General features: G+C 69.1%; 60 protein-coding genes, 1 tRNA gene and 1 pseudogene (2 of these 62 only partly in view). 28 read left to right on the top strand and 34 right to left on the bottom strand.

The features are described 5' to 3' along the window. The 5 genes in view from ACIBO2_RS37045 to ACIBO2_RS37025 are tightly spaced (at most 5 nt apart) and all read right to left on the bottom strand, a layout consistent with a single transcriptional unit that may run on beyond the window. Window positions 1–639 carry the 5' portion of an enolase C-terminal domain-like protein gene (locus ACIBO2_RS37045; RefSeq protein ID WP_358545105.1) on the bottom strand. Its footprint begins 612 nt before the window's first position, so only the first 639 of its 1251 coding nucleotides appear in the window; its start codon is at window positions 637–639; its stop codon lies beyond the left edge, outside the window. Window positions 640–644: 5 nt separating this feature from the next. Continuing rightward, complete coding sequence (locus tag ACIBO2_RS37040; protein WP_358545103.1) at window positions 645–1490, bottom strand: NAD(P)-dependent oxidoreductase; 846 nt, start codon at window positions 1488–1490, stop codon at window positions 645–647. Next, window positions 1487–2326, bottom strand: a complete 840-nt coding sequence (locus ACIBO2_RS37035; protein WP_358545101.1) for a carbohydrate ABC transporter permease — start codon at window positions 2324–2326, stop codon at window positions 1487–1489. The genes ACIBO2_RS37040 and ACIBO2_RS37035 overlap by 4 nt, the downstream gene beginning before the upstream one ends. A 5-nt stretch (window positions 2327–2331) precedes the next feature. Next, window positions 2332–3198, bottom strand: coding sequence for a sugar ABC transporter permease (locus tag ACIBO2_RS37030; RefSeq protein WP_358545099.1), 867 nt, complete (start codon window positions 3196–3198; stop codon window positions 2332–2334). Beyond that, window positions 3195–4574, bottom strand: a complete 1380-nt coding sequence (locus ACIBO2_RS37025) for an extracellular solute-binding protein (RefSeq protein WP_358545097.1) — start codon at window positions 4572–4574, stop codon at window positions 3195–3197. Before ACIBO2_RS37025 ends, ACIBO2_RS37030 begins: the two co-directional genes overlap by 4 nt. Before the next feature lie 171 nt (window positions 4575–4745). Here ACIBO2_RS37025 and ACIBO2_RS37020 point away from each other — a divergent pair, with 171 nt between their 5' ends. Then, entirely contained in the window at window positions 4746–7034 is a 2289-nt protein-coding gene (locus ACIBO2_RS37020; RefSeq protein WP_358545095.1) for a hypothetical protein, read from the top strand. Window positions 7035–7089: 55 nt separating this feature from the next. Here ACIBO2_RS37020 and ACIBO2_RS37015 read toward each other — a convergent pair whose 3' ends face one another. From ACIBO2_RS37015 to ACIBO2_RS36995, 5 genes and pseudogenes are all read right to left on the bottom strand, one after another. Further along, window positions 7090–7533, bottom strand: coding sequence for a hypothetical protein (locus tag ACIBO2_RS37015; RefSeq protein ID WP_358545094.1), 444 nt, complete (start codon window positions 7531–7533; stop codon window positions 7090–7092). A 208-nt stretch (window positions 7534–7741) separates the two neighbouring features. Beyond that, on the bottom strand, window positions 7742–8632 hold the full coding sequence (locus tag ACIBO2_RS37010; RefSeq protein ID WP_358545092.1) for a hypothetical protein: 891 nt from the start codon (window positions 8630–8632) through the stop codon (window positions 7742–7744). Further along, window positions 8629–8922, bottom strand: coding sequence for a hypothetical protein (locus ACIBO2_RS37005; protein WP_358545091.1), 294 nt, complete (start codon window positions 8920–8922; stop codon window positions 8629–8631). Before ACIBO2_RS37005 ends, ACIBO2_RS37010 begins: the two co-directional genes overlap by 4 nt. Further along, a complete protein-coding gene (locus ACIBO2_RS37000) occupies window positions 8919–9200 on the bottom strand; it encodes a hypothetical protein (RefSeq protein WP_358545090.1) in 282 nt (93 codons plus the stop codon). The genes ACIBO2_RS37005 and ACIBO2_RS37000 overlap by 4 nt, the downstream gene beginning before the upstream one ends. A 504-nt stretch (window positions 9201–9704) precedes the next feature. Continuing rightward, a pseudogene (locus ACIBO2_RS36995) lies at window positions 9705–10043 on the bottom strand (transposase); the annotation flags it as partial. A gap of 150 nt (window positions 10044–10193) precedes the next feature. Between ACIBO2_RS36995 and ACIBO2_RS36990 the strand changes: the two are divergent. Then, complete coding sequence (locus ACIBO2_RS36990; protein ID WP_397303021.1) at window positions 10194–10754, top strand: helix-turn-helix domain-containing protein; 561 nt, start codon at window positions 10194–10196, stop codon at window positions 10752–10754. Window positions 10755–10785: 31 nt separating this feature from the next. On the opposite strand, the gene ACIBO2_RS36985 is transcribed toward ACIBO2_RS36990, so the two are convergent. Then, window positions 10786–11610, bottom strand: a complete 825-nt coding sequence (locus ACIBO2_RS36985) for an SDR family oxidoreductase (protein ID WP_397303018.1) — start codon at window positions 11608–11610, stop codon at window positions 10786–10788. 79 nt (window positions 11611–11689) lie between these two features. Beyond that, window positions 11690–12061 carry a DUF5997 family protein gene (locus ACIBO2_RS36980; protein WP_357940420.1) on the bottom strand — a complete coding sequence of 124 codons (372 nt, stop codon included), beginning with the start codon at window positions 12059–12061 and terminating at the stop codon, window positions 11690–11692. 55 nt (window positions 12062–12116) lie between these two features. Here ACIBO2_RS36980 and ACIBO2_RS36975 point away from each other — a divergent pair, with 55 nt between their 5' ends. Then, window positions 12117–12845 (top strand): LysR family substrate-binding domain-containing protein, encoded by a 729-nt coding sequence (locus tag ACIBO2_RS36975; RefSeq protein WP_397303015.1) that lies wholly within the window; start codon window positions 12117–12119, stop codon window positions 12843–12845. 278 nt (window positions 12846–13123) lie between these two features. After that, window positions 13124–14023 carry a potassium channel family protein gene (locus ACIBO2_RS36970; protein ID WP_397303012.1) on the top strand — a complete coding sequence of 300 codons (900 nt, stop codon included), beginning with the start codon at window positions 13124–13126 and terminating at the stop codon, window positions 14021–14023. 868 nt (window positions 14024–14891) lie between these two features. Here ACIBO2_RS36970 and ACIBO2_RS36965 read toward each other — a convergent pair. After that, window positions 14892–15023, bottom strand: coding sequence for a hypothetical protein (locus tag ACIBO2_RS36965; protein ID WP_358545076.1), 132 nt, complete (start codon window positions 15021–15023; stop codon window positions 14892–14894). Between the two features lie 64 nt (window positions 15024–15087). Here ACIBO2_RS36965 and ACIBO2_RS36960 point away from each other — a divergent pair, with 64 nt between their 5' ends. Beyond that, entirely contained in the window at window positions 15088–16542 is a 1455-nt protein-coding gene (locus ACIBO2_RS36960) for a multicopper oxidase domain-containing protein (RefSeq protein WP_358545074.1), read from the top strand. A gap of 24 nt (window positions 16543–16566) precedes the next feature. After that, on the top strand, window positions 16567–16842 hold the full coding sequence (locus ACIBO2_RS36955; RefSeq protein WP_358545316.1) for a transposase: 276 nt from the start codon (window positions 16567–16569) through the stop codon (window positions 16840–16842). A 46-nt stretch (window positions 16843–16888) separates the two neighbouring features. On the opposite strand, the gene ACIBO2_RS36950 is transcribed toward ACIBO2_RS36955, so the two are convergent. After that, the gene (locus ACIBO2_RS36950) at window positions 16889–17182 is read right to left on the bottom strand and encodes a hypothetical protein (RefSeq protein WP_358545073.1); all 294 of its coding nucleotides are present in this window, start codon (window positions 17180–17182) and stop codon (window positions 16889–16891) included. 210 nt (window positions 17183–17392) lie between these two features. Beyond that, window positions 17393–17818 (bottom strand): hypothetical protein, encoded by a 426-nt coding sequence (locus ACIBO2_RS36945; protein WP_358545320.1) that lies wholly within the window; start codon window positions 17816–17818, stop codon window positions 17393–17395. Here ACIBO2_RS36945 and ACIBO2_RS36940 point away from each other — a divergent pair. Next, entirely contained in the window at window positions 17699–18124 is a 426-nt protein-coding gene (locus ACIBO2_RS36940) for a hypothetical protein (RefSeq protein ID WP_358545314.1), read from the top strand. The genes ACIBO2_RS36945 and ACIBO2_RS36940 overlap by 120 nt on opposite strands. On the opposite strand, the gene ACIBO2_RS36935 is transcribed toward ACIBO2_RS36940, so the two are convergent. The 4 genes from ACIBO2_RS36935 to ACIBO2_RS36920 all read right to left on the bottom strand — a co-directional run bounded on the left by ACIBO2_RS36935 (window position 18060) and on the right by ACIBO2_RS36920 (window position 20442). Further along, window positions 18060–18536 carry an NUDIX hydrolase gene (locus ACIBO2_RS36935; RefSeq protein WP_358545071.1) on the bottom strand — a complete coding sequence of 159 codons (477 nt, stop codon included), beginning with the start codon at window positions 18534–18536 and terminating at the stop codon, window positions 18060–18062. The genes ACIBO2_RS36940 and ACIBO2_RS36935 overlap by 65 nt on opposite strands. Window positions 18537–18566: 30 nt before the next feature. After that, complete coding sequence (locus tag ACIBO2_RS36930) at window positions 18567–19484, bottom strand: XRE family transcriptional regulator (RefSeq protein WP_358545069.1); 918 nt, start codon at window positions 19482–19484, stop codon at window positions 18567–18569. Window positions 19485–19551: 67 nt separating this feature from the next. Continuing rightward, a complete protein-coding gene (locus ACIBO2_RS36925; protein ID WP_357944564.1) occupies window positions 19552–20019 on the bottom strand; it encodes a signal peptidase II in 468 nt (155 codons plus the stop codon). Window positions 20020–20175: 156 nt separating this feature from the next. Next, a complete protein-coding gene (locus ACIBO2_RS36920; RefSeq protein ID WP_358545067.1) occupies window positions 20176–20442 on the bottom strand; it encodes a hypothetical protein in 267 nt (88 codons plus the stop codon). A gap of 12 nt (window positions 20443–20454) precedes the next feature. Between ACIBO2_RS36920 and ACIBO2_RS36915 the strand changes: the two genes are divergently transcribed. Genes ACIBO2_RS36915 through xerC form a run of 3 tightly spaced genes read left to right on the top strand, consistent with a single transcriptional unit; the run spans window position 20455 to window position 22174 of the window. Continuing rightward, on the top strand, window positions 20455–20796 hold the full coding sequence (locus tag ACIBO2_RS36915; protein WP_397303006.1) for a replication initiator: 342 nt from the start codon (window positions 20455–20457) through the stop codon (window positions 20794–20796). Continuing rightward, a complete protein-coding gene (locus ACIBO2_RS36910; protein WP_397303003.1) occupies window positions 20793–20993 on the top strand; it encodes a helix-turn-helix domain-containing protein in 201 nt (66 codons plus the stop codon). The genes ACIBO2_RS36915 and ACIBO2_RS36910 overlap by 4 nt, the downstream gene beginning before the upstream one ends. Then, complete coding sequence (xerC, locus tag ACIBO2_RS36905) at window positions 20990–22174, top strand: tyrosine recombinase XerC (RefSeq protein WP_397303000.1); 1185 nt, start codon at window positions 20990–20992, stop codon at window positions 22172–22174. The genes ACIBO2_RS36910 and xerC overlap by 4 nt, the downstream gene beginning before the upstream one ends. 59 nt (window positions 22175–22233) lie before the next feature. On the opposite strand, the gene ACIBO2_RS36900 is transcribed toward xerC, so the two are convergent. From ACIBO2_RS36900 to ACIBO2_RS36870, 7 genes are all read right to left on the bottom strand, one after another. After that, window positions 22234–22305: transfer RNA gene (locus tag ACIBO2_RS36900), tRNA-Val, on the bottom strand. Between the two features lie 17 nt (window positions 22306–22322). Beyond that, window positions 22323–23264, bottom strand: coding sequence for an ROK family protein (locus ACIBO2_RS36895; RefSeq protein ID WP_397303253.1), 942 nt, complete (start codon window positions 23262–23264; stop codon window positions 22323–22325). A gap of 66 nt (window positions 23265–23330) precedes the next feature. Then, window positions 23331–23657, bottom strand: a complete 327-nt coding sequence (locus ACIBO2_RS36890) for a hypothetical protein (RefSeq protein WP_357940388.1) — start codon at window positions 23655–23657, stop codon at window positions 23331–23333. A gap of 11 nt (window positions 23658–23668) precedes the next feature. After that, window positions 23669–24130 (bottom strand): peroxiredoxin, encoded by a 462-nt coding sequence (locus tag ACIBO2_RS36885; protein WP_358545058.1) that lies wholly within the window; start codon window positions 24128–24130, stop codon window positions 23669–23671. A gap of 37 nt (window positions 24131–24167) precedes the next feature. Next, window positions 24168–24596, bottom strand: coding sequence for a DUF3052 domain-containing protein (locus tag ACIBO2_RS36880; RefSeq protein WP_357940384.1), 429 nt, complete (start codon window positions 24594–24596; stop codon window positions 24168–24170). A 117-nt stretch (window positions 24597–24713) separates the two neighbouring features. Beyond that, window positions 24714–25121 (bottom strand): secondary thiamine-phosphate synthase enzyme YjbQ, encoded by a 408-nt coding sequence (locus ACIBO2_RS36875; protein ID WP_357940382.1) that lies wholly within the window; start codon window positions 25119–25121, stop codon window positions 24714–24716. A 9-nt stretch (window positions 25122–25130) separates the two neighbouring features. Next, on the bottom strand, window positions 25131–25313 hold the full coding sequence (locus ACIBO2_RS36870) for a DUF1918 domain-containing protein (RefSeq protein WP_357940380.1): 183 nt from the start codon (window positions 25311–25313) through the stop codon (window positions 25131–25133). A 500-nt stretch (window positions 25314–25813) separates the two neighbouring features. Between ACIBO2_RS36870 and aceE the strand changes: the two genes are divergently transcribed. The 3 genes from aceE to ACIBO2_RS36855 all read left to right on the top strand — a co-directional run bounded on the left by aceE (window position 25814) and on the right by ACIBO2_RS36855 (window position 30970). Further along, on the top strand, window positions 25814–28561 hold the full coding sequence (gene aceE, locus ACIBO2_RS36865; protein ID WP_358545056.1) for a pyruvate dehydrogenase (acetyl-transferring), homodimeric type: 2748 nt from the start codon (window positions 25814–25816) through the stop codon (window positions 28559–28561). A 147-nt stretch (window positions 28562–28708) separates the two neighbouring features. Further along, window positions 28709–30211 carry an alpha/beta hydrolase gene (locus tag ACIBO2_RS36860; RefSeq protein ID WP_397302994.1) on the top strand — a complete coding sequence of 501 codons (1503 nt, stop codon included), beginning with the start codon at window positions 28709–28711 and terminating at the stop codon, window positions 30209–30211. Between the two features lie 15 nt (window positions 30212–30226). Continuing rightward, window positions 30227–30970: a maleylpyruvate isomerase family mycothiol-dependent enzyme gene (locus tag ACIBO2_RS36855; protein ID WP_358545052.1), complete on the top strand. Its 744-nt coding sequence runs from the start codon at window positions 30227–30229 to the stop codon at window positions 30968–30970. A gap of 164 nt (window positions 30971–31134) precedes the next feature. Here ACIBO2_RS36855 and ACIBO2_RS36850 read toward each other — a convergent pair whose 3' ends face one another. The 3 genes from ACIBO2_RS36850 to ACIBO2_RS36840 form a co-directional block, all read right to left on the bottom strand. Continuing rightward, window positions 31135–31494 carry a VOC family protein gene (locus tag ACIBO2_RS36850; RefSeq protein ID WP_358545051.1) on the bottom strand — a complete coding sequence of 120 codons (360 nt, stop codon included), beginning with the start codon at window positions 31492–31494 and terminating at the stop codon, window positions 31135–31137. A 77-nt stretch (window positions 31495–31571) separates the two neighbouring features. Further along, window positions 31572–32300, bottom strand: coding sequence for a YafY family protein (locus tag ACIBO2_RS36845; RefSeq protein ID WP_358545049.1), 729 nt, complete (start codon window positions 32298–32300; stop codon window positions 31572–31574). 126 nt (window positions 32301–32426) lie between these two features. Next, a complete protein-coding gene (locus ACIBO2_RS36840) occupies window positions 32427–33446 on the bottom strand; it encodes a PHP domain-containing protein (protein ID WP_397302990.1) in 1020 nt (339 codons plus the stop codon). Window positions 33447–33548: 102 nt separating this feature from the next. Here ACIBO2_RS36840 and ACIBO2_RS36835 point away from each other — a divergent pair, with 102 nt between their 5' ends. The 9 genes from ACIBO2_RS36835 (at window position 33549) to ACIBO2_RS36795 (ending at window position 41794) form a co-directional block, all read left to right on the top strand. After that, entirely contained in the window at window positions 33549–33962 is a 414-nt protein-coding gene (locus ACIBO2_RS36835) for a hypothetical protein (protein WP_357940365.1), read from the top strand. A gap of 2 nt (window positions 33963–33964) precedes the next feature. Further along, window positions 33965–35113 (top strand): glutathionylspermidine synthase family protein, encoded by a 1149-nt coding sequence (locus ACIBO2_RS36830; protein ID WP_358545045.1) that lies wholly within the window; start codon window positions 33965–33967, stop codon window positions 35111–35113. Then, window positions 35110–35541 (top strand): DUF350 domain-containing protein, encoded by a 432-nt coding sequence (locus ACIBO2_RS36825; protein ID WP_225289003.1) that lies wholly within the window; start codon window positions 35110–35112, stop codon window positions 35539–35541. The genes ACIBO2_RS36830 and ACIBO2_RS36825 overlap by 4 nt, the downstream gene beginning before the upstream one ends. Before the next feature lie 154 nt (window positions 35542–35695). Then, window positions 35696–36820 (top strand): helix-turn-helix domain-containing protein, encoded by a 1125-nt coding sequence (locus tag ACIBO2_RS36820; RefSeq protein ID WP_358545310.1) that lies wholly within the window; start codon window positions 35696–35698, stop codon window positions 36818–36820. Window positions 36821–36923: 103 nt separating this feature from the next. Then, window positions 36924–37820 carry an ACP S-malonyltransferase gene (locus ACIBO2_RS36815; protein ID WP_397302985.1) on the top strand — a complete coding sequence of 299 codons (897 nt, stop codon included), beginning with the start codon at window positions 36924–36926 and terminating at the stop codon, window positions 37818–37820. Beyond that, a complete protein-coding gene (locus ACIBO2_RS36810) occupies window positions 37817–38773 on the top strand; it encodes a beta-ketoacyl-ACP synthase III (protein ID WP_358545041.1) in 957 nt (318 codons plus the stop codon). The genes ACIBO2_RS36815 and ACIBO2_RS36810 overlap by 4 nt, the downstream gene beginning before the upstream one ends. A gap of 87 nt (window positions 38774–38860) precedes the next feature. After that, window positions 38861–39100: an acyl carrier protein gene (locus ACIBO2_RS36805; RefSeq protein ID WP_357648573.1), complete on the top strand. Its 240-nt coding sequence runs from the start codon at window positions 38861–38863 to the stop codon at window positions 39098–39100. 36 nt (window positions 39101–39136) lie between these two features. Next, window positions 39137–40369, top strand: a complete 1233-nt coding sequence (fabF, locus tag ACIBO2_RS36800; protein ID WP_357940357.1) for a beta-ketoacyl-ACP synthase II — start codon at window positions 39137–39139, stop codon at window positions 40367–40369. Next, window positions 40370–41794: a carboxyl transferase domain-containing protein gene (locus ACIBO2_RS36795; RefSeq protein WP_397302980.1), complete on the top strand. Its 1425-nt coding sequence runs from the start codon at window positions 40370–40372 to the stop codon at window positions 41792–41794. Window positions 41795–42063: 269 nt separating this feature from the next. On the opposite strand, the gene ACIBO2_RS36790 is transcribed toward ACIBO2_RS36795, so the two are convergent. Next, window positions 42064–42558 carry a DUF3145 domain-containing protein gene (locus tag ACIBO2_RS36790; RefSeq protein ID WP_357940353.1) on the bottom strand — a complete coding sequence of 165 codons (495 nt, stop codon included), beginning with the start codon at window positions 42556–42558 and terminating at the stop codon, window positions 42064–42066. A 175-nt stretch (window positions 42559–42733) separates the two neighbouring features. Between ACIBO2_RS36790 and ACIBO2_RS36785 the strand changes: the two genes are divergently transcribed. The 4 genes from ACIBO2_RS36785 (at window position 42734) to ACIBO2_RS36770 (ending at window position 47583) form a co-directional block, all read left to right on the top strand. Further along, window positions 42734–43747, top strand: a complete 1014-nt coding sequence (locus tag ACIBO2_RS36785; RefSeq protein ID WP_358545038.1) for a S8/S53 family peptidase — start codon at window positions 42734–42736, stop codon at window positions 43745–43747. 74 nt (window positions 43748–43821) lie between these two features. After that, the gene (locus ACIBO2_RS36780; protein WP_357940349.1) at window positions 43822–44358 is read left to right on the top strand and encodes a sigma-70 family RNA polymerase sigma factor; all 537 of its coding nucleotides are present in this window, start codon (window positions 43822–43824) and stop codon (window positions 44356–44358) included. Next, complete coding sequence (locus ACIBO2_RS36775; RefSeq protein ID WP_225288994.1) at window positions 44355–44801, top strand: hypothetical protein; 447 nt, start codon at window positions 44355–44357, stop codon at window positions 44799–44801. Before ACIBO2_RS36780 ends, ACIBO2_RS36775 begins: the two co-directional genes overlap by 4 nt. Window positions 44802–44871: 70 nt before the next feature. Further along, window positions 44872–47583, top strand: a complete 2712-nt coding sequence (locus ACIBO2_RS36770) for a CHAT domain-containing protein (RefSeq protein WP_397302975.1) — start codon at window positions 44872–44874, stop codon at window positions 47581–47583. On the opposite strand, the gene ACIBO2_RS36765 is transcribed toward ACIBO2_RS36770, so the two are convergent. From ACIBO2_RS36765 to ACIBO2_RS36755, 3 genes are all read right to left on the bottom strand, one after another. Continuing rightward, window positions 47523–48335, bottom strand: coding sequence for a sulfurtransferase (locus tag ACIBO2_RS36765; protein WP_358545034.1), 813 nt, complete (start codon window positions 48333–48335; stop codon window positions 47523–47525). The two genes, ACIBO2_RS36770 and ACIBO2_RS36765, sit on opposite strands and share 61 nt — an antisense overlap. Window positions 48336–48366: 31 nt before the next feature. Continuing rightward, entirely contained in the window at window positions 48367–49494 is a 1128-nt protein-coding gene (locus ACIBO2_RS36760; RefSeq protein WP_358545032.1) for an alkaline phosphatase family protein, read from the bottom strand. Window positions 49495–50131: 637 nt separating this feature from the next. Beyond that, window positions 50132–50722 carry a DUF5998 family protein gene (locus tag ACIBO2_RS36755; protein WP_225288990.1) on the bottom strand — a complete coding sequence of 197 codons (591 nt, stop codon included), beginning with the start codon at window positions 50720–50722 and terminating at the stop codon, window positions 50132–50134. 549 nt (window positions 50723–51271) lie between these two features. Between ACIBO2_RS36755 and ACIBO2_RS36750 the strand changes: the two genes are divergently transcribed. Together ACIBO2_RS36750 and ACIBO2_RS36745 are read left to right on the top strand one after the other, a co-directional pair. Continuing rightward, window positions 51272–53746, top strand: coding sequence for a hypothetical protein (locus ACIBO2_RS36750; protein WP_397302970.1), 2475 nt, complete (start codon window positions 51272–51274; stop codon window positions 53744–53746). A gap of 43 nt (window positions 53747–53789) precedes the next feature. Next, window positions 53790–54758, top strand: a complete 969-nt coding sequence (locus ACIBO2_RS36745; protein WP_358545028.1) for a C39 family peptidase — start codon at window positions 53790–53792, stop codon at window positions 54756–54758. A gap of 95 nt (window positions 54759–54853) precedes the next feature. Here ACIBO2_RS36745 and ACIBO2_RS36740 read toward each other — a convergent pair whose 3' ends face one another. After that, a protein-coding gene (locus ACIBO2_RS36740; RefSeq protein ID WP_397302968.1) for a GNAT family N-acetyltransferase crosses the window boundary here: on the bottom strand, window positions 54854–55106 show its 3' portion. The gene runs 2528 nt beyond the window's last position; only the last 253 of its 2781 coding nucleotides appear in the window; its start codon lies beyond the right edge, outside the window; the stop codon is at window positions 54854–54856.

Raw genomic sequence — 55106 nt, 5'->3', positions numbered from 1 at the left:
GTCACCGAGGACCTCGCGGGCGCGCTCGAACAGCTTCGGCGTGCTCCGCAGGTAGTGGCCGACATCCCAGCCGTCGGGGTGGGGGCTGCCCGGATATCCGCCGGGCGTGCCGACGCCGCCGTACGTGCCGAGCCCCGGCCCGCCCGCCTGCAGCCGTACGTAGCGGTAGCCCTGCTCGGCGAGCGCGGCGGCCCGCTCGATCGACTCCTCGACCTCGCCACCGCGAGCCCCGGTGTAGACGGCGGCGGCCGCTCTGACCCGCCCGCCCAGCAGCTCGTACACCGGCACCCCGAAACGCTTGCCGGCGATGTCCCACAACGCCTGGTCGATGCCGGACAGCGCGTTGTTGTGCACCGGCCCGCCTCGCCAGTACGAGGAGTAGTGCAGCATCCGGCCGATGTCCTCGATGTCGGCGGGGTGCCGGCCGATGACCATGGGCGCGATGTGCTGCTCGATCGCGGCGACCACGGCGTGGAAGCGCTGGGTGAAGGTGGCGCAGCCCAGGCCGTACAGGCCGGGTTCTGAGGTGTCGATCCGCACGACGACGAGCGGGACCCCGCCCGGCGCGGTGACGATCGTGCGTACACCGGTGATGCGCAGCCCGTCCCTGGCCTGCCACGGCGCCTGCGTCTCCGGCATGATCATTATTGTCGCTCCTCTGGAAACGGATGCAAGGCGGTGAACCCGAGCAGCCGTCTGGCCGGTTCGAGATCGATGGCCACCGTCCTGCCGGGCAACGCCGTACGGCACGGCACGCCGGGGTGGTGTGCCGCGAGCAGTTCCTCGGTGGGCGTCGTCATGAGCGTGTCGGACGCGGCGACGAAGATGACCGGCGCGCCGGTCATCGGGGCCGTCAGCCCGAGCAGGCAGGCCCGCGCGGCGTCGCGCAGGTCGAGATAGCTCCACATCTCTGAGGCCCCGGCCGCGGGATCCCCGGCCAGTCGCTCGGCGCGCGCGGCGAGCCTGTCCTGGTCGCCGAGGAAGGGGAAGCGCAGCGCGGCGACGGTCATACCGTGCCGCCGGTGCATCATCGCCGCCGTGGCCTCGTCCACCTGCTTGGACAGCGCGTACGGATCCTCGATCAGCAACGGCACCCACTCGTCCAGCGGCAGATACGGCGGGCTCGGGCGCGACCTGGCGAACGGCAGGCCGGTGATCGACAGGCTGCTGGCGATCACCGCCCGCCGTACTCCCTGCTCCCCCGCCTCGTTCAGCACCACGAACGTCGCCTGCGTGTTGGCCGCGAACACCACCTCGGGCGCCGCCACCTCGGGCGAGGCCAGCGCCGCCGTGTGAATGACGGCGTCGGCCCCGTCGAGGGCCGCGCGGACGGCGGCCGGGTCGCGGGCGTCGCCCACGACGACCCGCTCCGCCGCCAGTGGGCCGGGATCCCGCTCGACGAGCGCGGTCACAGCGATGTCGCGCGCGGCGAGCTCTGCCAGTACGGCGGAGCCGAGGCGGCCGGCCGCGCCGGTGACCAGGACCCTCATCCCTTCAACCCCGTGAAGGCGATGCCCCGGATGATCTGCCGCTGGAACAGCAGGAACACCAGGACCGGCGGGATGATCGCGATCAGCATCCCGGCGATGAGCAGGGCCTGGTCGGAGGTGTCGGCCAGCCGGGGCAGGGCCACCGCCAGCGGCTGGCTCTCGGTGTCGGTGATGGCGATCATGGGCCAGAGGAAGTCCTTCCACGCGTTCATGACAGCCAGCAGTGATACCACGGCCAAGATCGGCCGCGACATCGGCAGCACCACCCGGGTGAAGATCCGCCACGGCCCGGCGCCGTCGAGGCGCGCCGCCTCGAACAGCTCCTTGGGTATGCCGTCGAAGAACTGCTTGACCAGCAGGACGTTGAAGGCGTGCGCCCCGGCGGGCAGCCACACCGCCAGCGGGGTGTTGGCGATGGACAGGTCCAGGACGGTCAGATAAAGCGAGACCATCGAGACCGTGCCGGGCAGGAACAGCGTCGCCAGGACCGCGCCGTAGACGTACTTGCCGTAGGAGGGCCGCAGGACCGACAGCGCGTACGCGCCGGTCGTCGCGACGAACAGCTGGGTGAACCAGGAACCGGCGACGAGCACGACGGTGTTCGTCAGGTAGTGGCCGACCTCCAGGGTCGTCCACGCCTCCGCCAGGTTCGACCAGCGAACGTCCGCCGGCCACAGGGCCAGCGGGCTGCGCAGGGACTCCTGGGTGGAGGAGATCGCGCCCTTGAAGATCCAGTAGATCGGCCCGGCGCCCTCCAAGAGCAGGGCCACGATGAGCAGCACCTGGGTGGTGCCCAGTCCGAGGCGCATCCCGCGCCGTTCGGTCTCGGAGATCACTCCCCTCACTTCGTCCCCCAAGTTCTGGTGAGCCGCAGGTACACGGCCGACAGCACGGCCAGCACCACGGCCAGGCTCACGCTCAACGCCGCCGCCGTGCCGTAGTCGCCGTTGACGAACGCGTACCTGTAGATCAGCAGCAGCACCGTGACCGTCGAGTCCTCCGGCCCGCCGTCGGTCAGCACGAACGGCTCGGTGAACACCTGGAAGGTGTTGATCACCTGGAGCAGCAGCATGATCAACAGGATGGGCCGCAGCTGCGGCAGTGTCACGTGCCACAACCTGCGCCACACCGACGCGCCGTCCAGCTCGGCCGCCTCGTACAGCTCGGTGGGCACGCTGGACAGCGCGGCCAGGTAGATGAGCACGGCGCCGCCGGCGCCCGCCCAGGTCGCCTCCAGGACCAGGCTCGGCATCGCCATGCCCGTGGACTGCAGCCAGGGGTACGGTCCCAGCCCGACCAATCCGAGCAACTGGTTGAACAGGCCGGAGTCCGGGTCGTAGAACCACTTCCACATCAGCACGGCCACCACCGGCGGCACCACCACCGGCAGGTAGACCAGCACCCGCATCAGCCCGGAGCCGCGCCGCAGCTCCGACATCAGCACCGCCAGGAAGATCGGCAGCGGGAAGCCGATCACCAGGGCCAGGCCGGTGAACAGCAACGTGTTGCGCACCGCCAGGCCCAGCAGGGGGTCGGCGAGCAGGGTGCGGAAGTTGTCCAGGCCCGCGAACGTCGCCGCCTCGACCAGATTGGTCCGCTGGAAGCCGAGCACCACGCTGCGGATGATCGGCCACCACGAGAACAGGCCGAAGACCAGCACCGTCGGGATGAGGAACAGCGCGGCCGCGACGCCTTTGCCCCGGGTCACTGTGCTTTCTCAAGCAGCGGGGCGACTCTGGCCGCCGCCTTGGCCAGCTCGTCGCGCGGGTCGGCGTCCTTGCGGGTCAGCACGGCCTGCACGGCGGTGTCGAGGGCGCCGTACAGGTCCTGGGCGGCGACCGGGGGCTCGACGACGTACTCCAGCTTGTCGGTGTCCTTCACGTAGGGCGCGAAGTTCGCGACCGGGATGTTGGCGTGCTTGGCGATCGCGGTGTTCACCGGGCCCGCCACCGACGTGCCGTAGAACGGCAGCGTGGGCAGGCCGACGGCCAGTTTGTCCGCCGCGTTGGCCACGGCCAGCTGCTCGGCGGCGGCCGGGTCGTAGTTGGGCTTGAGGTAGTAGAAGTCGATCCACTTCACCGCGGCGGCTCGCTGCGCGGCGGTGGCCTTGGCGTTGACGGCCGCCACCAGCCCGCCCAGCAGCGTCGCCTTGCCCGCGCCCTGCTGCGGCAGCGCCGCGATGCCGAAGTCGTCAGGTTTGCCGGAGTAGAGGGTGGTGTAGCGGTTGTAGCTGTTCACGGTGCCGATCAGCATGCCGATCTTGCCGGCCGCGAAGTCGCGCTCCGCGTCCTGCTGGGTACGCAGCTGGTTGGCGCCCATGGAGTCGTCCTGCCAGCGCATCGCGGACAGGTGCCGCAGTGCCTGCTCGGCCGGGCCGTCCAGGAGCGCGGAGACGTACTTGTCGCCCTCTTGCTTGACGCCCCCCTGCTTCTCCATCCGCCCGCCGAAGGAGTAGGTCATCGCGGTCAGGATCCAGCCGCCGGTGTTCTTGACCGTCATCTGCGTGTAGCCGGCCACTCCCGTCCCGGCGATCTTCTTGGCCGCCGCCCTGACCTCGTCCCACGTGGCCGGCGGCTGGTCGGGGTCGAGCCCTGCCTTGGCGAACAGGGCGCGGTTGTAGACCAGGCCCAGGGCGTACTCGGTGACGGGCAGGCCGTAGACCTTGCCGTCCGCGCCGGTCGCGGGGGCCAGCGCGCGGGGGTCGAAGTCCCCGGCGTGCGGCAGGCTCTTGATCTCGGCGCTGAGGTCGGCGACCTGGCGCCGGGCGATGAGCCCCGGCGGCTCGGTGAGCGGCACGGTCAGCACCGTCTCCGCGTTTCCGCCGGCCAGCCTGGTAGCGAACGTCCTGGCGTCCCACTGCGTGTCGGTCGGCTTGATCTTGATGGTGGGGTTGGCCTTCTCGAACGCGGCCACCGCGTCGAGGAACTGCTTGCGGGTCTTGGCGGCGGTGGTGGGAGGCATGCCCGCCACGGTGATCGTGGTCGTGCCCGAGTCCTCACCCGACGAGCCGGACGCGCAGCCCGCCGTCGCGGCGGCGAGCACGAGCGCCCCCGCCATCCACTTCCTGGAGGCTGATACATCCATGGCTGCTCCTCTACCTAATGCGGATTAGGTGGCATCTAATCCGCATTAGGAGGAGGTGTCAAGGCGTTACCGCCAGATTACGTGATGCGCACAGATCACCCTTGACACTCTCGTTCGGGCCGTACTACACATCTCCCTAATCCGCATTAGGTCGACAGGGAAGAGATCTTCATGTCTGACATCCCCCGACGCCGCTTCCTCGGCGGAGCCGTAGCCGCCGGGCTCGCGGGAGCGCTGCTCCCCACGGCACCGGCCCAGGCCGACACCCCTTCGATCTCCGCCGACGGCATCACGCTGACCGCCGGCACCGACGGCGGCATCACCGTCCGCGACGGCGGCGGCGTCGAGCGGATCAGGCTCACCGGGTTCATGACCAAGGACTCCGTCACCGGCATCCAGCGCACCACCGGCGGAACGCCGTCGCTCGTCACGCTCCCGGACGGCACGCAGGCCATCCAGGTCGACTACACGCTCCCCAGCGCGGCCGGGGGAATCACCGTCCGCGGCGTCTTCGGCGTCGCGGCGCACCGGGCGAAGCTGCGCTGGGAGGTCGGCGGCTCGACCACGCTGATCCCGGCCGGCTTCATGCTCGGCCGCGCCGTCGTCTCGCCCTCGGCGCCCGAGTCGTTCGCCGCGCTGACGACGTGGAACCGGGACGCCGGGGGCGGAGTGCCGTACGAAACCAATGCCGGGGTCGTCTACCAGGAGACCTGGGCCGACACCCGCGCCTACTTCCGGCTGGCCACCACCACCCCGGCCTGGACCAACGCCACCTGGATCCACGCGCCGGGCACCGGGACCGCCAGCGCGGCCGTGACGGAGGCCGACCTCGTGCTCGGCTCGATGCGACCGGCCGCGGGCGGCACCATGGGCGCGGGCCTGCCCCTCGGCGTGGAGGTGTGGACCGACCAGCCCTTCTCCCTCTGGGACGCCGGCGGCCAGGCCATGGCCCTGCACGCGGAGGTGGCCAACGGCGGAAGCGCCGCCCGCAGCGTGAAGCTGACGTGGTGGGCGCGCGACTTCGACGGCAAGACGCTGGCCGGCGGCAGCGTGACCGGCACGGTCGCGGCGGGCGCCGCCTGGAGGCAGACCTTCACCGTCACCTCGCCACCTCGCGGGATCGTGTTCACCGAGGTACGCGCCACCGCGGGCACCGACAGCGCGTTCGCCCGCACCAACCTCGCCGTCCTGCCGCCGCACACCTATCAGGCCGGCGCCGACAGCATGTTCGGCATCGCCAACTACCCCTGGCTGCTCAAGCCCGACACCGCCGCCGTCGTGGGATTGATGAAGCGCATAGGCATCCAGCGCGTCCGCATCTCCTACGACGGCGGGCCGGGCCTGCCGCCCGCCGCCCTCGACGCGGCGGGGATCAGTCACAACATCGAACTCGCCGGGATCCCGCTGGGCGGAACGGCCGCCGAGGTCGCCGCCTGGGCCGACACGAACACGCAGAAGGCGATCGGGTCGGGTGCCGACTACTTCGAGGTCGCCAACGAGGTGAACAAGCCGTGGATGAGCGGCGAGACCGCCGCCGCCTACGTAAGGGATGGATTACGCCCGGTACGCGACCGGCTGACCGCCGCGGGCGCGCCCACCAAGGTGCTCAACGCCGGCCTGGCCGGCATGGATCACATCTGGACCAAGAACTTCCACGACGCCGGCGGCTGGGACCTCATCGACGGGTTCGCCTTCCACCCGGGCCGGGGCAACTTCACACCGGACTACGCGCCGCCTCCTGAGGAGTGGACGCAGGGCAACAACGGCTCCTACTGGAACTTCCTCGGCGGCCTGCGCAAGGCCCGCGAGACGATCGCGGAGTACGGGCACAAGGAGTTGTGGATGACCGAGGCCTACGCCTGCACGAAGCCGAACAGCTGGTGGCACGACACCTACCGGCAGGCCGCGGAGAACGTCCTGCTCACCCTGGCGCTGGCCATGGCCGAGGGGGTGAAGTGCGTGAACTGGTACCAGCTGCACGACAGCGTCCTCGGCAAGCCGCAGATGGCCGACCCGGCCAACCCCGAGTACCACTACGGGCTCATGAACCGCGACCTCAGCGCCAAGCCGTCCATGCTCGCCTACGCCACGGCCGCGCAGGTGCTGGACCGGGCGACGTTCGTCCGCTGGCTGAAGCCGGCCGACCCCGACCTGAAGGGACTGCTGTTCGACACGCCGGAAGGACCTGTCTCGATCCTGTGGAGCAGGAAGGACGGGTACCTGCTCAACACCGATCACGCGCCGGGCGCCACGTGGTTCGCCGCGCCGGAACCGTGGGTGGACGACTGGCCGACCAAGACGGAGCTGAAGGTGGCCGCCGCCGGGCGTTCGGTGCGGGAGCTCGACTGCCTCGGCAGGGAACGGCTGCTCACCACCGACGACGGCAAGGTCAAGGTCCGGCTGGACGGCGCCCCACGCGTCTACTACGGCCTGACGGCGGCCCCTGACCAGCTGCCCTGAGGCCTTCGGCGGCGGTCCCGGCTCTGGTCAAGGAACCGGGACCGCCGCTGACCACCTAGACGAGATTCTCGAAGATCAGCCTCAGGTCGTGCTCGACCTGGCCCATCAGGGTGGCGTCGTTGATCTGGTCGTCGGCGTAGTGGGCCTTGGCACTCTTCTGCTTGCCGTCACCGTCGAGCAACGTCTGGGTCATGGTGAAGCCGCCGTCGTCGTCCACTTCGTAGAAGACGTGGTTCTTGCCCTTCCGGTCCACGGTGAAGTGACAGTAGGTCCAGGACGAGCCGCTCGGGTCCATCGTCGGCTTCTTCGTGATCGTGAGGTGCGCGTTGTAGACCTGACCGTCCAGCTTCACCGTGAAGCCGTCCAGGAACAGCCACGTGCCGGCCTTGCCCTTGTCCCAGTAGTTGTAGCTGGGCTTGCCGAACTCTATGACGTTCAGCCCGATCTTCTTGTACGCGATGCTTTCCCAGTTCTTGATCGTCGTGCTTACCTCTGGCATGGGGTCCCCCAGTTTTGAATGAGATCGACTTCCCCCGAGTCGCCCTCATCCTCACCGCACAAAATAGCTCGCCAATTGCCGAATAATTGCAATGGCCGCGTGGCGATAAATTTCACACCCTCGCCTTGGCGGTAAATTATTGCGCGCGCGATCCGAGCAGGGAAATGCACCAGAAATCGGCGTAACGGCCGCCATGGCGGCCGGCCCGCTAGATCCCGAGTACCATACGGATGACGTCGCGATCCTTCTCCTTTTCGGCTTCGGAGAGCAGTTCGTAGGGGCGGCGCTGCTCTTCGGGGGCCCAGTCCCGGTTGCGGACGAGCCACTTGTCGTGCACCACCGAGCTCGCCTCCTCCATGAACCGCTCGCTTCTGACGTCCACGCCGCTCGTCCGCGCCTCATCGACGAGCTGTACCCCGATGCGCGCGGACTCCTGGTTCTCGCGCTTCCAGTCGGCTGGCAGGTCGCGATAGCGCGTGTTAGCTATGTCGACCTGGTCGGTGTCGTGCTTCTTGATCCAGGCCGGGTCGCTGGTGGTCTTCACCCTCGGCTCATACGTGCCGCCGGGCAGCTTGCGCGGAGCGCGCCACGCGTCGTGGAAGCGGTCGGCGACTTTGTCGACCCTGCGGTTAGTCAGGGTCGTGGACATGCCGCGCATCAACGCCCCGAGGCGGGCCGTGATCTCGCGCAGCCTGCCAGAGACTCTGGCGGCGATGGCTCTCAGCCGGGGCAGCAGGTGGGGCGCGTACGCGACGGCCGCCACAGCGAGGGCGGCCAGCCCGGCCAGCAGACCGCCCACCCAGACCAGCGTTTCCCTGGCGACTCGCAATATGCCGGCCACGTTGGAGAGGCGGTCGGCGAGGTCGCCCGCGGTGAGGGCGATGCCGTCGCGGCCGTTCACATGGTCATCCACCGCGTCGGCGGCTGGCCCGCTGTTTGCCCCGGCCAGCCGGTGGGCGCGTCCGCTCTCCGCGGCGAGTTCCCGGTGATGGGCGGCCGCCGCGTCCAGATCGGCGATGTGCCTGTCGACGCCGTCCAGGTCGGGCAGTGGCGGGACGCCGAGCAGCGCCAGCCCGGCTGCCAATGCCTGTTCCGTCACACGTCCCGCCCACGCGAGTTGGCGAGTTCTGTGCTCGTATTGATGGCGGCCATGGCGACCTGTCCCGTTCCGGCCTGGTCGAGCGAGCCGGACAGCCCTTCGCAAGCGGTGCGGAGGCCGGACGTGAGCTCGTGGTAGCCGACCGAGAACTCCTCGTACGGCAGCGGCGTCTCGCCTCGGCCCCACCCTCCGGCGAGCCCGGGGTACTCGTCGGCCAGCGCGCCGAACGCCCGGCCCGAGGCGGCCCGCCCGCTGGCGTCGATCGTGATCCCGGTCGAGATCTCGGTCATTCCGTGATCCTCCTGAGAGTGTCGTCAAGCCTGCTGTTCACATAATCGAAGTCCCTGTCCGCCTGAGCCTCCAACTCGTCCAGCCGCTGGAGGAGTGCGTCGAGGCCGGGGGAGTCCCGGGGCGGCTGCTCGTGCCCACGCTGCGCGGCCCGCACGACCTCCACAACCCGTCTGGCCAGCTCCGTCGAGCCGAGCCGCATGGCCCGCGGGTCGATGTGGAGGGCGGCCAGCAGCCCGTCCTCGCCCACCTCCGCCGTCACCGGCTCGTCCACCTGCACCTCCGCAAATTATGATCTTCGAGAGTCTATCCACCCGCACCACCGCCGAAGTCGACCGCGTCCAGCGTCGCCGTACCCGCTGATCCCCACGCCATCGGGTAGACCACCGGGTCACGAGCTATTCCACACCAGTAGCACCTGATCATCGTTGGGTCGGGCTCGACTCGTTACCTGGCCTTCAGCAGATCGACCCGATACCGCGTGAGCTCCGGCGCGGAACCTTCGGCCTCCTCGGTGCAGGCGATCAGGAACGGCGCCGCATCGCCCCCGCCCTCGACGACGAACCCGTCATGGCGTTCGCTGAACTCCCGCCGTCCCGCTTTGCGAGCACCGTCCGGATAACCTCAGCGCCCCGATCTCGCACGTCCACATGGGCCGACGGCCCGCACGCCGTACCTGACCTCCGGTTTGTCGTCGCTCACGGACCGCACCGTCAGCGAACCGAGACCTCGATCACAGAGTCTCTATATCACCACAGGCCGGCGCTATATCAGTGGGAAATTTCTTCATTGCTACCGGGACCCCTTGGCTGGGGAGAGGCACGTTGGTGGAGTTCTTCACACTCTGGGCGTCCATCACGTACGCGGTTGGTTCGGCTTTGTTTGGCACGGGCCAGGCCGGTCAGCTCGTAGTTGAGCTGGGCGAAGATTTACTCGTCCAGCCAGCCTGCGTAGTAGGCGTAGACGGCGCTGTACGACGGACAGGTATTTCCAGGCGATTCCCGTTTGGTTGATATACAGGATCGCGTTGAAGACGTCCCACAATTCACCCGAGGCGGGCTGGCCAGTCGATGCTTGGCGCCAGGCGGTTAAGTTCGATTAACGCCCAGCGGGCGTCGGACAGGTCGCTCGGGTACGGCTTCGCTCGCTCATGGCGGAGCTGCTACCCGAGTGGTCTTCGCCTGGTTGGGAGCCTCATACGCCAATCGAAGGCGAGCATCACGATGACGATCGTCAGGGGGATTACACAGGCGGAGATGGACGGTGCCAGCAGATGCGCCGCCACGCTCATCACCTGCAGGAGGCCGCAGCCGGCCATGAAGAACACCTCGCCGACCCGGTCGGCGCTGTACCGGGCGCGGGCATCGGCGCCGCCGAGAGCCCCAACCGATCCTGGCGACAAGCCCGCACCGCCCTCCGCTTCACCACCCCACGCCAGCCGGTCGTCCACCACGACGACCTGGGCGCGCTGGCGCTCCTGGCCGAGATACCTCAGAACGCCTCGCGCGACAACACCGACGTGACCGCGATCGCCGCACTGGCCTCCGGTCATCCGGAAGATCTGGAGACGCTGGACGCCTACTGCGCCACCGGCTCCCTGCGCCGGGCCGCCGACCTGCTCCACCTGCACCACAGCAGCGTCGCCCGCCGACTCGAACAGCTCGGCAAGACCCTGGACATCGAACTCACCGAGCCCACCGGCCTGATCCGGGCCAGACTCGCCCTCATCGCACGCCTTCCAGACCTCGCCTTTCAGGCTGACGTCGCGATCACCGCTGCCCGCCACCCAGAAACCAGCCGTCACCGGAGGGTTGACCGTCACCCGGGCGATTGACCATCGTCCGGCGGTTGACCATCACCGAAAACTAGCCGCCACCCAGAAATTGCCGGGCGCCGCGCAGCTTGGTGTGCAGCCGCTGCTGAGTCATGGCACAGTCCAAGCGCACGTCTAGAGGACCGGGCAACTTGGTGTCCCCCCGCCGACCCGAAGGCAACTGGTCCGCGTCCAGGCCATCGCGGCGAGCGATGAGCACCCCAAGCTCGTACCGGCTCACCGCATCGGCTCCAGCGACATGATGGACACCGCGATACTCAGCTGCGGCAAGTTCCAGGAGCGCCGCGGCAAGGTCACGTACATGCACGGGGCACCGCACGTCATCGGTGAACAGCACTCCTCCCGCCCTCCCGGTGGCCAGTGCATGCACCAGGGCCTCGTGCGGAGAACCGCCGTCGCCGATGATCAAGGATGTCCGGGCTATCACCGCGGTCGGCACGATCGCGTTCACCGCCGTCTCCGCGGCGGCTTTGGCCGCGCCGTACGGACTGATCGGGTCTGGGAGGCACGTCTCGTCATAACGAATCGCCGCGCCGGAGAAGACCGCGTCGCTGGACACATGGACGAGACACCCACCGACCAGGGAGACAGCGAGAGCCACATTAACGGCGCCGATCGCGGTGGTCGTCCAATCCGCCTGCCGGTACGCGGCGTTGATGACCACCTCAGGCCGGAAGGCGCCGATCAGCACCTCGACGTCCTCCCGCCGGCGCACATCGAGCGGCACCCACTCAACGCCGAGGATCTCCCCGGACTGGGTCAGATACGTCGCGGCAATCTCGTGCCCCGCCAGCGAACACTGCCGAGCCAGCTCACGCCCGAGAAACCCACTACCACCGACGACGAGGATCCTCACGGCCGGTCACCCTAGCCGATCAGCCACTCCCAGACGCCCGCCGGACGCACAAGAGCCCGTACCCCCAAAGGGAAATTGTCTAGCGTTGCTTGAGGCGGAGTGCTTCTTTGCGAGCCTCGGCCTGGACGGACCGCTCGCGCTCCAGCCACGCGGGGTTCTCCGCCTTCAGCGCATCGATCTCGGCGGTGGTGAGCGGCTCGGTGATCCCGCCTCTGGTCAGGCCGGAAATGGAGACCCCGAGCTTCGCGGCGACGACCTGCTTCGGATGCGGGCCGTTGCGGCGCAGGTCAGCGAGCCAGGCGGGTGGCGTCGACTGCAGCTCGTTCAGCTCGTCCCTGGAGACGACACCCGCCTGGAACTCGGCGGGAGTGGCCGAAAGGAGGACACCCAGCTTCTTGGCCGCGGTCTCGGGCTTCATCGTCTGGATGCTCTTCGATTTGGACGAGGTCATGGCGCCAAGCGTAGTCAGTCGGAACGGGTTCCCCTGACATCGGTAGTCTGTGGAAGTGACTGATGGGGAGACCGGCAGGGTGTTCCGGCTGGCGTACGTGCCTGGGGTAACGCCCGCGAAGTGGGTCAACGTCTGGACCGAGAGGATGCCCGACGTGCCGATCACCCTCGTCTCGGTTCCCGCCGCCGAGGTGGTGGCACTCCTGCGGGACGGCGGCGCCGACGCCGGATTCGTCCGGCTGCCGATCGACCGTGACGGGCTCAGCGTGATTCCTCTCTACGTGGAGACCACGGTGGTAGTGGCGCCCAAGGACCACGCGGTGACGGCCGCCGACGAGGTAGCCCTTACAGACCTGACCGACGACGAGGTGCTGCACCCTCTGGACGACACCATCGAGTGGACCGACCGGCCCGGGCTACCCGCGTTCACCCGCCCACCCACAACGGCGAACGCGGTCGAGCTGGTAGCGGCCGGCACTGGGCTGCTCCTGGTCCCGCAGTCACTGGCACGCCTCTACCACCGCAAGGACCTCACATACCGGCCGGTGCCGGACGCGCCGCAGTCTCAGGTAGCGCTGGCCTGGCCCAAGGACGCGACCACGGACTTGGTGGAAGACTTCATCGGCATCGTCCGCGGCCGCACAGTGAACAGCTCACGAGGCCGTACCCCCGCCTCCCCCGCGGAGAAACCGGCACAGCGACAGGCGCAGAAACCCGCCAAGAGTGGCTCCGGCCGCCGGACTGTACCGGCCGGCCGCAAAAGGAAAGGCAACCGCCCTCGGTGACCTGCGTCCCCGTGACCTGGTGAGAGGCCCAGCCATCCGGCGATCTCCTCCAGGCTCATGCCGACACGCTGCCCCTCGCCGTCATCGATCTCGTGGACGCGTACTCGTTCTGCCACTCGGACAGGCTGGTCACACCTGCGATACGGCGAGTCTGCGTTCACCAGCGGTGCCTGCGGCCTAGGCTCCAAGCGCGGCCCGGCTCGGGCGGCAGATCACCCCGGCCTTGGCTGCACGGGTCGCCTCGCCGCTCCACACGACACTCACCGCGGGAGAGATGAATGGGGTGGTTGGTCTCGCTGCTCGGGGCCACGCTCATCATGGCCGCCCTACGAGATCTTTTCCACACGCTCTGGCACCCCACCCGCCATGGAGGTCTTAGCCGGCTCGTCATGGCTGCGTTGTGGAGGCTGGCCCGGCATCTCCGAGCGCGCAGGCGTGTGGTGGGGCTCGTCGGGCCGCTCGCCATGGTCACGGTGGTCGGCATGTGGGCCGTCACCATCATCCTGGGCTGGGCCATCGTCTACTGGCCCCACATGCCGGAGGCGTTCGCCTTCGCACCCGGTTCCGGACTGTCGCAGGAGCCGGAGCTGCTCGACTCCGTCTATCTGTCGCTCGTCATGGTGGCCACCCTCGGGCTCGGAGACATCGTGCCCGCCGAAGGCTGGCTCCGCGTGGTCTCACCCCTGGAAGCCGTCATCGGCTTCGTCCTCCTGACGGCCACCGTCTCCTGGGTGCTGGAGATCTATCCGACGCTGACTCGCCGACGGGTGCTCGCGATCCGATTGGCGCTGCTGTACCGCTCTGACCCATCCATGCAGCAGCTCGACTGCGCTGCAGGTGCGTCATTGCTGGCAAGCCTGGCCACCGAGGTGGTACGCGTCCGTATCGACTTCACCCAGTACGCCGAGGCGTACTACTTCCATGATGGTGAGGACCACTCGTCTCTGGCGGCCACGATCGGCTATGCCACTCACCTCGCCCAGCGCGGGCAGGCAGCCCGACGGGCAGATGTGCGTCTGATGGCCGCTCTGCTCGCTGGTGCGCTGGAAGACCTTGCCACCATCCTTGACCAGCGTTTCCTCCACACGGATGGAACACCCGCTGAGGTATTCGCCGCGTACGCGGCCGACCACGGCCGCCACGAGTCGGCGGATGACAATGTCGGTGCCCGGCGCTGAAGCGCGATAGGCCACCAATTCCCATAGCGTCTCAATTACCCGTGCGATGACCAGCCGTTCTATACCGGCCGCGGCATGATTACGCCAGATGACGGCGAGGTTGCGAGACCGTTCGGTCGTTGTACGAGTCCCCTTTCCGAAGGGCCGGCACGAGACGAGGTCATCCACGTCGACCACAGCGGGCGAGATGTCTCTTGCGATCAACTGACCGAAGATCTCTCCTGCCACGGAGGTTTTGCCGACCCCAACAGGTCACCGTCCTCGCACAGGCGGAACAGAACGGCGACCGCATGCGGGCTGGGAGCAAGACGACTTCGCGGTCTACGTCTGGCGATCCATCCGGCGGAAGGGCGACACCAAGACAGTCAAGTCTCGTAGGTCGCTCACGTTCCCCCGGCGTTGCGTGGACGCGCCGCGCCTGCCACCTGCCCAAAATCAGATCAGCGACGCGGCCCGACGATCAGCGGCCGCCACCCAAAGTTCTGCGGAACTAGGGACATGCTCGCGTCTACGGGGGAAGTACTTTGCTCAACACGACAGCGCATCCACAGGTCAGGCGACCTGCCAAACGTCCGCTACGGGTGAGTCTGGTGGTGGGGCTCACCAGCGTGGCGATGGCGGGCACCGGGTCACCGGTCTGGGCCGGACCACCAGTTGCCGCCGGACTCTCGACCCGGCAGGCCGCACAGCCATCCACACCATGCGGCCCGTCTCCGGAGGTGGAGTTCTACCAGGATGAGGTCCCGCAGCCAAAGGTGGCGACGCCTGACAACACTCGCTACGGCCATGACCATTACACCCTCACCGCCCACGTGGGTAGGCATTCGTTCTCTCCAGCGAACGACTGGCCTGAGGTAACCACACTGGGTTACAGCGCTTCCAGTGGCAGAGGCAGAGGCGACAGTAGCAGCAGCAGCGCCAGTAGTAGCAGTAGCAGCAGCGGTAGCAGCAGCTCCAGCAGTAGTGCCAGCAGCAGCGCCGACGGCGGCAACGGTGGCAATGGCGGTGGCAATGGCGGTGGCGGTGGCGGTGGCGGTGGCGGTGGCGGTGGCGGTGGCGTCGAGATGGACTTCCTCGGCCCGACGATCGTCACGCGAGAGAACCGGCCGGTCGACGTGAAGGTGATCAACGCCTTGCCGGCGGCGGGAACCCAGATATTCCCGTTCGACCAGCCGAACAACGACAACAGGCTCACCCTGCACCGTCACGGCGGCCTGCAGCGGCCAGAAAGCGACGGAGCACCCGCCCCCATCGGAGTGGAAGTCCCACCCGGCGGCTCGCAGACCCAGCACTATCCGAACAACCAGGCCGCAGCACCCCTGTGGTACCACGATCACATTGACGCGCAGACCTCGTACCACGCGTACGAGGGGCTGGCAGGGTTCATCCCCAACACCGACCGGCGGGAGCGCCAATTCGGCCTGCCCACCGGCGCCTTCGCCAAGGCTTACGTGCTGCAGGACAAGTCCTTCAACGCCGACAGGACGCTGTGCTACACCCACGCCGATCCCGAATTCTTCGGCGACCTCCCCGTGGTCAACGGTATCGTCGCGCCGAAGCAGACGGTGGAACCGCGCCGGTACACCTTTACCTTCATCAATGGGTCAGATTCCCGCTTCTACCGCCTGAGCCTGCGGCAAACCAGCGGCTCGACGGCCTCTGCTCCCAAGATGACCGTGGTGGCCGGTGACTCGGGCTACCTGCTTCACCCCGCTGTGGTCACCGAGCTGCTTGTCGCCCCCGGCGAACGGTACAAGGTGGTCATCGACTTCACCGGCCACCGTTCACAGAACTGGGTGCTGGCCAACAACGCTCCGGCGCCCTTCGGCGCGCTGGATGGCGTCGATCCCACCGGGGCTGGGATTCCGCAGCTCATGCGGTTCGACGTCGGCCCTTCGACCCGCTGGCCAGACCGCTCCCGAGTTCCGCATACGCTGCCGGAGACCAACAACCAGCTCCCACCCGCCGCCCTCCTCGCCAAAGCCAGACTGCGGACCGTGCAGGCCGGTGAGGTCATCCCCGGCGCCCCGCAGCTCGGGGACAAGGTCGAGTTGCTGAACTACGGGCCGGCCGACACGGCCACCGAGACACCGCGGCTGAACTCGACCGAGGCATGGGCCATGCGCAACCACAGCCCAGACGCTCATCCGATCCATCTGCATCTCGTCGAAATGCGGCTGATCGGCCGTTGGCCCGTCACCGAGTGGAGCGACCCCGACCCTGACACCGGCAACCAGGTACCGTTGGAGATCGGACAGTTCGTGCCACCGGCTCCTTACGAAAGCGGCCCGAAGGAAACGTTCGTGTCCCCGCCCGACTTCATCACCGTCTGGGCGACCAAGTTCACCGTCGGTGGGTCATCCGTCTGGCACTGCCACATCATGTCCCACGAGGACGGAGCGAGCACGGGCGGCGCAATCGAGATGATGCGGCCGCTGGTGATCGGCAACAAGCCGCAAACCCAACTGCCGCTGGTCCACGACCAGGTCCAACTCGACGAGTTGATACGCCGGCCATAGAAAGAAACCCGGTGGCCCTCCAGCCTGGAGGCCACCGGGTTCTCCCAGTCTCACGACGCGCTACAAAGTGAGGCGCCCAGAAAATTCCGGACAGTCGGCTACATAAGGCGACAGAAGCCTGGAAGAGGTAGGTGCGCGACGAGGCGTCGTAGACAGTTCTCGCCGGAGTTCGAGGAAGAAGCCGTCCCCATGGTGCTGGAGGGTGAGCGGACGGTCGCGTCGGTTGCGCACGAGCTCGGGATCAACGCGAGCACTCTGGACAGCTGGGTGAACCGGCATCGGATCGCGGCTGATCACTGACTACGAGATTCCCGACGATCTGATCGCTGCCCAGCGCGCCTGTTGATCAGGGGATGTACACCTCGTAGTAGAAGCCCGCCGGATAAGGGCCACCTCCGCGGAACCAGTGGCAGTAGGCGAGCCCGGTGTATTGACCGTTCTGCGCAGCGTCCTGGAAGGCGATGTCGCAGTCGGCCAGGGTCGAGTAGGGGCCCTGCAGGTACCAGTCCGGGCTCGGCCAGCCCGCGGCGGCCACGGCCGCGCTGATCTGGGTGGCGGCGAAAGCGGGTGCGGTACTAGCCAGGACACTGATGCCCAGCGCCACGGCGAGTACAGCGGCAGGTAATCGGCGGATCTTCATTGTGGGTGACTCCTCACATTCGGGAAGGAGAACACCTTCAGATGAGCACCGGCTACGAGCAATCGTCAAGAGCAACAGTCAATGCCTGTGGATCGGCTTGGGTGCTGTTGAGTCAGTGAGGCGGCACCTGTACGGAGTGTTACAACGGCGAGGCCCGTCGGACACGCCGAAGCAGCATCTCCCATCATGGTTGTTGTGGACGAAGAGCGCCTAGCCGGCGGAAACAATGCGTTGGAGGTCGTGCGCGTTGGCGACACGGTGCGCCGCGCTCGCGATCGGGGCGCTGCATTCGCCTCCCGGGTGCTGGCCTACCTGGAGTCCTTCGGCTACCCGCATGCGCCGCACTACCTCGGCATCGACGAACACGGCCGGGACATACTGAGTTTCATCCCGGGGAACACCACCGACCATCCCACGCAGCGAGCACCCGGCGCATACGCCCTCGGAAGCCGGATGCTCCGAGACCTGCACGAGGCGACCGCCGGACACGCCCTGGCAGCCGCCGCCGAGTGCGTCATCCATGGCGATCCCGGCCCGTTCAACACCATCTTTCAAAAGGGCCTGCCAGTGGCACTCATCGACTGGTCGTCGTGCCGCCCCGGCAACCGACTCGATCGCCGACGCGATGAATTCCAAGATCGCCCAGGACACCGATGGACCCTCCAGCGCAGGCTAATGGCACGAAGCCCCGTTTCCATGATCGGAGACGGGGCTTTTCCGCAGGTGGGCGGTACTGGGTTCGAACCAGTGACCCCTCGCTTGCAAGGCTCGCCGCGAGAGGGTGGGACCTCGGGTGATTCGGGGTCACACCTCGGCGAACGTTCCGCCATGTTCCTCGACCGTCCACGCTCGTCCTGGGCCGTTGTCACTCAGATAGTCACTCAGTGGGAACGGCCTGGCCGTGCTCCAGATAGACGGTCCTGCCAAGCTCGCGTGCAGTAGTGGCGGCATTGACGCGACGAGCAAGCCGCTCGATCAACAGCCCGTCCAGTTCCTCGACGGGATGAAACTCGTAGGCGCTCAGCTCGTTGTCCACGAACCTGATCTGCTTGAGCAACTCGCCGTCCAAGGTGCCTCCGTCGAACACGAACAGGACCTTGTCGCCCTCCTTAGGGAGAGGCGCCCAATCGACCACGAGGAGGCGACCGATGGCCGGCTGAATGCCCAGCTCCTCTTGCACCTCTCGAATGCACGCCTCGTACGGGGTCTCCCCCGGCTCGACGTACCCGCCCGGGATGTCCATGGAGGGCTTGTACGTAGGACGGACGAGAAGCACACGGCCACTGTTATCGAAGAACAGCGCACCGGCGGCGGCACGGGCCTGGGCGAACGGCGGAGCCTCCTGATCGTTCACAGCCCCGACCTTACGCCACAGGGACTGCCTTCACACGATGTGCAGTCGCCGGGCGAGAGCTGAGAGCTGGAAACTGGGTTTGCCCTTCTGCCTTCTAATCCACGACATCGTGAGCTGGCGGCTGAGGTAGTGATGGCGCACCTGCTCGGGAGCGATGGTCTCGGCCTCCAACAGCGCGGCCATCGCGTCGTCGGTACGGTTCCATAGGCTCAAGGCATGCGCCACGGCCAGGCCATGACGAGCGCGACGGTCGATCGGAAGCCCGCTGGTATCCAGCTTCGGCCCGAGTTCCACAGCCACCCGGATGTCTCCCAGCTCGATTGCCGTGGCCACCTGATGGATACGGACGTTCGTCGGCCCGAACGCGGTCCAGACATGGTTGGCGTCACCGCCGAGCCGCACCGCCGCTTCCTGTGCCTCAGCGAGGAACGCGCGTGTCGTGCTGCGGTCGTCGTCTCGCGCCGCCGCCATCGACCCGGCGAGGTACAGCGTGCCGTACACCGAAACCAGCTCAGCCGTAGCGTGCGGGAGGTCAGGAGACAGCAGGTCGGCGGCGTCCATCGTGAGCTGCTTGGCTGCCTCGTAACGGCCGTTGGACAGAAGGGCGTGGGTTACGGAGCGAAGCAATGAGGCCGTCACGAGCTGATCACCGGATTGCCGTGCGAAGGACAGTCCCCGCTCAGCGGCGATCCACGCGAGATCAGCCTCACCCACCTTGGTCAGGATGCTGGCAGCGGCATGGTAGACCTGCCCGAGCACTCCCGATGCGGACATGCGCGCGTCACCGTTCGCTGCGCGCGCAGCATGATGCGCCTCCCCCAGGAGTCCGGGCAGAGTCCGTATAACGTAGCCGTACCGGGCTCCCTGGTACGCCCGCCACACCTCGGCAAGGGCACGTCGCAGGTCGGCCTGACCGGAGGGTTCCGCGTTCTCCACGAGGCCGGCCATCGTGCAACCGAACCACCACTGCACACCAGCTCAGACCGGCTCAGTCACTCGAAGTGAAACAGGGAGGCTAGGCCGATTGTTCGCCCGGCACCTTAGCGAGTTGCACACCACGCAGGCTGAGCAGCACCAACCCAGCGCACCCGCAGACGAGCGCGATGTCGGCGACGTTACCCACGAACGGGCCGTAGTCGATGAAGTCCACAACATGCCCGCGGCCCAGGCCGGGCTCGCGGAAGAGTCGGTCGCCCAGGTGGGATACCGCACCGCCGAGCAGCACGCCCAGCACGAGCGCCCAGCCCGCCGAGGCCAGTCGGCGTGCGGTGTAGAGAATGCCGACCACTGCCGCTGCCGTTGCCAGGGTGAACACCCATGTCGCCTCGATGCCTATGGAGAACGCGGCGCCAGGGTTGTACAGCAGCCGGAAGTAGATCAGAGGCGGGATCACGGCGACGCGCTCGCTGTCGGACAGCGCGGAGACCGCCCACAGTTTGGTGAGCTGGTCCGCGAGCAGGACTACCGCCGCCAGTATGAGCATCACGCCGTACAGTCGGCTTGAACCCCGCGCCAACCGCATCATCATGGCCTCCGTGCGTAGCGATATCCGAACCAAGATTCCCTGAGACTATCGGCCCCTTCGCCGTGGCAAAGTGCATGTTGCCGCCGTGGGGCAATCGGCTGAGCTCGTGGCTTGTCAGGCAGCCTTGGCCGGGTATTCGGTCCACTGACGGATCGATGACTCGGGCGCGAAGCGGGTCTTCGGCTCGGCCCGGCTGTTCCGCCAGCGGATGTAGGCGGCGATGGCGGCGTTCTGCTCGTCGTGGGTGCGATGATCGGTGCCGTTCAGCGCGAAGTAGCGCAGGGCTGCGAACTCGGATTCGATCCAGTTCAGCCAGGATCCGTAGGTCGGCGGGAAGACCAGCTCGACGTCGTTAGCTTTGATGCCTTGCCCGTCACTCACCACGCGCGGCGCATGATCCGCACCTGCTGGGACCTCGGCGGACGCCCTGAGTTCAAGGCGCTGCGACTCCGCCCATGGGCGCACATGCTCGGCTTTCGCGGCCACTTCTCCAGCAAGAGCCGTGCCTACTCCCTCAACCTCACCGACCCGCGCAACGCTCGTGCCGCCCACCGCGCGGCCGAAGCCCGCGAGCGTCACGGCCTGCCCGCCCTCGGCGACGCCACCACGCTCGTCCTGGGCCACTGGCGCTTCGCCGGAATCGGCTACACCCCGGGCGAAGCGATCATGGCCGAACACATCCGCCAGCGTGTCCAGACCGCCTGCAAGATCGCGGCAGAGCAGGCGGATGAATGACCCCACCTCTACCCGCCCACGACCGGCGGCTCTACCGCGTCTGCGAGGCCATGCATCTGCTCAGCCTCAGTCGAAGCGTGATCTATGAACTCATCCGCTCAGGACGCCTCCGCTCCGTGACTCAGGGGCGGACCCGGCTCGTCCCCGCCTCAGCCATAGAGGACTACATCTCCCTACTCGAACAGGAGGCTTCATGACCGAACGACGCAGTCGAGGAGACGGCGGCCTGCACCGGGACGAGACGCGGCAACGCTGGATCGCCTCGGTGACGGTCGGCTACACCCCGGCTGGCAAGCGCATCGTCAAGAAGGCCAGCGGCAAGACCAAGACCGAAGCCAAGGCCAAGCCCAAAGAGATCGTCCGCGACCATGAGGACGGCCTGGCCATCGCGCCCACCAACTACACGGTGGCCGATGCCGTCCGCTACTGGCTTCAGCACGGCCTCGGCGGGCGTTCCCCCGCGACCGTCAAGATGTGCAACACCTACGCCGACACGCACGTGATCCCCGCCCTCGGTGCTCGCAAGCTGCGGGATCTGTCTGTGGAAGACGTCGACAAGTGGCTGACCAGCAAGACGGGCGAGCTGGGCACCCGGTCGCTCAAGCTCATCCACGGCATCCTCAACCGGGCGGTCAAGAGCGCGATGCGTCGCGACAAGGTGAAGCGCAACGTCGTGGATCTCTGCGACATCCCGGAGGGACGCGCGGGTCGTCCGTCGAAGGCCCTGACGCTGGCTCAAGCTCTCGCCGTCCTCACGCAGGCAGAGACGAGCGGCGAGCGCATGCGGGCCTACATCGTCCTCTCGCTCCTGATCGGCGCTCGGACGGAGGAACTGAGGGCGCTGCTCTGGTCGCACGTCGTGGCTTACGACGAGGCTCGGGCCGCGTGGCTCCCGGTGGGGGAGATGGGCTGGGAGCACGAGGAGTTCGCGATCTACGTCTGGCGGTCCGGCCGGCAGAAGGGCGACACGAAGACGGTGAAGTCCCGCCGGTCGCTCAAGCTCCCACGGCGCTGCGTGGATGCGCTGCGCCTGCTCAAGGAAGCCCAAGAGATCGTTCAGGAGAAGGCGGGGGACCGCTGGAAGGGTACGGATCTCGTGTTCTGCACGCGGACCGGCACGCCTGTCACGGCCCACAACGTACGGCGTGACTTCCGGAAGGTCGTGGAGGCGGCAGGGCTCACCGGACGGGAGTGGTCGCCTCGCGAGTTGCGGCACAGCTTTGTGTCCGTGCTGTCAGACTCCGGCGTCCCCATCGAGGACATCTCGCGCCTGGTCGGGCACTCCAACACGGTGGTCACCGAGACGGTCTACCGGCACCAGATCCGGCCTGTGATCATGCAAGGAGCTGCGGCGATGGACAAGATCTTTGGGAGTTAGTCACTCACTTAGTCACTCAGACGCCGTTTTCAAGATCAGAGATAAAATGTTTACGCAGGTGGGCGGTACTGGGTTCGAACCAGTGACCCCTCGCTTGTAAGGCGAGTGCTCTACCGCTGAGCTAACCGCCCCTGATCGGCACTACACCTTACGACACCAACGGCTCCGATCGCACATCCATTACCCACCCGGCCCCCAGGTCCTCCCGGCCGGCCGCGCGCCAGCCCAGCAAGGCCGCCCCCAGCATTCCCGCGTCGACGCCCAAAGCGGCCGGCAAGAGGGGTGGGGCGTCTCGGAAGGCGAGGCGTTTGACGAGGCGGGTGCGGACGGGGTCGAAGAGGGCCGGGCCCGCCTCGGCCAGGCCGCCGCCCAGGACGATCATGGAGGGGTCCAGGAGCAGCGTGTACGTGGCCAGGGCCAGCGAGAGGGCCTCTACCGCCTCGTCCCACACCTCTACGGCCAAGGGGTCGTCCGAGGAGACCACCTGTTCGGCGCGGATGTCCTCCAGGCCGGAGCGGAGGCTGTAGCGCCGGCCGACCGAGGCCGCCGACGCGTACGTCTCCAGGCAGCCGAACTGGCCGCACGCGCACTGCTCGCCGTCCGGGAAGACCGGGATGTGGCCGATCTCGCCGCCCCAGCCGGAGGAGCCGCCATAGGGCTCGCCGTGGACGATCATGGCGCCGGCGATGCCCGTGCCGATGGGCAGGAAGAGGAAGTCGGGTACGCCGCGCCCCGCGCCGAGGACGCTTTCCGCCAGGCCCCCGGTACGTACGTCGTGGCCGAGCATGACCGGCACATCGAGTGCGGTGAAGTCGGAGGCCTGGACGTCACGCCAGCCGAGGTTCGCCGCGTAGACGGCCACGTCCTCGGACACCAGCCCAGGCACGGCCAGGCCGACGCCTGCCGGGATGCCGTCGCCGGAGGCGGCCAGGTGGCTGATGAACTCCCGGATGGCGGCTACGACGGCCTCCGGGCCCTCCGCGCGGGGGGTCGGGCAACGCTCGCTCAGCAGAACCGCGCCGGACTCGCTGACCAGGCCGCCCTTCATGGACGTGCCACCGACGTCGAGCGCCACCACGAACGAACTCATTGCAGACACGCAGGAGACGATAGCGCAGCTCAGCGAATGTCCGGATAAAGGCGAGACGCTCCCAGGTCAGGCCCGGCCGAGTACCCGGTTCAGCGCCGCCTCGACCTCGGCCGACAGGCCCGGCGGGGCGCCTGAGCCCGCCATCGCGTCCGACCCCACGAACGCGTCCGCCCGCGCCTGCCGCACGGCCCCGCAGCCCCTGCACTCCACCTCGCCCAGCCGGCAGATCAGCGCCGTGGACCCGCACGTGCCGCAGGCGTCGAGGTCGAGGTCGTGCAGCAGTTGACAGTCCGGGCAGATGAGCACCTGCGTCTCGCGGCGTACCCCCCGCTTCCACGGGCTGGCGCCACGGACGGGGTCCGTCTGCCGGGCCCCGCAGCGGTAGCAGGGCATCGTTTCCTCCGTTAAGAAATGTCGGCGAGTGCCTTGACGTAATCGGCGACGTCACGTGCCTGGCTGGTCGGATTGACCACCGACCACCGGATCACGCCCCCGCCGTCGATGATGAAGGTCCCCCGCAGAGAAACCCCCTTCTCGTCGTCGAACACACCGTACGCCCGCGCGACCTGTCCATGTGGCCAGAAATCGGAGAGCAACGGGAACGCGTAACCCTCCACGTCCGCCCAGGCGCGATGGGTGAACATGGAGTCGACCGAGACGGTGAGGAGCTCCGCGTCAGCCAGGGAATCCTGGGCATCGCGCAGCGCCGACAGCTCCCGATGGCACACGCCGCTGAAGGCGAGCGGATAGAAGACCAGCACGACCTTCCTCCCCCGGAAGCCCGACAGCTTCACCGGAGAGCCGTGCTGGTCCCGCAGTTCGAAGTCTGGAGCAAGCGCGCCGACCTCGGCAGGACGTTCGTTCACACACGCCATCCTGCCGTATGGCAGGCGCTCAGACTCCCTAGCGTCGGCCCTTCGGTGAGGCCAGTCTGGTCCCTGACCAGTCAGGCGCGGCGGAGATGCTGCTGGTCTGCGAGAGACCCGCCGTAGTGGCATCCTCCCCGATGTCGCTCGGCTCCACGTGGCCGTCGCGCCCGGCCTTGGGAGTCAGCAGCCAGATCTGGCCGGCGTCGGCGAGTGATCGCATGGCGTTGGTGAGGACGTCGAAGAGATCGCCGTCGCCGTCGCGCCACCACAGCAGCACCACGTCGACTACGTCGTCGGTCTCCTCGTCCAGCAACTCGTTACCGGTCAGGTCCTCGATGGAGTCGCGAAGCTCGTCGTCGACGTCCTCGTCCCAACCGATCTCCTGCACCACCTGACCCGGCTTGAGGCCGAGCCGTTCGGCCAGGCCGCGCTCACTTTGCGCCTGACCCGCGGTCGCGCTCACGTTTATCCCTCCTGCTTGAGTGGCCCCGCATATGCGGTTTATCGCTTCGGGACAGTCCACACGCTGTGACCCTTAGTCGTCAACGGTCGCCACGGGTACGGCCGTAGACGGGCCGCATCAATCCGACAAAAACGACAGGCGTACCTGGCGTTGCGGGTTGTCGACATTAAGGTCGACGATTGCGATGGACTGCCAGGTGCCCAGTGCCAGACGCCCGCCAAGTACGGGGATGGTCGCGTACGGCGGGATGAGCGCGGGCATGACATGTGATCTGCCATGACCGTGCGACCCGTGGGCGTGACGCCACCTGTCGTCGGCCGGGAGCAGATCGCGCAAGGCGGCGACGAGATCGTCATCACTGCCCGACCCCAGCTCGATCAGTGCCACCCCGGCCGTGGCGTGCGGTACGAAGACGTGCAGCAGCCCGTCCTCCCCCAGCGTCCGCACGAAGTCCGCGCAGTCCGAGGTGATGTCGTGCACCGTCTCCCGTGAACCCGTGGCCACGGAGATGATCTGAGATCTCACACACGAATTCTACTTAGGTACGACGACCGCATCAGGGCCGGGAAACACCAGCCCGGTGTGCCCGTCGTCGAACTGCACGATGTACGGGGGCCCACCGTCGGTGCCGTGGATCTCGATGATGATGCCACCGTGATCCCGCTCGCCGACCGTGTTGCCGTGCACCAGCAGCCGGTCGCCTATCGTCGCGTTCATATCTCCAGACTCGTACGGACAGCTCCGTTCGGAAAGAGGGACACACTCCCCCCTCCGCAGGGAGAGGGAGAATCCTGACCGAAACGTTACGCTGCCCGGATGTGACACATCGTGCCACCCGGGCGGCCGACTCTGTCACACTGAAACCGTATCCGCGCTGGTCAAGGCCATGATCGGCGGCCTCTGCCCACCGCCGACAAGACTGGCCAGAGGCTTGCGGCTAGACTCGCGCGGCGCATCGCGCCCTTGGCGGCCCCTTTGGGAGACCCCTACGCCACGCCCGGCGAAATTTCGTAGCTTTTCCGGTCTTGTTAAATTGACGGGCCAAGGTAACCTTGGCCGGGATTCGTCCTACCATCGGTGGTCTAGGCCACTGATCGTGACCCTGCCAGCAGGGACACACTGGTTACCGACCAGTAGAGATGCACTTTCTACGGTAAGCGACCAGGATGGAAGGCGACCTAGACCAGACATCAGTCATCCTCGGAAGGCGAGACCCAGTGGCTTCCGGACGCCAGCGATTCTCGATCATCAGCGACGGCCTACCCAGCCAACTGCCTGATGTCGACCCCAGTGAGACCAACGAGTGGCTCGAGTCCCTCGACAACGTCGTCAAGACGGAGGGCCGCAGCAGAGCTCGCTACTTGATGCTCCGCATGCTGGAGCGCGCCCGCGAGCACCAGGTCGGCGTGCCGGGCCTGCGCAGCACCGACTACATCAACACGATCCCGCCGGAGCGCGAGCCCTGGTTCCCCGGCGACGAGCACGTCGAGCGGCGGATCCGCGCCTACATCCGCTGGAACGCCGCGATCATGGTGTCCCGCGCCAACGCGCGCACCAACGTGGGCGGCCACATAGCCACCTACGCCTCGGCCGCCTCGCTCTACGAAGTGGGCTTCAACCACTTCTTCCGCGGCAAGGACCACGGCGAGTCGGGCGACCAGGTCTTCTTCCAGGGCCACGCCGCGCCGGGTATCTACGCCCGCGCCTACCTGGAGGGCCGCCTCAACGAGGCGCAGCTGGACGCGTTCCGGCAGGAGCTCTCGCACGGCTTCCACGGCCTGCCCTCCTACCCGCACCCGCGGCTCATGCCCGACTTCTGGGAGTTCCCCACCGTCTCCATGGGCTTGGGGCCGATCGGGGCGATCTACCAGGCGCGGTTCAACCGCTACCTGCTCAACCGCCAGATCAAGGACACCAGCCGCAGTCACGTATGGGCCTTCCTGGGCGACGGCGAGATGGACGAGCCCGAGTCGCTCGGCGCGATCGGCCTGGCGGCACGTGAGGAGCTCGACAACCTCACGTTCGTCATCAACTGCAACCTGCAGCGGCTCGACGGCCCGGTACGCGGCAACGGCAAGATCATCCAGGAGCTGGAGTCCTACTTCCGCGGCGCCGGCTGGAACGTCATCAAGGTCGTCTGGGGCCGCGACTGGGACCCGCTGCTGGCGGCCGATGTCGACGGCGTGCTGGTCAACCAGATGAACACCACGCCCGACGGCCAGTTCCAGACCTACTCCGTAGAGTCCGGCGGCTACATCCGCGACAACTTCTTCGGCGGCGACCCGCGCCTGCGCAAGATGGTCGAGCACATGTCCGACGACGACATCCGCAAGCTGTCGCGCGGCGGCCACGACTACCGCAAGGTCTACGCGGCGTTCAAGGCGGCCCGTGAGCACGTCGGCCAGCCGACGGTCATCCTGGCCCAGACCATCAAGGGCTGGACGCTCGGCAAGGACTTCGAGGCGCGCAACGCCACGCACCAGATGAAGAAGCTCACCAAGGCCGAGCTCAAGGAGTTCCGCGACCGGCTCTACCTGCCGATCCCCGACTCCGCGCTCGAGGGCGAGCTGCCCCCCTACTTCCACCCGGGCGAGAACGACCCCGAGATCGAGTACATGCGCGAGCGCCGCGCGGCCTTGGGCGGCGTGCTGCCCAAGCGCGTCATGCGCGCCAAGCCCATCAAGCTGCCCGGTGACAACATTTACGAGCAGTTCGGCAAGGGCTCGGGCAAGCAGCAGGTGGCCACCACGATGGCCTTCGTCCGCGTGCTGAAAGACCTGATGCGCGACAAGGAGATCGGCCACCGGTTCGTGCCGATCATCCCCGACGAGGCTCGCACTTTCGGCCTCGACGCGATGTTCCCGACGGCGAAGATCTACTCCCCGCACGGCCAGACGTACGAGGCCGTCGACAGGGAGCTGCTGCTGTCGTACAAGGAGGCCGTCCAGGGCCAGATCCTGCACGAGGGCATCAGCGAGTCGGGTTCGATGGCCTCGGCGATCGCGGCGGGCACGGCCTACGCCACGCACGGCGAGCACATGATCCCGATCTACATCTTCTACTCGATGTTCGGCTGGCAGCGCACCGGCGACCAGATGTGGCAGATGGCCGACCAGATGGGCCGCGGCTTCCTGCTCGGCGCCACGGCCGGCCGCACCACGCTCAACGGCGAGGGTCTGCAGCACGAGGACGGCCACACGCCGCTGATCGCCTCGACGAACCCGGGCGCCCTCTCCTACGACCCCTCGTGGGCCTTCGAGGTCGCGCACATCGTCAAGGACGGCCTGCGCCGGATGTACGGCGAGCAGCCCGAGAACGTCTTCTACTACCTGACCGTCTACAACGAGCCCTACACGCAGCCTCCGCAGCCTGCGGACCTCGACGTGCAGGGCCTGCTCAAGGGCCTCTACCGGTTCGCCGCGGGGCCGCAGACGCAGGGACCGAAGGCCAACATCCTGTCGTCGGGCGTAGCGGGGCCCTGGGCCGTCGAGGCCCAGCGGCTGCTGGCCGAGGACTGGGGCGTGTCGGCCGACCTGTGGTCGGCGACCTCCTGGACCGAGCTGCGCCGCGACGCGCTGGCCTGCGAGGAGCACAACCTGCTCAACCCCGAGGCTGAGCCGCGCGTGCCGTACGTCACCCAGGCCCTCTCCCAGGCCACGGGCCCGTTCGTGGGCGTCAGCGACTACATGAGGGCCGTGCAGGACCAGATCGCGCAGTGGGTGCCGGGTGACTGGTCCTCGCTGGGCACCGACGGGTTCGGCCTGTCCGACACCCGCTCGGCGCTGCGCCGCCACTTCCACGTCGACGCCGCCTCGATCACGCTGGCCGTGCTGACCAGCCTGGTCAAGCGTGGCGAGCTCGACGGCGAGGTGCTGCGCGAGGCGATCGCCCGCTATCACCTCAAGAACGGCGTCACCGAGGCCGGTGGCGCGGAGAGCAACGACACCCAGTCGATGGGCGTCTGAGCGCACAACCTGATGGCGCCCCCGCGGAAGGTCTTCCGCGGGGGCGCCATCGACTTTCAGGAGTGGTACGTGCCGCCTCGCTCCGTTGATATGCACTCGCGTATTGTGGGGAAAACTTCCCCCTGAGATATCGAGGGGGAGATGGACATGCGACGCGTCCTTGCCGTCGTCACACTGGCCGCATCGGCCGCAGCCTGCATGAGCGCGCCGACGAAACCGGCCGTGGATGGGGGCACCGGCGCCGCCCAGCAGATCGCCTGGGGACCGTGCACGGACCTCAAGCGGCCCGACGGGCAGCGACCGGCCAGGCAGGACACCTCGGTGCGGTGCGCCAAGCTGGCGGTGCCCCTCGACTACGCCGAGCCCGGCGGCGACAAGATCGAGATAGCGCTCATCAAGATCCCCGCCACCGACCAGAGCAAGCGGCTGGGCTCACTGGTGTTCAATTTCGGCGGCCCGGGAGGCTCCGGCGTCGACACTCTCGACCAGGCCGCCAAGTCGCTCACCAGCCTGCGCTCCCGCTACGACCTGGTCAGCTTCGACCCGCGCGGCGTGGAGCGGAGCTCGGGAGTGCACTGCGGCGACAGCGCCGAGCTGGACAAGTACATGGCCCTCGACACGCTGCCCGACAACGAGCAGACCCGCGCGGAGGGCGACGCGGCCAACAAGCAGCTGGCCCAGCACTGCGAGAAGGACTCCGGCAAGATCCTGCCGTACGTCGGCACGGTCAACGCCGCCCGCGACATGGACCGGCTGCGCGCCGCGCTGGGCGACGAGAAGCTCAACTTCGTCGGCATGTCGTACGGCACGCAGCTCGGCGCCGTCTATGCCACCAAGTTCCCCCAGCAGGTGGGCCGGATGGTGCTCGACGCCCCGCTCGACCCCACGGTCACCTTCGAGCAGCGCACCCTGGCCCAGACCCGCGGCTTCCAGCACGCCTACCAGAGCTTCCTGAAGTCCTGCGTCAAGGACCGCTGCGAGGTCGGCAAGGACGTGCCGACCGCCGCCGCGAACGTCGACCGGCTGATGAACCAGCTCGCCGCCAAGCCGCTCAAGGTCGGCCAGCGCGACCTCACCCAGGGGCTGGCCTCCACCGGCGTCGCCGCCGCGCTCTACTCCGAGTTCGCCTGGCCGTTCCTGGGCAACGCGCTCGGCGCGGCGCTCAAGGGCCAGGGGCAGGCGCTGATGTACCTGGCCGACTCCTACACCGGCAGGGCGCAGGACGGCACGTACTCCACGCAGATGACCAGCTTCCCGGCCATCACCTGTGCCGACACCTCCGAACGGCCCGACCTGGCCACGCTGCGGCACACCGAGGACGCGGCCGTGAAGATCTCGCCGCTGTTCGGCAGCGAGGGCCCCGGCGGGCTGTGCGCCGTCTGGCCGGTCAAGGGCGACGACGAGGCCAAGCACGTCGACGCGACCGGCTCGGCGCCGATCGTGGTGGTGGGCGGCACGGGCGACCCCGCCACACCGTACGAGTGGGCGCCCAAGCTGACCGCGCAGCTCAAGACGGCCACGCTGGTCACGTTCGAGGGCGAGGGGCACGGCGCGTACCTGTCGGGCAACAAGTGCGTCAAGCGGTTCGTCGACTCCTACCTGCTGGCCGGGAAGATGCCCGAGCGGGGTGCCACCTGCAAGTCGGTCTGATCTAGTCTCGGTCACGTGACGGACTATCCCCGGCTCGTGGAGAGCGAGAGCGCGCGGCTGGCCGAACTGGCCACCGGCGCCGATCCCGGCACCCCGGTGCCGCATTGTCCCGGCTGGACCCTGGCGGACCTGATCACGCACGTCGGCACGCTGCACCGGTGGGTGGTGCACATCGTGGAGACGGGCCGGCAGGAGCCGATCTGGTCCCGCCAGGTGCCCAACGGCCTGGCAGAGGGGCAGCGCGGCGATGCGGCCTGGCTGGGCTCGGGCGCTCGGGAGCTGGTCGCCACGCTGCGCGCGACCGACCCGGACACGCCCGTCTGGACCTGGGGCGGCGACCAGCGCGTGAGCTGGTGGGCCCGCAGGATGCTGTTCGAGCTGGTCGTCCACCGCTGCGACGCCGAGCTCGCGGTGGGCGTGGCGCCCGTCGTGGAGGCACCGGTCGCGATCGACGGGATCGAGGAGTTCCTGGAGGCCCTGCCGCACGCGTTCTGGGTGGCCAAGCGCCTGGCGGCGCTCGACGCGGAGGGGGCCACGATCCACCTCCACGCGAGCGACGCCGACGGCGAATGGACCCTCACCCAGGGCCCGGCTGGCCGGATCAGCTGGGCGCGCGGCCACGCCAAGGGCGACGCCGCCGTTCAGGGCCCGGTGAGCGACCTGCTGCTGATGTTGTACGGCAGGCGCTCGCCGGACGCGCTGACCGTCCACGGCGACCGCGCCTTCCTGGACCGCTGGCTGACGACCGCCGCGCTGTAGTCAAAGGCCGTATCAAGCCGCGGTGATTCACGGTGATGGCCCTGGACGCGCCGCCACTCGGCGGTCGGCGGCGTGTCCAGGGCGGGTGACCGCTCGCCAGAGCGGCTCGCGCGCGTGCCCCGGTCGGCGGGGAAGGTGCCTTCCCGGGTGCACGCCCGGCCAGGTCACCTGCGGTGGAAGACCCCGAAGAGGTTGCCCGAACCGTCCTGGAGATAGGCGAAGTCGGTGCCCGCGCCGTCGTCGATGACCTTCGTGACGACCTTGCCGCCGAGCGACTCGGTCTCGCGGCACTTCTGCTCCACGTCGGCCACCTCCACATGGAAGATCGCGTGGGCGGGGAACTCGCCCTTGGTGTTGTAGAGGCCGCCTCCGGGCTGCTCACGCCCCGGATAGCCGATCGTCCGGTAGTCGATCGGGCCACCGTCGGAAGCCCCGAACGTCCAGCCGAACAGCCCGCCATAGAACCGCTGGGCACCTTCGGGGTCGTCGGTCGCGACCTCGAACCAGGTAACCGTGTTGTCCATCGTCGTCTCCCTGTTTTCTCGAACAAGACAACGATCTAACGCGTGGGCGACAACCCTATGTCGGTGTTTTCGAATGATTAATCGAGCACCGCGCCGTGCACGAACATGTCCGGGATGTCGGTGGAGAACCTCTCCAGCGGCCGGTCGGGACAGCGCTCGGCGATCAGCGAGGCCGAGGCGATCCGGTCGAGGCGGAAGACCCGTACGTCATCGCGCAGGCGGCACCACGCCACGAGATACCAGAAACCACCGCGACCGCCCAGGAACACCCCGGGCTCGACGTCGCGCGAGGTCAGCGCCCCCTTAGCGTCGGCGTAGTCGATCCTGAGCACGCGCCGCCGCTGCAGGGCCTCCTCGATCGCCCGGGAGATGCCCTCGCCGCCCAGTGGCTGGATCTCGGTGCCCGGCTCGGCGGCCGGGGTGACCATCCGCACCCGGCGCGCCAGCTCCCTGGCCAGCTCGCCCTCCCGTCCCGGCATGGCCGCGACCACCTTGCGCAGCGCGCTGCGCGCCTGCCTGCCGAACGGCTGGTCACCCGCCCGGCTCAGCGCCACGGCGATGGCGACCGCCTCGGCGGGGGTGAAGTTGAGCGGGGGTAACGACATCTTCTTGTCGATCGCGTAACCGCCCTTGCGCCCCGGTTGGGCGTAGATCGGCACGCCTGACTCCTGTAGCGCGATGATGTCGCGCTCGATCGTGCGGGCACTGACCTCGAACCGCTTGGCCAGCTCGCGGGCCGAACGGCAGCGTGGCGAGATCGCGCGCAGGTCCTCGACGAGCGCGTAGAGCCGGTCGGTACGGTTCACACTCGTGACGTTACGCCGCGCCACCGACAATCGCGGGTCGCAAACCCCTTACCAGGCAGGCGATCCCGGTTCAAGCGTGACACGCCAGCACATGACACCCCAGCACATGGCACGCCGGCAGAGGGTTCAAGCGTGGCGCGCCAGCAGATCGGCGAGCGGCCAGGTGTTGACGATCCGCGCCGCCTCGATGCCGCACTGGGCCGCGCGCTCGCAGCCATGGCGCTGCCAGTCGAGCTGGCCGGGCGCGTGCGCGTCGGAGTCGATCGCGAAGTCACAGCCCATCTCGTAGGCCAGCCGCAGCAGCCGTTTCGGCGGATCGAGCCGGTCGGGCCGTGAGTTGATCTCGACCGCCACCCCGAACCGGCGGCACGCCTCGAAGACCAGCTCGGCGTCGAAGTCCGACTCCGGCCGCACCCGGCCCCGCCGGCCGCCCGCCTGCACGACCCGCCCCGTGCAGTGGCCGAGCACGTCGACGTGCGGGTTCGAGATCGCCGTCACCATCCTGCGCGTCATCTCATGACCGCTCATCCGCAGCTTGGAGTGCACGCTGGCCACCACCACGTCGAGCCGTTCCAGCAGCTCGGGCTCCTGGTCCAGGGTGCCGTCCACGTTGATGTCGACCTCGACACCGGTCAGGATCCTGAACGGCGCCAACCGCTCGTTGAGCCGTTCGACCTGGTCGAGCTGCCTCTTGAGCCGGTCGGCCGACAGGCCGTTGGCCACGGTCAGGCGGGGCGAGTGGTCGGTCAGCGCCCAGTACGCGTGGCCGAGCGCCTCGGCCGCCTCGGCCATCTCCTCGATCGGTGAGCCGCCGTCGGACCAGTCCGAGTGGCTGTGCAGGTCGCCCTTGAGCGCCGCCTTGAGCGCCGCGGTCTCGTCGTCGAGGTCGGCGCCCTCGGTGGCGCGCATCCTGCGCAGGTACGTGGGCACGTCGCCGTCCAGCGCCTCGGTGATCGCCAGTGCGGTGACCTTGCCGATGCCCGGCAGATCGGTCAGGCCGCCGACCCGCGCCAGGCGTACCAGCTCGTCGGGGGGCAGGTCGGTGACGACGGCGGCGGCGTTGCGGAAGGCCCGCACGCGGTAGGTGGGCTCGCCGGCCCGTTCGAGCAGGTAGGCGATCTCGCGCAGCGCCTCGACGGGTGTCATGTGTTGATACGTACCCAAGCCGATGGCAAGCGGCCGGTGGTAGGCATTGAAGCGTTACGACGTGCGGCTATAGGCTGTTCGGCCAACGAAAGCAGGAGCTTGATGGGTTACTCGCCGCCCGCGCCGCCTCCGATGCCGGAGGCCCCCAAGCGGTCGAAGGCGTCGAAGGTGGTCACGCTGTCCGTCCTCGGCATCGTGTCCGTTCTCTTGGTGGGCTACTGCTCGGCCCAGAACGACGACGACGTGACGGCCGACTGCGTCGACATGAACAACCAGCTGAGCGACGGCTCGTACGAGGTCGTCGACGAGTCCCTCTGCGACGATGACGACGACGGCACCTCCCACTTCTACGGCGGCTCACGCGGCGCCTACCACTGGTACTACGGCGGCACCCGGATCGGCACGCGCGTCCGCGCCGGCACCAGCTACCGCCCCTCCGACGTGAACATCTCCAGCCGCAAAGGCCGCGACATCCAGCGCGGCGGCTTCGGCAGCCACTGGAGCGGCGGCGGCTGACGGTGCGGCGCGAACACGGCACTCCCCGGGACGGCTGGGAGAAGACGATCGAGAGCCATGGGCTGGCCTATCACCGGGCCGCCCATCCGGAAGGGCTCACCCGGCCCTACTGGGACGAGTCCATCCACTACGTCTTCTCCATGGAGGAGGTGGAGGGGCTGGAGGAGCAGGTCGAGGAGCTCCACGAGATGTGCCTGCACGCCGTCGAGCACGTGGTCTCGACCGGCCGCTACGCGGACTTCGCCATCCCCGACTGGGCCCACGAGGACGTGGCGCGCTCCTGGGAGCGGCGCGACTCGCACCTGTACGCCCGCTTCGACCTGCGCTACGACGGCACAGGCCCGGCCAAACTGCTGGAGTACAACGCCGACACGCCCACCTCGCTGGTCGAGTCGTCGGTGGCGCAGTGGTTCTGGCTCAAGGACGTCCACCCCGCGGACGACCAGTGGAACTCCATCCACGAGCGGCTCGTGGACCGCTGGCGGGAGCTGACCCTGCCCGCGGGGCCCGTCCACTTCGCCTGGACGAACATGGACGAGACCGGCGAGGAGGCGATGACCCTGGCCTACCTCCAGGAGACCGCCGAGCAGGCCGGGCTGGGCACGGTCGCCGTCGCCATGGAGGACATCGGCTGGGACGCGCTCAACCGCCGCTTCGTCGACGTCGAGGAGCGGATGATCCGCTCGGCGTTCAAGCTCTACCCGTGGGAGTGGATGCTGGCCGACCCGTTCGGGCGGCACGCCGTCCGGCACGCGACCTGGATCGAGCCGCTGTGGAAGACGCTGCTGTCGAACAAGGCGCTGCTGGCCGTCCTCTGGGAGCTCTATCCAGGCCACCCCAACCTGCTGCCCGCCTACCTCGACGGCCCCCGTGACCTGGACTCCTACATCGCCAAGCCGCTCCTGGGCAGGGAGGGCGCGTCGATGCGCATCGTCACGCCGGACGGCACCCAGGAGACGCCCGGCTCCTACGGCCAGGAGGGCTACGTCTACCAGGGGTTCGACGCCCTGCCCGACTTCGAAGGCGAGCGGCCGGTGCTCGGCGCCTGGGTGATCGCCGACGAGGCCGCCGGAATGGGTATCAGGGAGACTACTGGCCTGATCACCGACGACACCTCTTCCTTCGTCCCTCACCGAATCGAGCACCCATGACCCTGCTGGAAACCCTCGCCCGCGGCGCGGGCGCCATCGCCGCCTACGCCGCCGTGGGCGTCGTGCTGCTCATCGTCGGCTTCTACGTGATCGACCTCGCCACGCCGGGCAAGCTGAGCTCGGTCATCCGCACCGAGCGCAACCCCAACGCCACGCTGCTGGCCACCTCGGCGCTGGCCGCGGTGGGCCTGATCGTCGCGGCCTCCATCTGGTCCTCGGGCGGCCGGCTCACCGAGGGCCTGGCGGGCACGGTGGTCTTCGGGCTGGTCGGCATCGTGGTGCAGACCGTCGCCATGCTCGTCTTCGACAAGCTGGTCGGCATCTCGGTACGCGACCTGGTCAAGGAGCCCGAGCTGCAGCCGGGCGCCCGGCTGCTCGCCGTCACCCACGTCGCCATCGGGCTCATCACCGCCGTCGCGGTCATCTGACCCAGACCCCGCTCCCGTCGCGGTCATCTGCCCCACGCCGTGAGTCAGATGACCGCGACCAGGCTCGCGTCGCGGCCATCTGACTCCACCTGGCACTCTAGGAGGCGTGACAGATCGGACCCGGGAGGACACCACCCGCAGGCTGGAGCGGGCCATGGGCTCGCTCGGCACCGCGGCCATGGCGCGCATGGACGATCAGCTGCCGTGGTTCCGCGCCCTCAGCGCCGAGGACCGCTCCTGGGTGGGACTCGTGGCGCAGGCCGGCATCGCCGCGTTCGTGGAGTGGTTCCAGCACGCGGGCGAGAACCGGCCCACGCCCAGCATCGAGTTCTTCGGCACCGCGCCACGTGAGCTGAAGCGGTCGATCTCCCTGCAGCAGACCGTCGACATCGTCAGGGTCGTGGTGGAGGTCGTCGAGGCGCAGACCGACGAGCTGGCCGCGCCGGGCGGCGAGGACCAGCTGGAGCAGGCCATGCTCCGCTACACCCGCGACGTGGCCTTCGCCGCCGCCCACGTCTACGCCCGCGAGGCGGAGGCCAGAGGCTCGTGGGACGCCCGGCTGGAGGCGCTGATCGTCGACGCCCTGGTGCGCGGCGAGGTCGACGACGGGCTGCACTCCTGGGCCGCCGCGCTGGGCTGGACCTCCTCCCCTGTCGTCGTGATCGCCGGCCGTGCCCCTGAGGGCGATCCGCGCGCGGTGATCGACGGGCTGCGCGAGAAGGGCCGCCGGATCGGCATGGACCTGCTGGCCGGCGTGCAGGCCGACCGGCTGATCGTGATCGTGGGCGGCGCCGACAGCGTGGACGCCGCCGCCAAGCAGGTCGTGGCCCGCTTCGGGGAGGGGTCGATCGTCATCGGCCCGGAGGTGCCCGACCTGCACGCCGCCGCCAGATCGGCCAAGGCGGCGCTGGCCGGGCTGAAGGCGTCGTCCGGCTGGCCCGACGCGCCCCGCCCGGTGCACGCCGACGACCTGCTCGCCGAGCGGGCGCTCGACGGTGACGACGACGCCAGGGAGCAGCTCATCGAGAGCGTCTATCTCCCGCTGGCCGGCACCCCGCTGCTCGATACGCTGGCCACGTACCTGGAGCAGGGCACCTCGCTGGAGGCCACCGCCCGGCTGCTGTTCGTCCACCCCAACACCGTGCGCTACCGGCTCAAGAAGATCACCGAGCTGACCGGCTACCAGCCGACCGAAGGCAGGTCGGCCTTCACCTTGCAGGTGGGGCTGATTCTCGGCAGGCTTTCGGAGAGCGCTGCCACCTGGCGCGCCCTAACGTAATAACCCCGAAACCCCCACTGTAGGGTTCCTACAAAACCCCTGGGACGAAGTTCGTACGGATCCTTATCCGCGTGTCGAACCTCTACAGGGCAGTGTGGATTTCGTGCTTGTACTCGTCGCCCCGGGCCAAGGTGCCCAGACTCCAGGCTTCCTGACACCCTGGCTCGAACTCCCCGGCTTCGCGGATCGGCTGTCCGCGTGGTCCGAGGTCGTGGGCCTCGATCTGATCACCTATGGGACCAAGGCCGACGCCGACGAGATCCGCGACACCGCGGTCGCCCAGCCGCTGCTCGTGGCCGCCGCGATGGCCTCCGCCGAGGTGCTCGGCGTGGCGCCCGACCTGCTGGCCGGCCACAGCGTCGGCGAGTTCGCCACGGCGGCGCTGGCCGGCGTGCTGACCCCCGAGCAGGCGCTGTCGCTGGTGCGTGAGCGCGCCCAGGCCATGGCCAAGGCCGCCGCCGTCACCGAGACCGGCATGACCGCGGTGCTCGGCGGCGTGGAGGAAGAGGTGCTGGCCGCCATCGACAAGCACGGCCTGACCCCCGCCAACGTCAACGGCGCCGGCCAGATCGTCGCGGGCGGCACGCTGGAGCAACTGGCCGCCTTCAAGGAGGACGGGCCGGCCCGCGCCAGGCAGATCGCGCTCTCCGTCGCGGGCGCCTTCCACACCGTGCACATGGCCCCGGCCGTCGACCACCTGCGCGTCGCCGCCGAGGGCATCGCCCCCGCCGACCCGCGGGTCAAACTGCTGTCCAACGCCGACGGTGAGGTCGTCACCGACGGCGCCGTGCTGATGCGGCGCCTGATCGACCAGGTCAGCAGCCCCGTACGCTGGGACCGCTGCATGGCCACGATGGCCGACCTGGGCGTCACCGGGATGATCGAGCTGCTGCCGGGCGGCACGCTGACCGGCCTGGCCAAGCGCGCGCTGCGGGGCGTGCGAACCGTGGCGCTGAAGACCCCCGACGATCTCGACGCGGCCAGGGAGCTGACCAAGTGAGGATTCCCGACATCGCCCCGGGCGCCAAGGTGCTGGCCCTCGGCCACTACCAGCCGTCCAACGTCGTCACCAACGACGACCTGGCCAAGACCATGGACACCAACGACGAGTGGATCCAGTCCCGCGTCGGCATCAAGGAACGCCGGGTGGCCGGCGCCGAGGAGTCCGTCGAGGACATGGCCGTGCAGGCCGGCGGTAAGGCACTGGCCGCCAGCGGCCTGTCGGCCGGTGACATCGACCTGGTCATCGTCGCCACCTGCACGCTGGAGAGCCAGATCCCCAACGCCGCGGCCGTAGTGGCCCACCGCCTGGGCATCAAGTCGCCCGGCGCGTTCGACGTGAACGCCGCCTGCGCCGGCTTCTGCTTCGCGCTCGGCGTGGCCAGCTCCGCGATCCGCGCCGGTTCGGCCAGGCACGTGCTGGTCATCGGCGCCGAGAAGCTGTCCCAGTGGATCGACTGGACCGACAGGTCCACCGCCGTGATCTTCGCCGACGGCGCGGGCGCCGCGGTGGTGGGCCCCTCCGACACGCCCGGCATCGGGCCGGTCGTCTGGGGCAGCTCGGGCGACAAGTCCGACGCGATCATCGTCAACGACCGCAACGACTCCCTCCACCAGGAGGGCCAGACCGTGTTCCGCTGGGCCACCACCGCGCTGCACCCGGTGGCCAAGGAGGCCTGCGAGCGCGCCGGGGTCGACCCCTCGGAGCTGGCGGCCTTCGTACCTCACCAGGCCAACCTGCGCATCATCGAGGCGATCGCCCGTAAGATCGGCGCCGACCAGGCCGTCATCGGGCGCGACATCGTGACCGCCGGCAACACCTCCGCCGCGTCCATCCCGCTCGCGCTCTCGCGCATGCTGGAGCGTGGCGAGGTGCGCTCGGGTCAGCTCGCGCTCATCCTCGGCTTCGGCGCCGGCCTGACCTATGCGGGTCAGGTCATCGAGATTCCGTAGGATCCGGTACGGCTCATGCCGTACCAATCAGTGCTTGTACGGCCTGAGCCGTACAGAACCAGAAAACACCAAAGGAGAAATAGCGACATGGCTGCCACCGAGCAGGAGATCCTCGAGGGCCTCGGCAAGATCATCAACGAGATCACCGGTATTCCGGTGAGCGACGTCACCCCCGAGAAGAACTTCGTGGACGACCTCGACATCGACTCCCTGTCCATGGTCGAGATCGCCGTGGCCGCCCAGGACGAGTTCGGCGTCGAGATTCCCGACGACCAGCTCAAGAACCTGAAGACGGTCAAGGACGTCCTTACCTTCATCCAGAACTGATCTCACACCCAACCTGATCGACAAGGAGCGCGAAACGTGAGTGCAAACCGGGTACGTGTCGTGGTCACCGGGCTCGGCGCGACGACGCCCGTCGGTGGAGACGTCACCTCGACCTGGTCGGCGCTCCTCGCCGGTCAGTCGGGCGTCGAGACCATCAACGCGGACTGGATCGACACCGTCCCCGTGAAGTTCGCGGGGACGGCCGCGGTCGATCCGACCGAGGTGCTGCCCAGGCCCGAGGCCCGTCGCCTCGACCGCAGCGAGCAGCTGGCCATGGTCGCCGCTCGTGAGGCCTGGCAGGACGCGGGCGCGCCCGAGGTGGCGCCCGAGCGGCTCGGCGTCGTGGTGTCCTCCGGCATCGGCGGCATCACCACCACGCTGTCCGCCTACGACACCTACAAGGAGCGGGGCTGGAACCGGCTCTCGCCCTTCACCGTGCCGATGCTGATGCCCAACGGCCCGGCCGCCTGGATCGGTCTCGATCGCGGCGCCCAGGCGGGCGTGCACGCGACCGTGTCGGCGTGCGCGTCCGGCGCGGAGGCCATCGGCTACGCGATGGACATGATCAGGTCCGGCCGCGCCGACGTGGTGATCGCGGGCGGCACCGAGGCGGCGATCCACGGCCTCAACGTGGCCGCCTTCGCCGCCGCACGCGCCATGTCCACCCGCAACGACGACCCCGCGGGCGCCTCGCGGCCGTGGGACCGCGACCGTGACGGGTTCGTGCTCGGCGAGGGCGCGGGCATCATCGTGCTCGAGTCCGAGGAGTACGCCCGTGCGCGCGGCGCGCGGATCTACGCCTACGCCTCGGGCGTCGGCTACTCCGCCGACTCCCACCACATCACCCAGCCCGAGCCGGAGGGCCGGGGCATCAGCATGGCGATGACCCAGGCGCTCACCGACGCGGGCATCACCGGCCAGGACGTCAAGCACGTCAACGCGCACGCCACCTCCACTCCGGCGGGCGACGTCATCGAGGTGCAGGCGGTGGCCAAGGCCATCGGCACGCACCCGCTGGTCACCTCGACCAAGTCCATGACCGGCCATCTGCTGGGCGGCGCGGGCGGCATCGAGTCGGTCTTCACGATCAAGGCGCTCCAGGAGCGCATCGTGCCGGCCACCATCAACCTGGACAACCTCGACGACGGCATCGAGGTGGACCTCGTCTACGGCGAGAACCGCCCGTTGCCGCAGGGCGACATCGCCGCGGTCAACAACTCGTTCGGCTTCGGTGGTCACAACGTGGCAGTCGTGTTCAAGGGGGCTTAGATGACTGTGCTCGACAATCGAGTGGCGTCGCAGGAGTCCGATCAGGAGCCCGCCGATCCCCGCGATCCGGTCGTCAGGCTGACCGCGCTGCTCGACGAGGGCACGCTGCGGTTAATCACTCCTGAAGACAAGAGCGGCGTCTTTGCCGCCATGGGCCGCGTCGAAGGTGTGCCCGTCGTCGCTTTCTGCAGTGACGCCCGCTTCCAGGGCGGCGCGATGGGCGGCGAGGGCTGCGAGCACATCGTGCACGCCTACGACGTGGCCGTCCGCGAACGGGTGCCGATCATCGGGATCTGGCACTCCGGCGGTGCGCGACTCGCCGAAGGCGTCGAGTCGCTGCACGCCGTCGGCCGGGTCTTCGCCGCGATGACCAAGGCCTCGGGTGTGGTGCCGCAGATCTCCGTGGTCGTCGGGCCCGCCGCCGGTGGCGCCGCCTACGGCCCGGCGCTGACCGACCTGGTGATCCTGGCCGACTCCGGCCGCATCTTCGTCACCGGCCCCGACGTGGTCCGCAGCGTCACCGGTGAGGACGTCACCAGCGCCGCGCTGGGCGGCCCCGAGCCGCACAGCAAGCGCAGCGGCGTCGTGCACGTCGTCACCAAGTCCGAGACCGACGCGCTGCTACGCGCCCGTCAGCTGGCCGTGCTCCTCGGCCACCAGGGACGGGTGCGCACGACGGGCATCGACGAGGTCGACTTCTCCACGCTGCTGCCGGAGTCGGCGCGGCGGGCATACGACGTCAAGCCGCTGGTCAACGGCCTGCTCGACGAGCCGGGCATCGAGCTGCACCCCAAGTGGGCACCGAACATCGTCACGTCGCTGGGCCGCCTCGGTGGCCGGACGGTCGGCGTGATCGCCAACAACCCGATGCGGCTGGGCGGCTGCCTCGACGCCACGTCCGCCGAGAAAGCTGCCCGCTTCGTTCGTATGTGTGACGCTTTCGGCGTCCCATTGGTTGTCCTGGTCGACGTGCCCGGTTATCTCCCGGGTGTCGGACAGGAGCACGACGGCGTGGTCCGCCGTGGCGCCAAGCTGCTGCACGCCTTCGCCGAGGCGTCGGTGCCGCGCGTCACGCTGGTCACACGCAAGGCGTACGGCGGCGCGTACATCGCCATGAACTCCCGCGCACTGGGCGCCACCAAGGTGTTCGCCTGGCCGACGACCGAGGTCGCGGTCATGGGCGCGGTCGCGGCGGTGCGCATCCTGAAGCGGCGCGAGCTGGCCGCGGCTCCCGAAGAGGAGCGGGCCGAGCTGGAGCAGCGGCTGGCCGAGGAGCACGAGAAGCTGGCCGGTGGGCTCGAGCGGGCGCGACAGCTGGGCGTGATCGACGAGGTCATCAAGCCGGAGGAGACCCGGGGAGCGATCGCCAAGGTCCTCGCCCAGGCCACCCCGGCCAGAGGCGCCCACGGGAACATCCCGCTGTAACCGCCCCCCACAGACAGTCACATGAGAAGGGCCCCGCACCTCCCCTCGGGTTCATGTGGTCGTCGCAACACCTCGATCTGAGGAGTTGCGACGACCATGTCGTTGTCGGAGGGGTCATCGCGTGAGTGCGATGAGTGGGTGCGGGGCCCCTTTCATGTTCAGGCGGGTGCCCCTCGGACGTTCTGGCGGGTGTCCCTCAGACGGGCGCCGGAGTGTGTGTGCCTCAGGCGTTGTGGCGTGCGTGTGCTTCAGGCGGCCTCGTGCGGGTCTCAGACGGCGGCGTGCAGCCAGCGGACGGGCGCGCCGTCGCCGGCGTACCTGAACGGCTCCAGCTCCTCGTCCCACGGCCGGCCGAGCAGCTTGTCCAGCTCGTCCTCCAGCACCGCGCGCCCCTGGGCGGCCATCATCATCGCGGTGCGGAGCCGGTCCTCCGGGATCATGATGTCGCCCGCGGCCCCGACGACCGCGCTGAAGGCGCCGAGCGTCGGCGTATAGGCATGCCGGGACCCGTCGACCCCCGGTGAGGCGTCCTCGGTGATCTCGAAGCGGATCCGCTGCCAGCCCATGAGGGAGGAGGTGATGGCCGCCGCGATGCCCGGACGACCCTCCCACTCCGCCTGCGCCCGCACGACATTGGGCGCGGCGGGTTGCGGCGTCCACGTCAGGTCCACGGGTACGCCAAGAACACCCGCGACCGCCCATTCGATATGAGGGCACAGCGCGGGCTGAGCTGAGTGGACGTAGAGCACGCCACAAGCAGACACCGGACCTCCCGATTCGGTACGAGGTGCGCCTTCCCCAACGGCCTCGCCCCGGGATGATCACAAGTGACTAGGGAGAGACTACCGTCGGTCGCTACCGGGCACCAGAGGGGGGCCATACCAACTTGGTGCCGCAGTGGCGTGTGACACGCGGGTGAGCGCGGAAAGATACCCGCTCATGGACATCCAATCTGTCGGCGAGTCGCTCATCCGGCCAGGTCAGATACTGACCGACCGGGGCGCGCTGTCCGCCGCGGCTCGCTGGACTCAGGCCGTCGCCGACGCCGACGGCGTCTGCGTGATCCACTTGTCACCTGGCGTCGACCCCATCGAGATCACCATGGATCTGCGGGAGCGCGGCTTCAGAGCCTCCCCCAACCATCTGCTCACGGGGCAGCCGCTGTTCTGGGGCGGGCCGGCGTCCCGGCCGTTCCCCACCTCGGCCGTGCCGTACAAACCGGGCAGAGCGCGCTCGGACGTCGTCGTGGGCCTGCTCGACACCGGGATCGCCCCGCACCCGTGGTGGGCCGACAGCGATTGGTACAAGGAGCACCCCGGGGACGACGCCGAGATGCTCGAAGGCCCCCAGGCGGGACACGGGACCTTCCTCGCCGGGCTGCTGCTGCGGCAGGCGCCGGGCGTGTCGCTGCGGGCGTGGCGGGTGCTCGACGGGCAGGGCGTCGGCGACGAGGCGGGCGTGGTCCGCGCCCTCAACCGGCTGCGCGAGCGCCCGCCACAGGTCCTGAACCTGTCCTTCGGCTGCCACACCTTCGACGACCGGCCGCCGCCCCTCCTGGCCGACGCGCTGCGGAGCCTGACCGACACCGTCGCGGTGGCCTGCGCGGGCAACACCGCCGGCGACCGGCCGTTCTGGCCGGCCGCGCTGTCGGAGGTCGTGGGCGTGGGCGCGGTCGACGCGACGCAGGAGCACCGGGCGCCGTTCTCCGCCTACGGCTCCTGGGTCGACGCGTGCGCCCGTGGCGAGTGGCTGGCCAGCAGTTTCCTGGAGCGCGACGACTTCTCCGGCTACGCCGTCTGGAGCGGCACCTCCTTCGCCACGGCCCTGGTCGCGGGCGCCATCGCGAGCGCCGCCAAGGACCTGCCCGTCAAGGAGGCGGCCGGGCGAGTCCTTGACTCTGAGACGACCCGGCAAATTCCCGATCTGGGAGTTCTCATCAGGTCGAGTCTGTAGAGTTTACGCTCAGTCCTCGGCCAATCACGAGGAGGCAGGGTGGCCTCCTCGTCCGTCACGGCGAAGGAGGCCGCATGCACGAGCCACGCGATCCCGCGGAGCTGCTCAAGGCCGCGGCCGAAGACGACCACACGGCCTGGGACCAGCTTGAGTCCAGGTTCGGCTCGCGCATGTGGGCTGTCGCCCGCGCGTGCGGGCTGAACGAAGCCGACGCGGCGGACGCGGTCCAGGGTGCCTGGCTGCGGCTGCTCGAAAACCTCCACACCATCAGGGAACCATCAGGCGTCGGCGCGTGGCTGGCGACGACCACGCGTCGCGAGGCGCTTCTGATCATCAGGAAGGAACCACCCGGATTTCCCTCCTTCGACGTCGTACACGACCCTGATCCGGCGTCTGCCGTCCTGGAGGCCGACGGCAGGCACCTGCTTTGGAAGTCGGTCTCCGCCATGCACGAGCCTTGCCGCACCCTCCTCCAGCTGGTGGCGACGGATATGGGGAGCCAGCAGGTGGCGATGCGGCTCGGCATGCCCGTGGGCACCGTGGGTCCAACCAGGATCCGGTGCCTGGAAAAACTGCGCACCCTGCTCTCACTACAGGAGACGGTGCAATGATCAACGATGAGTATTTCCTGGCGGCTCTCCGGCTCGCCGCCGGGAGCGATCCGATCCCTGGGCATGTTTCCGCCGCCGCACGCGATGCCTTCGGACTCCGGGTCTCTCAAGCCGTGACCGCCCCGCCCGCCGACTGCGCCGCACCCCGTGGCGTACGAGGGGGCGACGGTCCCGGCATGATCCGCTTCGTCGCGGCCGGCCTCACCTTCGATCTGGAGGTGACGGTGGGCGACGGACTCATCGACGTCGCGGGACAAGTGTTCCCGCATCCCGGCGAGGGCAGCCACGTCGATGTGAGGACCCCGCATCTGACGCTCACCAGGCGTCTTGCGCGTTCGGGCCAGTTCGCGGTCACCGGCCTGCCTCCGGGCTGGCTCAGCGTGGTCTGCCACCGGCCCGGCTTCGCACCCGTCCAAACCAGGTGGGTGCGGATCCGCCCATGACCAGCCGGGAGCCAGGCACCGCGTCCCACCCCCTGGCTCCCAACCCCTCCCCTACGAAGCCCAAGGCGCCATGATCGCAACGTCGGACGACCGGTCCGCCCCCGACACCATCGGGCCGCTGGTGATGGCGGCCGAGACGGCGGTGCTGCGTTCGGTGGTCGATCCCCAGCAGGCGCTGCACGCCGGGCGCACCGTCCTGGCCGCCGCCCGGGCGGCGGACTGCGCCGAAGCCGCGGTGGTCGCCCACAGAGCGATGGCCCTGGCCGCCCGCGAGCTAGGCGATCTCGAAGCCGCGGAAGACCACCTCCGGCTGGCCATCGGCACTCCCGGCGCCACGCGACAGCGTCTGGCCCAGGCACGGCTGTCCTTGGTGACGGTACGCACCGAACGCGGCCATCCCTTGCAGGCGCTCCGGGTCGCCGCCCTGGCCTGGGCCTACCTCTCCCCGCTCGACCGGGCCAAGCTCGACACCCAGCGCGCCGTCGCGCTCGCCCACCTGGGCCGCTACCAGGAGGCCATCGCCTCGTGCGACCGCGCGCTCCAGGCGCTCGTGGCCGCGCCGGGCACCATCGACGACCGCCGCTTCCTGGCCGGCGGCCTGCTCAACCGCGGCCTCGTCCACGCCTACCGCAGCGACTGGGACGCCGCGACCCGCGACATCACCGCCTGCCTGGAGATCTCCCGGCACGCCAGGCTCGATCACCTGGCCCGCCTGGCCGCCGCCAACCTGCCCTTCCTCGCAGTTCGCCAGGGCGACATCACCGGAGCCTTCGCCCACTACCGGGCGGCCGAGAACACGCTGTTCGGCTTCCCCGAGCGGCTGGCCACGATGCGGGCCGACTTCGCCGGGGCCTTGCTCGCCGCGCACCTGCCCGGCGAGGCCAGGGCGCTGCTCAGCCTGGCCGTACCCGATCTGGAATCGTCGGCCGCGCTGGTGGCGCTGGCCGAGGCGCGGCTGAAGCTGGCCCAGGTGGAACTGCTCACCGGCGACGCGCGCCGCGCGCTGGCCGTGGCCGAGCAGGCGGCGGTCGAGCTGGCCGAGCAGGACCGCCTCTCATGGCTGCCGCTGGCCACGGAGGTGGTGCTGCGGGCCCGCCTCACGCTGGAGGGCTCCTCCCCGGACCTGCTCGACCAGCTGATCGCGTGCGCCGACGACCTCGAGAACGGTCCCGCCTTCCTGGCGGGCGCCGCCGCGCTACGCCTGGTGGCGGCGGAGGCCGCGCTGGCGCTCGACGACCACCCGACGGCGTCGGCGCAGCTGGCCCGCCTCACCGTGCACGCCCAGCGCGTCGAGCGCTGGGTTCCCGCCGGGACCCGTCTCACGTCACTTGCCTCGGAGTTGCAGGCCAAGCATCTCGAGCAGGTGTCACAGATCCCGGTGCTGGTGCGTCAGCACGCCCTCGCGCTGGAGGCGGCGCTGCGGGAGGACGTCACTCAGGCGTTCCTCGCGGTCCACGACGGGCTGGCCGACATGGGCGGCAGCATGGACTCCTTCGAGGATCCTTCGCTGCGGGCCCACGCGGCGCGGGCGGGTGAGCGGCTGGCGGCGTTCGGGCTGACGATGGCGGTGCGTGACGGGTGCGCCCGGGAGGTGTTCGACTGGGCCGAACGCTGGCGGGCGGTGGCCGCTCCCGCGCACGCCTGCGGGCTGGCCGATCCCGACGCCGTGCGGGCCGGGCTGGGCGGCGCGGCGCTGGTCGAGTTCGTCGTCGAAGGCTCCTCGCTGCTGGCCGTGCTGATCACCGGCGAACGGCTCACGCTGCGGCGGCTGGGCGATGTGCGGCCGATCCGCGAGGCGCTCGTCCGCCTGCGCTACGCACTGCGCCGGGCCGCGCTCGGCGACGGCGGCGCCGCCGCCGCCCGGGTCGAGCCGGCCGCGGCGGAGCTCGAACGCCTGCTGCTCCGGCCGCTGCACCCCGAGCTCGCCGACCGGCCGCTGGTCCTGGTGCCCGCCGGCCCGCTGCACACGGTGCCGTGGGGGGCGCTGCCGAGCCTGCGTGATCGTCCGGTGTCCGTGGCCGCGAGCGCGGCCGCCTGGCTGGCGGCCGGGCGGCGCGCCACCGTACCCGCCGAACGGCCCGTGATGATCGCCGCGGCCGGGCCGGGGCTGGCGCACGCGCGCGCGGAGGTCGCGCAAGTGCTCGCCTGCCATCCCGGGGGACGCGAGGTGCCCGCCCGCTCCGGGGCCGTGCTGGCGGCGCTGACCAGCGCCGACGTGCTGCACCTGGCGGCGCACGGGGTGTTCCACGCGCGTAGCCCGCTGCTGTCGGGCATCACGCTCTCCGACGGGCAGCTCATGGCGTACGACCTGCTCGGGCTGTCCCGGACGGCCGGCCTCGTGGTGCTGTCGGCGTGCGACTCGGGGATGGCGCACACGCCGACGGACGGCGCACCGCTCGGGCTGGCCGGAACGTTCCTGGCCAGGGGTACGTCCTGCGTCATCGCGGGGATGGTGCCGGTGCGCGATGAGGAGGCGTTGGCGGTGATGTCCGCCTTCCATGAACTCCTCGCCGACGGCCGGGCTCCCGCCTCGGCCCTGGCATCGGCCTCGGCCAAGACGGGAGTGCTCGGCTTCGTGTGCTTCGGCGCGGGAAACCGGCGGTTCACCAGAGGCCGGGCAGGGGCTCAGCGCACCGGGGACCGGGCGGGAGCTCAGCCGGTGACGACCGACGCCGACGCTCAGCCGATGACGATCGTCGCTCAGCCGATGGCGGCGGAGGCTCAGCCGGTGGCGATCGGCCGGGTGGGGTCGGCGACCCACTCCGACCACGAGCCCACGTAGAGCGCCGCGGGCAGGCCCGCCACCTCCATGGCCAGCAGCTCGTGCGCGGCCGTGACGCCGGAGCCGCAGTAGGCTCCGGCCGGCACCCCCTCACCCACCCCGAGGGCGGCGAACCGCTCGCGCAGGTCGGCCGCGGGACGGAACCGGCCGTCGGGGCCGATGTTCTCCGTGGTCGGCGCGCTGACGGCGCCGGGCACGTGCCCGGCGACGGGGTCGATGGGCTCTACCTCGCCCCGATAGCGCTCACCCGCCCGCGCGTCCAGCAGCACTCCCGACGTCGCGAGCGCCCCGGCCTCGGCGGCGCTCAGCAGTGGCATCCCGCCCGGCCTGGCGACGAAGTCACCGGGTGCCACCTCGGGCGTCTCCTTGACGACCGGCAAACCCGCGTCGGCCCAGGCGGACAGGCCGCCGTCCAGCACCCGGACGTCCGGGTGACCGAAGTAACGCAGCGTCCACCAGGCCCGCGCGGCGGCCATCGAGCCCGTGTCGTCGTAGACGACCACCGGCCGTTCGCCGGACACCCCCAGCCGCCGCATCGCGCTCTCGAAGTCGTCCGGCTCCGGCAGCGGATGCCGCCCGGCCGCTCCGGCCGGCGCGGCGAGGTCGGCGTCGAGAGCGCAGAAGACGGCGCCCGGCAGGTGCCCCTCGGCATACATCTCGATCCCCGGCGGGCCGCCGAGCCGCCACCGCACGTCGAGCAGGGTCACGCCGTCCAGCGCGGCGAGCTCCTCGGGCGTGATCAACGGGCTCATCGAGTGCTCACCCCAGATGCCATGAATGACGTCATCGGCTGCTTACCTCCAAGAGTGGTACGTGCTGTTCGGCCGTCGTCATCGAACCGTGGTAGCCGGTGAACAGCGCCTCGATCGGATGCGCGCTCGGCGCGGTGAGCGCCAGGTCAGCGTACGGGACGGCCACGACGTCGCCGATGCGCTCCAGCCATTCGGACCGCACGCGCGGCCCGAACCAGCCGGACTCGACCGCCTCCTGCCTCGACACCACCCATGCCCTGCCCGCCAGGGTCTCACGCCACGCGTCGAGCACCTCGGAGGCGGCGCCCGGCTCGGCGTACACATGCCTGGCCCGCGCCTCCCCGCCGAGCATCGCCACGCCCCGGCTCAGCGCCGGGTCGGTCTCGGCGTCGACCTTGTCGGTCACGTTGACCATGCCGTGGTCGGCGGTGATGTAGAGGGCGGAGCCGGCAGGCAGGTCCGCGGCCATGCGCTCGGCCATCCGGTCGACGATTTCCAGCTGGTCGAGCCACTCCTCGCTGCCCCAGCCGGTCATGTGGCCCATCGCGTCGAGGTCGCCGTAGTAGACGGTGACGTGGGCCCTCGGCTCGGCCATCGCCGCGCGTACCCTGGCCACGCGCTCGTCGACGCTGTCGGCGGCCAGATAGCGCACGCCGCGGTAGACGGCCTCGGTCAGGCCGCTCCCCTCGAACTGGGCCGGAGCCACATAACTCGGCACGATCCCCGCGGCGGCGGCGCGCTGGAAGACGGTCTCGGCGGGCTGCCATCGGCTCGGCTCCATGAAGGCGCCGCCGGGCAGCGTCCAGCGCAGGCAGTTGAACAGGTGCCCGGCGCCGGGCACGGCCAGCATCAGACCCAGCATGCCGTGCTCACCCGGCGCCACACCGGTGCCCAGCGAGCACAGGCTGGTGACGGTGGTGGCGGGGAACCCGGCGGTGAGCGTGGTCCGGGTGGCGGCGGCGAGGAAGGGCGCCCGGTCGGCGTGCGCTTGGAGCAGCTCATCGCCGAGCCCGTCCACGAGGAACAGGCAGACGCGGTCGGCGGGGGCGAGCTGGAGGTGGTTCGGCTCGGCCATGCCCAGTGCCGCGAGCAGCGCCCCGGGCAGCTCGGCCAGCGACGCGGTGCCGTAGCTGGGAATCAGTGGCGCGTATCCGCCCATGACGCTCCATTCCGTTCGTCCGAAAACCCGATCATGCAATCCCCCCGAGCCCGAGCTTGTTGTACGGCACCGCCAAGCGGACGCCACCCGTCATACGTGGCTGAGGGCCTCCAGGAAAACGCCCGCAGAGCCCGGCGGGTGGTCTCTCCGACAAACCCCGTCCATCCGTTACGGCAAGCCGCACCCACCGCCACCCGCCACACGTGGCTGAGGGCCTCCAGGAAAACGCCCGCTGAGCCCGCACATGGCTGGGCGACGTTACGTGCGTATTCTTGGTCGTCTTCTTCGCTTGATCGGCTGGGCACCGTACATATGGTGCGGGGCCGTTCGTGGGGAATGTCCGGCTGGAGCGGCGCGCCCAAGCGCGGCCGCGTGGGCACCGTGGATGCCGTGGACGCCGTAGATGTCGTGGAGCAACTGGGGCAGCCGACATCGCAGGCGCACGGCCGCCGCCGTGGACCGGATGGCGCCGCCGGGGCGCTGGCGTCTGGGCGTGGCTCATCGGCCCCGCCCGAGAGCGCCGTGCGCTGTCGTCGAGGTTCCCTCCTGGGCGCGGTCCCATGGACCGGAGTGCGCGTTGTCTGCATGCCTCTTGCCCTGGTGGCGCCGAGAGGGTGGGCGCCTGGGAGTGGTCTTGTCAGGTCGTGGCGCGGGCGGTGGCTTCCGAGAGGGACTTGGAGAAGGCGAGGACGTGGTTGACCGCGTCGGGACCGTCGGCCGCCTCGCTCACCCGGAGCGAGAGGTCGTCCGCGGTGATGGCGCCCGTGTAGCCGTGGTCGGCCTCGCAGTTCTCGTCGCCGCAGGTGGCCGGCTCAAGATCGACGTGGGAGATGGCGCCCCAGCCGATCGTGAGCGTGACCTCCGTGGGAGGGACGCCGGGCACGTAGGAGGCGGGGTCGGGGACGACACGGGTGACCGCGACCGACTGGACGCGGCTCAGGCGCACCGCCTCCGTGGTCGTGGAGGCGTGTGAGGTCGAGACGCCTTCCACCGCCGGGTGTTCGTCGGTGTGGCAGACCAGCAGCCTCGTCGTCGACAGCACCAGGACGGTGACGTGTCTGCGCACTTCCATCGCGGGATCGAAGGTGGCCTCATGATGGACCACGAATGCGGTCACAGCCTCCTTGCCCAGCGCGGATTCGACCGCATCGGTGACGAGGTCGGGGTAGTAGCCGCTGCGCTCGATCGCTTCACGCAGGCCCGCGGCTGAGACTCGGGTTTCCCTCATGGGTCCATCCTGCCAGGACCGCGCAGTGCACTCACCCACCAGACATAACGCTCTATAACGTCTTTTATCCGTTATCTACGTGTACGGCCATGTGCAATTACCGGACGTGCCATTGCGCCTCATCACTGCCACCGCGCCGACCACTCGAGTGACAAATGGTGAAATTTCATAGAAATGAGGTTTGGCGAGCCTCCGAGAACCACCGTCCAGGCGGACGCCTGGGAACCCCAAGTTCGCGAACAGTGAAACGATCACAAGCTCTCAGAAGGACCTAGTTACGGTCAAGACCCAAATTTTCCAGCGACGAGACGTCTCCGCCGCGGATCACGCTGCGCCCTATTGACGAGGCGTGCGCCAAAAGTTACGGTCAGGGCCGAAACTGAGCAGAATCGAACAGCTCGCTGGAGGTACGGACATGCCGCGATCCCCTCTGGTAACCCTGGCCGGGTTCATCCCACGCTTGTCGTCACCGCCACCACCTGAGGCCGGCGACCGAAACCCGGCCGGGCTCAGGCCCGATGAGCGCCGTCTCGCCGTGAAGGGGACATTATGAGGCGCCTGCTGGCAGGGGCGCTGTCGACGGCTCTGCTGACGGCGCTGCTCACCGTCCCGCTCGCGCCGGCGCAGGCCGCCGACCTGCGGATCGTCAACGGCGGTTTCGACGACGGACTGACCGGGTGGAGCGGATCGCACAGCCCGGGCGGTGTCACGGCCGTGACCTGGGACGGCCGCAGCACGGCGCGCGTCGCCGACACCGAGCCGGGCAACGCGTACGGCAGGGAGAGCCAGCCCGGCCTGCCCGCCACCGCGGGTACGCGCTACACCGCCTATGCCCAGGTCTGGGCCGACAGCGGTAGCGCCGAGCTGTACCTGCGCTTCAGGGGAACCTCGGGCCAGCTCCTCGGCAGCGCGAACGCCTCGGTCACGGGCAAGCGGTGGAACGGCGTCACGGCCTCCGGCGTCGCGCCCGCCGGCACGGCCACGGTCTCGGCGCTCATCTACTCGGGCGTCGCCAATGTGGGCACCGCCTACTGGGACGAGGTGCTGATCACCAAGGACACGACCGATCTCGGCGTGCAACTCGAGAGCAGCGTGCCCAACGCCACCACGTTCGCGGGCGGCGACGCGTACGCGATCTACACCGGCACCGCGGACGCCAACCCGCAGCTCGCGGAGATCGACCTGGCCACCGAGAAGGTGACCAAGAAGATCACGATCCCGGACAGCGCCGCCACGCCCACGGTCGGCGGCTGGGCGGCGACCACGGCCACCGACGGCAGCGTCTACCTCGGCACCTACCCCAACTCCAAGCTCTACCGGCACGTCCCCGGCCAGGCGATGGTGACCGACCTCGGCAGGGCGGAGGGCGGCTACTCCTTCATCTGGGACCTGGAGGCGGGAGCGGGCGGGAAGGTGTATGGGGGCACGTACAACGACGGCCGCTACTTCAAGTACGACAACGGCGCCTTCACCACGATCGGCAGCTTGCCCATCGTGGCCGGTGCGCAGTACGTGCGCAGCCTCGCCCACGACCCGGTCGCCAACGCCACCTACCTGGGCACGGGGACGAACGCCGCGCTGGTCAGGTTCGACAACGTCACCGGGCGGACCGACAGCCTCCTGCCCGCCGCCTACGCGCACAACTCCATGGTGGGCGGCCTCACCTGGACCGGAGGCAGGCTGTTCGCCTGGATCGACCGTACGCTGCTCGTCCTGCAGATCATCAAGAACGCCGACGGCTCCTACCGGGCCGTCACCGACGCCACGATCACCGATGTGGACCTGCACCACTCACCGGCCGCCGACGGCAAGGTCTGGCTGGTCAAGGACGGCCTGCTGCAGTCCTATGACTTGGCCGCCAAGGCCGTGCGGGCGACGACCGTACAGCCCGGCTTGGACGTCACTGGCTACACCTGGGTGGACGGCACGCTCATCGGTCTCGGCGCGGCCGGCGACGGCACCAGGATCTTCAAGTACGCGCCCGCGACCGGTCAGTGGAGCAGCCGGGTCGTCGGCGGCACCCCGGTCCTGCCCGCCGCGATCAACGCGCTCGGCGCCGGTCCCGACGGGCAGATCTACACCGGCGGCTACCTGACGGGTGGCACCGGCGTCTACGACCCGCTGCGCGGCGACGCCGACGACGGCAGCCCGGACACGCCCACCCGTACCGGACTCAGCCAGACCGACAGCCTGCTGGCCCACGACGGGCGGCTCTACATCGGCGCCTACCCCTCGGCCAAGCTCTACAGCTATGACCCGGCGGGGCCGTGGCCGCCCACTCTCAAGTACACCGGCGGCGCGGTGGGCGACAAGGCCGACGACTGCGAGCCGGGTAACGGGCCGCCGCCGCAGGACCGCCCGTACGCGCTGGCCGGCGGCCCCGACGGCACGGTGTACATGGGCACGGTGCCCAAGTACGGCAAACGCAGCGGCGCGCTCACCATCTGGAAGGAAGGCACGGCGGGCCGGACCGTGTGCGTGGTGCGGGACCAGGCCGTCGTCTCGCTGGCCTACGCGGGCGGCAAGGTGTTCGGCGGCACCTCCACGCGCGGGGCGCTGGGCGTCGACCCCGTCTACGCCCCGGGAGCCTCGGCCACCCTGTTCTCCTACGATCCCGCGACCGGCGCCGTACGCACCCACCCGCTGCCGTTGACCGCGCCCAAGGCCGTCACGGCCCTCACCGAGGTGGACGGCGGGCTCTGGGGCCTGGCCGGTGGGTCGCTGTTCACACTCGACCCGGCCAGCCCCGACGCGATCACCGTGAAAAGGCTGTTCGCCGACCCCGACTACACCGCCAAACCCAGCCTGGCCTGGCGCGACGGGGTCCTGCTGACCGTGGACAAGGATCCGGGCGGTGTGTACGGCACCTCAGGCGACCAGCTCTTCCGGATCGACAGGTCGACCAAGGCCATGACCGTGCTGCTGACCGACCCGGGGATGGAAGGGCTGACGGCCGACCGGTTCGGCAACCTCTATTACAAGATCAACGAGCGGCTGCACAGGCTCACGGTGACGGCGCCGTAACCGATCTCCCCCTGCACCACGTCCCAGAGAAGGACTTGAGTCCGTGAAAAGACTGCTTTCGGCGCTACTCTCGCTGCTGGCAGGCGTGGCACTCGCGGTGGTCGCCGTGCCCGCCCTCCCAGCCCAGGCCGGAATCTGGCACGAGTATCCGTCCGCGGCCAACAGAACCTGCAATGACACCGAGTCGTACAACGGCACCGCCTACCAGGTGTGCCTGGAGTTCAACGACCCTCGTACGCAGGTACGCGCGGTGGCCTTCATCAACCCGGGCGCGTACACCAACTTCCAGGTCAACCTGACGCTGAAGTTCGGCGGTGGCGGCCCGACCATCTCCGATTCGTGCCCGACGATGACCACGAACGCCAGCCGGGCCTGCTACACCGCGTTCACTGATCTCAGACGTCCCTATGTCGTCGCCGACGCCACCTTCGGTATCGCCGGATCCTGGCGGCCGACCGTCCGGGCCCTGGACATGAGACTCTCGCTCAAGCAGCAGGAGAAGGCGAACTGGTGCGGGCCCGCCGCCGTGCAGATGACGCTCGCCACGATGGGCTACTCGGCTCCGCCGCAGGCCGAACTGGCTGACAAGCTGGGCACCGACGAGGCGATCTACGGCATCACCTGGCCGGGACGGATCCCCGGCGTCATCAACCAATACCTGTCGGCCGCCGACTGGCAGTACTCGTTCGAAGGGCTGGACGTCAGCATCGACCAGACCCGCAAGATCGTCTTCAACCGGATCATCACCTCCCTGTCCCGCGGCAATCCAGTGATGATCATCGTGAAACCCGGCGCGTTGCCGTGGAACAACCAGGCCTCTCTCTTGCGGCACTACCTCGTCATTCACGGGTACGGCGGCTTTTACGCCGACGGGTCCTTCTATCCCACGACGTTCAAGGTCGCCGACCCGGCGGACGCGAGCGAACACTCCATCGACGCGTTGAACCTCGTCCTGGACAACGCGGGCACGGCGTGGAACTGGATCGACAACGTCGCGATCGTGCACGGCTGACCAAGCGCTTGTCCGCCCTCGGCTCGCCGAGGGCGGCGGACGGTTTCGGGGAGGTCGACGGCCCGTCCGCCTCCCCGAAGGCCGAGCAGGGACGATCAGGCCAGCCTGCGGGGACCGCCGTCCGGGCGGGGGCCCGGTGGGGTGCGGATCGTGGCGCGGGCGCCCAGGATGATGACGCCCTCCCGGCCCACCAGCACCTGGTCGAGCTCGAGGCGGGCCACCTCCGGCAGGTCGTTGGCCAGGCGGCCCACCCTGACCAGGAGGTCCTCCAGGGCGTCGACCGCCACGGGCGGGTAGCCGTACTCGCCGAACAGCAGCGGGGCCCCGCGGACCGAACGCACCAACCCG

It is taken from the genome of Nonomuraea sp. NPDC050022 (assembly GCF_044460705.1).
Lineage (GTDB): Bacteria > Actinomycetota > Actinomycetes > Streptosporangiales > Streptosporangiaceae > Nonomuraea.
The sequence above is the reverse complement of the archived record's forward strand: the minus strand, read 5'-3'. Positions and strand labels throughout refer to the sequence as shown.

What these genes read in the sequence shown, in the direction of transcription:
- ACIBO2_RS37040 (WP_358545103.1), bottom strand. Translation starts at nt 1,490, where the DNA reads ATGAGGGTCCTGGTCACCGGCGCGGCCGGCCGCCTCGGCTCCGCCGTA.
- ACIBO2_RS37025 (WP_358545097.1), bottom strand. Translation starts at nt 4,574, where the DNA reads ATGGATGTATCAGCCTCCAGGAAGTGGATGGCGGGGGCGCTCGTGCTC.
- ACIBO2_RS37020 (WP_358545095.1), top strand. Translation starts at nt 4,746, where the DNA reads ATGTCTGACATCCCCCGACGCCGCTTCCTCGGCGGAGCCGTAGCCGCC.
- ACIBO2_RS37015 (WP_358545094.1), bottom strand. Translation starts at nt 7,533, where the DNA reads ATGCCAGAGGTAAGCACGACGATCAAGAACTGGGAAAGCATCGCGTAC.
- ACIBO2_RS37005 (WP_358545091.1), bottom strand. Translation starts at nt 8,922, where the DNA reads ATGACCGAGATCTCGACCGGGATCACGATCGACGCCAGCGGGCGGGCC.
- ACIBO2_RS36990 (WP_397303021.1), top strand. Translation starts at nt 10,194, where the DNA reads ATGCGCCGCCACGCTCATCACCTGCAGGAGGCCGCAGCCGGCCATGAA.
- ACIBO2_RS36980 (WP_357940420.1), bottom strand. Translation starts at nt 12,061, where the DNA reads ATGACCTCGTCCAAATCGAAGAGCATCCAGACGATGAAGCCCGAGACC.
- ACIBO2_RS36970 (WP_397303012.1), top strand. Translation starts at nt 13,124, where the DNA reads ATGGGGTGGTTGGTCTCGCTGCTCGGGGCCACGCTCATCATGGCCGCC.
- ACIBO2_RS36960 (WP_358545074.1), top strand. Translation starts at nt 15,088, where the DNA reads ATGGACTTCCTCGGCCCGACGATCGTCACGCGAGAGAACCGGCCGGTC.
- ACIBO2_RS36950 (WP_358545073.1), bottom strand. Translation starts at nt 17,182, where the DNA reads ATGAAGATCCGCCGATTACCTGCCGCTGTACTCGCCGTGGCGCTGGGC.
- ACIBO2_RS36930 (WP_358545069.1), bottom strand. Translation starts at nt 19,484, where the DNA reads ATGGCCGGCCTCGTGGAGAACGCGGAACCCTCCGGTCAGGCCGACCTG.
- ACIBO2_RS36925 (WP_357944564.1), bottom strand. Translation starts at nt 20,019, where the DNA reads ATGCTCATACTGGCGGCGGTAGTCCTGCTCGCGGACCAGCTCACCAAA.
- ACIBO2_RS36915 (WP_397303006.1), top strand. Translation starts at nt 20,455, where the DNA reads ATGATCCGCACCTGCTGGGACCTCGGCGGACGCCCTGAGTTCAAGGCG.
- ACIBO2_RS36910 (WP_397303003.1), top strand. Translation starts at nt 20,793, where the DNA reads ATGACCCCACCTCTACCCGCCCACGACCGGCGGCTCTACCGCGTCTGC.
- xerC (WP_397303000.1), top strand. Translation starts at nt 20,990, where the DNA reads ATGACCGAACGACGCAGTCGAGGAGACGGCGGCCTGCACCGGGACGAG.
- ACIBO2_RS36895 (WP_397303253.1), bottom strand. Translation starts at nt 23,264, where the DNA reads ATGAGTTCGTTCGTGGTGGCGCTCGACGTCGGTGGCACGTCCATGAAG.
- ACIBO2_RS36890 (WP_357940388.1), bottom strand. Translation starts at nt 23,657, where the DNA reads ATGCCCTGCTACCGCTGCGGGGCCCGGCAGACGGACCCCGTCCGTGGC.
- ACIBO2_RS36870 (WP_357940380.1), bottom strand. Translation starts at nt 25,313, where the DNA reads ATGAACGCGACGATAGGCGACCGGCTGCTGGTGCACGGCAACACGGTC.
- ACIBO2_RS36860 (WP_397302994.1), top strand. Translation starts at nt 28,709, where the DNA reads ATGCGACGCGTCCTTGCCGTCGTCACACTGGCCGCATCGGCCGCAGCC.
- ACIBO2_RS36850 (WP_358545051.1), bottom strand. Translation starts at nt 31,494, where the DNA reads ATGGACAACACGGTTACCTGGTTCGAGGTCGCGACCGACGACCCCGAA.
- ACIBO2_RS36840 (WP_397302990.1), bottom strand. Translation starts at nt 33,446, where the DNA reads ATGACACCCGTCGAGGCGCTGCGCGAGATCGCCTACCTGCTCGAACGG.
- ACIBO2_RS36835 (WP_357940365.1), top strand. Translation starts at nt 33,549, where the DNA reads ATGGGTTACTCGCCGCCCGCGCCGCCTCCGATGCCGGAGGCCCCCAAG.
- ACIBO2_RS36825 (WP_225289003.1), top strand. Translation starts at nt 35,110, where the DNA reads ATGACCCTGCTGGAAACCCTCGCCCGCGGCGCGGGCGCCATCGCCGCC.
- ACIBO2_RS36820 (WP_358545310.1), top strand. Translation starts at nt 35,696, where the DNA reads ATGGGCTCGCTCGGCACCGCGGCCATGGCGCGCATGGACGATCAGCTG.
- ACIBO2_RS36805 (WP_357648573.1), top strand. Translation starts at nt 38,861, where the DNA reads ATGGCTGCCACCGAGCAGGAGATCCTCGAGGGCCTCGGCAAGATCATC.
- ACIBO2_RS36795 (WP_397302980.1), top strand. Translation starts at nt 40,370, where the DNA reads ATGACTGTGCTCGACAATCGAGTGGCGTCGCAGGAGTCCGATCAGGAG.
- ACIBO2_RS36785 (WP_358545038.1), top strand. Translation starts at nt 42,734, where the DNA reads ATGGACATCCAATCTGTCGGCGAGTCGCTCATCCGGCCAGGTCAGATA.
- ACIBO2_RS36780 (WP_357940349.1), top strand. Translation starts at nt 43,822, where the DNA reads ATGCACGAGCCACGCGATCCCGCGGAGCTGCTCAAGGCCGCGGCCGAA.
- ACIBO2_RS36775 (WP_225288994.1), top strand. Translation starts at nt 44,355, where the DNA reads ATGATCAACGATGAGTATTTCCTGGCGGCTCTCCGGCTCGCCGCCGGG.
- ACIBO2_RS36770 (WP_397302975.1), top strand. Translation starts at nt 44,872, where the DNA reads ATGATCGCAACGTCGGACGACCGGTCCGCCCCCGACACCATCGGGCCG.
- ACIBO2_RS36765 (WP_358545034.1), bottom strand. Translation starts at nt 48,335, where the DNA reads ATGAGCCCGTTGATCACGCCCGAGGAGCTCGCCGCGCTGGACGGCGTG.
- ACIBO2_RS36760 (WP_358545032.1), bottom strand. Translation starts at nt 49,494, where the DNA reads ATGGGCGGATACGCGCCACTGATTCCCAGCTACGGCACCGCGTCGCTG.
- ACIBO2_RS36755 (WP_225288990.1), bottom strand. Translation starts at nt 50,722, where the DNA reads ATGAGGGAAACCCGAGTCTCAGCCGCGGGCCTGCGTGAAGCGATCGAG.
- ACIBO2_RS36750 (WP_397302970.1), top strand. Translation starts at nt 51,272, where the DNA reads ATGAGGCGCCTGCTGGCAGGGGCGCTGTCGACGGCTCTGCTGACGGCG.